This is a genomic window from Aquimarina algicola (assembly GCF_006443095.1).
GTDB classification, from domain to species: Bacteria; Bacteroidota; Bacteroidia; order Flavobacteriales; family Flavobacteriaceae; genus Aquimarina; species Aquimarina algicola.
The window spans coordinates 461,371-502,419 of record NZ_VFWZ01000009.1; the positions used below are offsets into that span (position 1 = coordinate 461,371).

28 protein-coding genes (1 of these 28 only partly in view) are annotated in these 41,049 nt (G+C 31.7%); 14 read left to right on the top strand and 14 right to left on the bottom strand.

Annotated features, from left to right (window positions below; genetic code table 11):
* A protein-coding gene (locus tag FHK87_RS23740; RefSeq protein ID WP_140597367.1) for a T9SS type A sorting domain-containing protein crosses the window boundary here: on the top strand, positions 1–1,164 show its 3' portion. It extends 465 nt beyond the left edge of the window; the window shows 1,164 of its 1,629 coding nt (coding positions 466–1,629); the start codon falls outside the window, past its left edge; the stop codon is at positions 1,162–1,164.
* A gap of 142 nt (positions 1,165–1,306) precedes the next feature.
* Here FHK87_RS23740 and ggt read toward each other — a convergent pair whose 3' ends face one another.
* The 3 genes from ggt to FHK87_RS23755 all read right to left on the bottom strand — a co-directional run bounded on the left by ggt (position 1,307) and on the right by FHK87_RS23755 (position 6,208).
* Complete coding sequence (ggt, locus tag FHK87_RS23745; protein WP_140597368.1) at positions 1,307–3,013, bottom strand: gamma-glutamyltransferase; 1,707 nt, start codon at positions 3,011–3,013, stop codon at positions 1,307–1,309.
* A gap of 9 nt (positions 3,014–3,022) precedes the next feature.
* Complete coding sequence (locus tag FHK87_RS23750) at positions 3,023–3,607, bottom strand: acyl carrier protein phosphodiesterase (protein WP_140597369.1); 585 nt, start codon at positions 3,605–3,607, stop codon at positions 3,023–3,025.
* A 195-nt stretch (positions 3,608–3,802) separates the two neighbouring features.
* Positions 3,803–6,208, bottom strand: coding sequence for a carbohydrate-binding protein (locus tag FHK87_RS23755; RefSeq protein WP_140597370.1), 2,406 nt, complete (start codon positions 6,206–6,208; stop codon positions 3,803–3,805).
* 286 nt (positions 6,209–6,494) lie between these two features.
* Between FHK87_RS23755 and glmM the strand changes: the two genes are divergently transcribed.
* Positions 6,495–7,883 (top strand): phosphoglucosamine mutase, encoded by a 1,389-nt coding sequence (gene glmM / locus FHK87_RS23760; RefSeq protein ID WP_140597371.1) that lies wholly within the window; start codon positions 6,495–6,497, stop codon positions 7,881–7,883.
* A gap of 81 nt (positions 7,884–7,964) precedes the next feature.
* Here glmM and FHK87_RS23765 read toward each other — a convergent pair whose 3' ends face one another.
* The 3 genes from FHK87_RS23765 to FHK87_RS23775 form a co-directional block, all read right to left on the bottom strand.
* Positions 7,965–11,579 (bottom strand): choice-of-anchor A family protein, encoded by a 3,615-nt coding sequence (locus tag FHK87_RS23765; protein WP_140597372.1) that lies wholly within the window; start codon positions 11,577–11,579, stop codon positions 7,965–7,967.
* Positions 11,580–11,919: 340 nt separating this feature from the next.
* A complete protein-coding gene (locus FHK87_RS23770; protein ID WP_140597373.1) occupies positions 11,920–12,819 on the bottom strand; it encodes a lysophospholipid acyltransferase family protein in 900 nt (299 codons plus the stop codon).
* A gap of 114 nt (positions 12,820–12,933) precedes the next feature.
* Positions 12,934–13,821, bottom strand: a complete 888-nt coding sequence (locus FHK87_RS23775; protein WP_140597374.1) for a lysophospholipid acyltransferase family protein — start codon at positions 13,819–13,821, stop codon at positions 12,934–12,936.
* Positions 13,822–13,961: 140 nt separating this feature from the next.
* Between FHK87_RS23775 and FHK87_RS23780 the strand changes: the two genes are divergently transcribed.
* On the top strand, positions 13,962–14,612 hold the full coding sequence (locus FHK87_RS23780) for a rhomboid family intramembrane serine protease (RefSeq protein ID WP_140597375.1): 651 nt from the start codon (positions 13,962–13,964) through the stop codon (positions 14,610–14,612).
* Between the two features lie 56 nt (positions 14,613–14,668).
* On the opposite strand, the gene FHK87_RS23785 is transcribed toward FHK87_RS23780, so the two are convergent.
* Positions 14,669–15,808: a TlpA disulfide reductase family protein gene (locus FHK87_RS23785; protein WP_140597376.1), complete on the bottom strand. Its 1,140-nt coding sequence runs from the start codon at positions 15,806–15,808 to the stop codon at positions 14,669–14,671.
* A gap of 370 nt (positions 15,809–16,178) precedes the next feature.
* On the opposite strand from FHK87_RS23785, the gene FHK87_RS23790 reads away from it, so the two are divergent.
* Complete coding sequence (locus FHK87_RS23790; RefSeq protein ID WP_140597377.1) at positions 16,179–18,548, top strand: GAF domain-containing protein; 2,370 nt, start codon at positions 16,179–16,181, stop codon at positions 18,546–18,548.
* A 74-nt stretch (positions 18,549–18,622) separates the two neighbouring features.
* On the opposite strand, the gene FHK87_RS23795 is transcribed toward FHK87_RS23790, so the two are convergent.
* Positions 18,623–19,804 (bottom strand): Pycsar system effector family protein, encoded by a 1,182-nt coding sequence (locus FHK87_RS23795; protein WP_140597378.1) that lies wholly within the window; start codon positions 19,802–19,804, stop codon positions 18,623–18,625.
* Positions 19,805–19,861: 57 nt separating this feature from the next.
* Between FHK87_RS23795 and FHK87_RS23800 the strand changes: the two genes are divergently transcribed.
* Both FHK87_RS23800 and FHK87_RS23805 read left to right on the top strand, forming a co-directional pair.
* Entirely contained in the window at positions 19,862–23,572 is a 3,711-nt protein-coding gene (locus FHK87_RS23800; protein ID WP_140597379.1) for a metallophosphoesterase, read from the top strand.
* 15 nt (positions 23,573–23,587) lie between these two features.
* Entirely contained in the window at positions 23,588–24,130 is a 543-nt protein-coding gene (locus FHK87_RS23805) for a GNAT family N-acetyltransferase (RefSeq protein ID WP_140597380.1), read from the top strand.
* On the opposite strand, the gene FHK87_RS23810 is transcribed toward FHK87_RS23805, so the two are convergent.
* The 3 genes from FHK87_RS23810 to FHK87_RS23820 form a co-directional block, all read right to left on the bottom strand.
* Complete coding sequence (locus FHK87_RS23810; protein ID WP_140597381.1) at positions 24,127–24,999, bottom strand: SdiA-regulated domain-containing protein; 873 nt, start codon at positions 24,997–24,999, stop codon at positions 24,127–24,129. The two genes, FHK87_RS23805 and FHK87_RS23810, sit on opposite strands and share 4 nt — an antisense overlap.
* Positions 24,977–25,429 carry a Dps family protein gene (locus FHK87_RS23815; protein ID WP_140597382.1) on the bottom strand — a complete coding sequence of 151 codons (453 nt, stop codon included), beginning with the start codon at positions 25,427–25,429 and terminating at the stop codon, positions 24,977–24,979. The genes FHK87_RS23810 and FHK87_RS23815 overlap by 23 nt, the downstream gene beginning before the upstream one ends.
* Positions 25,430–25,525: 96 nt before the next feature.
* Positions 25,526–26,080: an NUDIX hydrolase gene (locus FHK87_RS23820; RefSeq protein WP_140597383.1), complete on the bottom strand. Its 555-nt coding sequence runs from the start codon at positions 26,078–26,080 to the stop codon at positions 25,526–25,528.
* 152 nt (positions 26,081–26,232) lie between these two features.
* Here FHK87_RS23820 and FHK87_RS23825 point away from each other — a divergent pair, with 152 nt between their 5' ends.
* The 7 genes from FHK87_RS23825 to acs all read left to right on the top strand — a co-directional run bounded on the left by FHK87_RS23825 (position 26,233) and on the right by acs (position 35,495).
* Positions 26,233–26,652, top strand: coding sequence for an IS1/IS1595 family N-terminal zinc-binding domain-containing protein (locus FHK87_RS23825; RefSeq protein ID WP_140597384.1), 420 nt, complete (start codon positions 26,233–26,235; stop codon positions 26,650–26,652).
* 122 nt (positions 26,653–26,774) lie between these two features.
* Entirely contained in the window at positions 26,775–28,019 is a 1,245-nt protein-coding gene (locus FHK87_RS23830; protein ID WP_140597385.1) for a hypothetical protein, read from the top strand.
* A gap of 11 nt (positions 28,020–28,030) precedes the next feature.
* Positions 28,031–28,288: a DUF4212 domain-containing protein gene (locus FHK87_RS23835; RefSeq protein WP_140597386.1), complete on the top strand. Its 258-nt coding sequence runs from the start codon at positions 28,031–28,033 to the stop codon at positions 28,286–28,288.
* Between the two features lie 30 nt (positions 28,289–28,318).
* Complete coding sequence (locus FHK87_RS23840) at positions 28,319–30,094, top strand: sodium:solute symporter family protein (RefSeq protein ID WP_140597387.1); 1,776 nt, start codon at positions 28,319–28,321, stop codon at positions 30,092–30,094.
* Positions 30,095–30,398: 304 nt separating this feature from the next.
* Positions 30,399–33,083, top strand: coding sequence for a sensor histidine kinase (locus FHK87_RS23850; RefSeq protein WP_140597389.1), 2,685 nt, complete (start codon positions 30,399–30,401; stop codon positions 33,081–33,083).
* A gap of 36 nt (positions 33,084–33,119) precedes the next feature.
* Positions 33,120–33,485 (top strand): response regulator transcription factor, encoded by a 366-nt coding sequence (locus FHK87_RS23855; RefSeq protein ID WP_140597390.1) that lies wholly within the window; start codon positions 33,120–33,122, stop codon positions 33,483–33,485.
* Between the two features lie 102 nt (positions 33,486–33,587).
* Positions 33,588–35,495: an acetate--CoA ligase gene (gene acs / locus FHK87_RS23860; RefSeq protein WP_140597391.1), complete on the top strand. Its 1,908-nt coding sequence runs from the start codon at positions 33,588–33,590 to the stop codon at positions 35,493–35,495.
* Positions 35,496–35,587: 92 nt separating this feature from the next.
* On the opposite strand, the gene FHK87_RS23865 is transcribed toward acs, so the two are convergent.
* The 3 genes from FHK87_RS23865 to FHK87_RS23875 all read right to left on the bottom strand — a co-directional run bounded on the left by FHK87_RS23865 (position 35,588) and on the right by FHK87_RS23875 (position 39,471).
* Positions 35,588–36,256, bottom strand: a complete 669-nt coding sequence (locus FHK87_RS23865; protein WP_140597392.1) for a 3'-5' exonuclease — start codon at positions 36,254–36,256, stop codon at positions 35,588–35,590.
* 5 nt (positions 36,257–36,261) lie between these two features.
* Positions 36,262–38,166, bottom strand: a complete 1,905-nt coding sequence (locus tag FHK87_RS23870) for a DUF294 nucleotidyltransferase-like domain-containing protein (RefSeq protein WP_140597393.1) — start codon at positions 38,164–38,166, stop codon at positions 36,262–36,264.
* A gap of 213 nt (positions 38,167–38,379) precedes the next feature.
* Entirely contained in the window at positions 38,380–39,471 is a 1,092-nt protein-coding gene (locus tag FHK87_RS23875) for a M42 family metallopeptidase (RefSeq protein ID WP_140597394.1), read from the bottom strand.
* A gap of 107 nt (positions 39,472–39,578) precedes the next feature.
* On the opposite strand from FHK87_RS23875, the gene FHK87_RS23880 reads away from it, so the two are divergent.
* Positions 39,579–40,298, top strand: a complete 720-nt coding sequence (locus FHK87_RS23880; RefSeq protein ID WP_226294404.1) for a DUF4294 domain-containing protein — start codon at positions 39,579–39,581, stop codon at positions 40,296–40,298.
* Positions 40,299–41,049 lie beyond the last annotated feature (751 nt).

Here is a 41,049-nt window from a genome sequence, read left to right on the forward strand (position 1 = left end):
CTAGAAAATGTTACCAACTTTATGATTTCAAATATTAAAATCTTAGCCAAATTTCCTGTTTCGTCAGGAATTACCTTAAGTTCACCACCTACTAATTTAAAAATTGCAGATCGTTTTAGAGCGCCTATTTTTAATAAATTTCCTACAAAAGGTGTTTTACAAAACATAGAAATGCAAGGAGCCAATTCGGGATATGGGTTAATTCAAGTGCAAGGAGCAAAAAGCATCTTATTCAAAAATTTAACTTCAACAGGAGGTATCGCTTTACGATTAGAAAATGGAGGGTCAACACCAGCGGGGAGTAATTTTTCAACAATTTCTGAATTATACGCAGAAAATATAAACTGTATAAAAGGTAATTTCGCAGTTTTATTAGCTCCACACATAAAAAATAATGGACGTGTTCAATTAAGAAACATTAATGCAAATGATTGTTCTTTTGCCATAAGATCAGGACCTGGTTTTATAGATAAAAAAGTACCCAGTCAGATAAAAGAATTAATACAAGCAGGGACTTTTACACCAGCTCCTTTAATAGGTAATGTATCTGCTACTAAAACTGAAAAAGGCTTTGCGGCTTCGGCTCGACTTGCAAAAGTTGATAATAAAAATTATGCTTTCTATCCAAGAGCTGTAACCACCCAAACACCTTTTTCCAGTTTAGAAAAAGCAGACGATGCCTCCCCATCAAGATTTGCTGTTCCTGGGGGTGGAATTGTGGTTTCTTCTCAGTTATCTGAAAATGAAATAGGCCCTAAAAAAGAAGGCTTCTACAAAGTCAGCATCGTAGGAAATGTTAATTTAAAAGGCGAATTTCAAAATTCTGAAGAAAAAGAGATATACAAGAAAAGTGAAATTTTATATAGAAAAGACAATGGAAGAGTAAATATTCCAGAAAAAGATGAAAATTCATTAATTGCTGCAAAAGATTATGATTCTCCAAATACAGAAATATATTATGATATGAATAAAAAGATTTTAAATCTTTTTGTAAGCTCGATAGCGAACCTTTCAATCTATAACCTCTCAGGAATTTTGTTAAAGGAACAAACGTTGAGTAAGGGAAATCAAACCGTTAATTTATCAAATTTTGATAGCGGTGTTTATCTAGTTAACATAAATCATAATTATAATAGTCACTCTAAGAAAATTGTTATCAAATGATAATGATAGTATCGTCTTATTAAGATTGTAAATTTCATATAGACAAAAGCAAACAAAATCTATAAGCAAGAATTAAGAAAAACTTCCTGATTTCTTTTCTAAAAGCACAGCAGTTAATTGATTTTATAATAAGAAAAGAGAATTAAAACCCAACAGCAGTATCATCACCTCTTTTATCAGCTCCTCCTTCAAAAGTACCATCTTCTAGTTTTAAAATACCATCCACTTTACCAATAATTCTGGAGTTTTCTTGATTGATCTTATATCCTTTTTGCTTTAAACTGTCTAAAAGTCCAGTGTCAAAAGAATTAGGTTCAAAGACCACAACATCTGGTAACCATTGATGATGAAAACGAGGTGCATCTACAGCCTCTTGCATCGTCATTCCAAATTCTGTTACATTTAGAATTGTTTGTAATACAGAAGTGATAATTGTGGAACCGCCGGGAGTTCCAACCGACATCCATAATTTTCCATCTTTTTCTACTATTGTAGGTGTCATAGAGCTCAGCATTCTTTTTTCGGGAGCAATAGAATTTGCTTCGGCTCCGATTAATCCAAACATATTTGGAGTCCCCGGTTTAGCACTAAAATCATCCATTTCGTTATTAAGGAAAGTACCGATCTCCGGAACATATAATTTTGATCCGTAAGCACCATTGAGTGTAATCGTTACAGAAATTGCGTTCCCGAATTGATCTACAATAGAGTAGTGGGTAGTTTCATCGCTTTCATATCCAGAAATAAGACCACAATTTATATCAGAAGATTTTGTGGCTTTGTCAAAGCTAAAATCTGACATTCTGTTAGTTAAGTATGATTTATGGATCAATGTATCAAGAGGGATATCTACAAAATCAGGATCCCCCAAATAGAAGCTTCGATCTGCATATGCTCTTCGTTCTGCTTCTGTAAGTACTTGTATTGTTTTTAAGGAATTATGCCCAAAACTATTGAGATCATAGGGTTCAATCATTTTCATTATTTGGGCAAGACATACCCCTCCACTAGATGGCGGAGACATAGAAATAATGGATAAATCTCGATATTTAAATTGTATAGGGGCTCTCCATTTGGCTTCATATTTAGAGAGGTCTTCCATTGTGATAATACCTCCATTTGATTGTATATGGTCTACAATTTTTTTTCCTGTTTCTCCTTGATAAAATTCAGATCTTCCATTATCAATAATTCTTTGTATTGTACTTGCCAATTTAAGATTTTTGATGGTGTCACCAGTTTTATAGTTTTTAGCAAATACTATAGTATCTTTATTTACTTCAAAAAAGAGATCTTTATAGTTATCAAAACGTCTTTTTTGTTTTTTGGTAACAACAAAACCTTGTTGTGCAAGTTTTACGACAGGTTGTAAAATATCTTTGATTGGCAAAGAACCAAATTTTTCGTGTACAGCAAAAATACCGGCAACAGTACCGGGAACTCCAATTGCCATTGATCCTAGTTGGCTTTTTTGAGGAATGGGATTTTGATTCTCATCCAAATACATATTTTTTGTTGCTGCCAAAGGAGCTTTTTCTCTATAATCTAAAGCTCCTGTTTCTCCATTTGCTTTTCGATATACCATAAATCCACCACCACCAAGGCTACCAGCAAAAGGATATGATACTGCCAGAGCCATTTCTGTAGCAACCATAGCATCAAAGGCATTACCTCCTTTTTTCATAATCTCAACACCAATTTTAGAAGCTTCCTCTCTTGCAGAAACAACCATTGCCTTTTGGGCGATAACTCCTCTAATCGGTTGTACAGTAGGGGTAATTATTTCTTTTTTATCAGTTTTGCAGGAAATTAAAAGTAGTATAAAGATGCAGTGTGAGATGTATTTCATAGTATAGGATTAGAGTTTTTTCATTTCTTTTTCAGTGAAACCTTTCAAATCTTCAAAGAATAAAGTGAATTCTTTTTCAAAATCAGTATAAAATTGTTCTAATTCGATTACGGCAAGATTCATTTTTGATTTATTATTTGTACGCCTGTTCATTCCGGAAAGCACTTTACCTATTCCCTCTAAAGAAGCATAGCTTAATAACCAATTATCTTTGATCATATATGGTAAGAAATTTTGAATACGTTCTGGGAGCATATTATAATTACTTTCTAGAAGGGTATAAAAATCTAAAGAATAGGTTTGTAATGGTGTTTCTGAATAGGATACCCAATTTGAAGCAAGAAAATGATCATAAAAAATATCGATGATAACAGAGCTATAGTGCCCATATTTTGGAAATAATCGCGAAGTACTTTTTCTTACAATCTTATGTGTATCTGTAAAAGAGTCTATTTTGCGATGCAATACAATCCCTTGAGCAACTCGCTCCGGGTATTCCATAAATTTTTTACCTTTTACAGAATCTGCTATAAAATTTCCAATGGTAAGGTTTGGGTCTTCTCCTGATAAATAGATATGTGCTAAATAATTCATTGACCCGCTAAAACATTGATTTTTTAGATATATGCATATTAAAAGAATATCTTGTGTTAGATAATTTGAATTCTAAAGATAGATATTTTATTTAGAAGTCAAGAATGACTATTCCATAACGATGTTATTTTTTTAAAATCAACAAAAAAAGGGCAGAATATGCCCTTTTTTGTAGTATAAATAAAAAATGTATCTCTATTGTTTGATTATTCTAGAGATTTGTTGAGTTTCTTTTTGAGTAGTTTTATTTTTGAATGTATATTTTAAAATATACATCCCTTTTGATAAATTCGATATATCATACCCGTTAGAATTCACTTTGAGATTGTCTATTAAAATCCCATCAAGCGTATAAATATCAACATTTTGTATGCTAATATTTTGATCGCCTTGTATCTGAATAAATCCTTTGGTAGGATTTGGGTAAGCAGTTATTTGATTATTTTCAGATGTGTCTATTGACTGTTGTTTTGCATTGGCAACTTTTGTAAATACAATACGGTCAATGTTGTATAAAAATCCACTTGCTGTTCCTTTAAACAATAATTTTAAACGATGTTTACCAGCAGTAAAGGGTCTTGTTTTTGAGACTTTCTCATATTTGTGCCATGCATTATTTACAGGGGTTTCTAATACTCCCGCATTTTTATTATCAATTAGAAGCTGTAATTTACCAATTACACCATTACTTGAAACATAAGCATCTATTCTATAATCACCAGTAGACGCTATGTTTACTTCGTATTCTGTGAAATCTTTATCTTTAATATATCCTAAATTTTTATTAGAAGTTCCTGGAGTGTTTTCAATACGAACACTACCAGATTTGGTAATAAAGCTCTCTACTTGTATCGTTCCAGGAATTGTAAATGCAGGTGAAGAACCAGAGTTACCGCCAGAAGCACCGCAATCATCAAGCCCCCCAATATTTTTTGGCAAAGAATTTTGACCAAGACACATGTCAACAATGTTATTAGGGGTAATATTAGGGTCTGTTAGATTTACACTAGAAGTTGAAACACTACTAAATGTAGCCATGTCTACTGCCGGTATGAATTGATTATTACCACTACCTTTTATAGGTTGACTTACTTGTTTTATGGTAGTTTTTTTGTTTTTCCGGTAGAAAATAGAATTATTTAAGGTGAAATTATTTTCGGTACCTTTCCAAAAGAATAAATCACTAGCGATCGCAAAATCAGGATCATCAGGATGCGTTTCATTATTATAAAATGTACAATTTGTAATTAGGCCTTTATCTACTTCACCTCTTAGCATTAATGCTGCTTTTCCTGTATTTCTGTAGTTGTTATTATTATCTTTTAATCTTATAAAATTAGTATTCGCAAATATGCTATTGGATAATTCAAAATCCATGAGAGCTCTTATATTTGATTCTGCAACTTCATTTTCTATAAAGCTGGAATTGGTAATTTTCATTTTTGCCCCTTTGAAATTATTATCTTTTCTACCTCCATGAAATACCATACACCCTGCAAAAAAATCACCTCTCTCCGGATCATTAGCACCTTTAAAATTATAATATTTGTTTTTTTCGAAAGTACAACCGTCTATAATAAGAGCAAATTGAGATAAATTTGGGTATGGTCCGGTTTCATTTCCGTTTTTATCCCTGAGTGGACGTATAAAAACTTCCATCACTGATGCTTTTTTATTTGCAGCATTCTCACTAAATCGTGTTCGGTAAATTTCTAAAGGTTTAGCTGTTCTATCCACACGAAGTGCTCCCGCACCCTCTGCAATTCTTCTTTTTGTAGAGTTCTTGGTATTGTAAGCTGTAGATACATTTTTATCAAAAAAGCTATCCATTATCGTTAACTTATTGATAGATGTTGCACCAACAGCACCTCCGGTAACAGCTTTGTTGTTTTCAAAAGTAGATTTAAATATTTCTCCTGTAGTATGAAAATTAAGTCTGATCGCAGCACCATTTTGATTTTCACCAACACCGTCATAGCCTCCTCCGGGAGTATCATCCCATTCATCAACGTTGTTATTTATGAATGTACAACCATATACTCGTAAAGCTGCACCAAAAGTAGCTTCTATAGCACCACCACCCACTCTAAATTTACTGGGGTCTTGTATGATATTACGTTTTAATCGTCCTCTTTGGAACGTAGTATTCTGTATGATTACTTTAACGCTTTTTCTTAAAACAAACATGCTCGATTTGTTTCCTCCATCGAATGTAATTTGGTTATTTCCTTCAATTAAAATAGTGATACAAGGTTTTTGAAGATCATTTGTGATTTCAATAGCTTCGTCAAAGAAAATGGTTTTACCAGAGCCTACATTTTTGAATGAAATAACTCCTCCTTTGTTTGCTGCAAGATCCAGAACAGCATTTTTTAATTCATCGTAATTTGGGTTGATTTCTTTTTTTACTAAACCAGAATAATTAACGTCTATAGGTATGATATCTGGTAATTTTGAAGGATTGTTGATGTCTTGATTATAGTCTTCCCATAATTTATTAGAAGGGTTTACTGTACCTTTACATTGCGTTACGATTTGCCCAAAAGATAGAGTAGAATAGAATAGAACAATTACTGTGATTGTAAATAAATTTTTCTTCATTTTGCGTTTGTATTTATGTTGGTTTAATTCTTAGAGTGTGCTAAAAGTATATAAATTATTGCAGAAGAGTATAATAAAATTGGAAATGATAACAGATTAATAATTTAAAACATTTAAATCATTGGTAATCAGATATTTAATTGGTTTTAACAATGATTTTAGATTACTTTTAGAAAAGGTTGGAATAATGTTATAAAATCGTTAATCGATTAAAATTTTAAAGTTTTTTTAGGATTTTTCAAAAAGTTAAAACAATTTGCGTTTGAATTTAGAACACACAATTTTTATGACACTAATAAAATCAATTTCAGGAATAAGAGGTACAATTGGAGGGGTAGTAGGAGATAATCTAACACCTGTTGATGCTGTTAAATTTGCTTCAGCATACGGTACATGGCTCAAAAAAGATACAGATACGCCACATCCGGTTGTTGTCGTTGGAAGAGATGCACGTATTTCGGGAATGATGATACAACAATTGGTAATGAACAGTTTGGTTGGATTGGGAATTCATGTGATAGATTTAGGATTATCTACGACACCAACAGTAGAGATAGCTGTGCCGAAAGAAAATGCAGATGGAGGTATTATTTTGACTGCTAGTCATAATCCTAAACAATGGAATGCATTGAAATTACTAAATAATAAAGGAGAGTTTTTAAATGCTGAAAATGGAAAAAAGATATTAGAGATTGCAGAAAATGATGAATATATTTTTGCAGAAGTAGATGATTTAGGAAGTATAATACCAAAAGATGATTATATAGAACTTCATATTGATGAAGTACTTAATTTGCCACTGGTTAATAAAGAACTGGTTAAAAATGCAGGTTTTAAAGTTGTGGTAGATGCAGTAAATTCTACCGGCGGTATTGCAATTCCCGGATTACTTAAAAGATTAGGAGTAGAGACAGTAGAATTGTATTGTGAACCAAACGGTCATTTTCCGCATAATCCAGAACCGCTTAAAGAACATCTAACGGATCTTTCTGAACTTGTAGTAAAAGAAAAAGCTGATCTTGGTATTACTGTAGATCCAGATGTTGATCGCCTTGCTTTTATGAGTGAAAATGGGGAGATGTTTGGAGAAGAATATACGCTTGTAGCCTGCGCAGATTTTGTTTTGAGTAAGACTCCCGGAAATACAGTTTCTAATTTATCTTCTAGTAGAGCACTTAGAGATGTTACTCAAAAACATAATGGTAATTATGAAGCTAGTGCCGTTGGAGAAGTAAATGTAGTTGAAAAAATGAAAGCTAACAATGCTATTATCGGTGGAGAAGGAAATGGCGGTATTATATATCCTGCTTCTCATTATGGTAGAGATTCTCTAGTTGGTGTTGCTTTGTTTCTTACGCATTTAGCAGAAAAAAAATGTAGTGTAAGTGCATTAAAAGATAGTTACCCTTCTTATTTTATGAGTAAAAATAAAATTCAACTGACTCCGGATTTGAATGTAGATCTTATCTTGGATGGTTTTCATAAAAAACATGCTAATGAAGAAGTGTCTACAGTAGATGGGGTAAAGGTTGATTTTGAAAATAGTTGGGTGCACTTGCGCAAGAGTAATACAGAACCAATTATACGTATCTATACGGAAGCTTTGAGTCAAGAAGAAGCTGATCAGCTTGCTCAAGATACAATTCATACCTTAAAGGAAATAGCGGGGATTTAATTCTTTGCATATATCAATAAAAAAAGTCCTGCCATTATACTTTTGGCAGGACTTTTTTATATCGTTAAATTGTATATTCCTCTACGGTTTGGTTATAAATCTCACAGTGTCAGACCATCCTTCTCCCATGATATTAAGAATATAATAAGTACTAGGTTTTAGGTTACAATGTCTGTCTAAATCTATAGGAAATGAACTGCATCCTTTATTTAGATTTATATTTACTGTTGGACCAATTCTATTTCCATTCATTTGATAAATTTCATAGACAATGGTTTGATCTTTTATTACTGAAATATCTACAGTCAATATTCCTACATTTTCGACAGGGATTGGAGTAGCAGTTATTTGATATTCTTGACTTAAACAAGGGTCAATTTCAACATAAACGGTAACTGTATCTGTAGCAACGCATCCATATTTTGTTGATGTGATGGTATATGTTGTAGTCTCAGTAGGAGTTACTGTAATACTTTGCGTAGTTTCATCTGTAGACCATAAGAAATCTCCATTTCCTTCTGCAGTTAAAGTAGCAGATTCTCCCAAAGTTATCGTTTGATCATTTCCAGCATCAATATCAACAGAATTAGTAAATACATCTATCATGTCTTTGGCGATACATCCATCAATAGTTACTTCTATAGTGTACCAAGTTACAGGTTTTGTTGGCGTAACTGTAATGCTTTGTGTGGTTTCTCCTGTAGACCAAAGATAGGTATCTGCAGGAGTAGAGGTAAGCGTTACCGTTTCTCCCAGACATACTCTGATGTCTTCGCCCAAGCTTACTTTTGGATCTTTTACAGTTACAGTTACTTCTTTAGTTTCAATACAACCGAATCTTTCTGCAGTAACAGTATAGGTTGTTGTTTCTGTAGGAGTTACTTCTATACTTTGTGTCGTTTCTCCTGTAGACCATAAGAAGTTTCCTTTTCCTTCAGCGGTTAGCGTTACAGATTCACCTTTACATATCATTTGATCTTCTACCACTAAGTTAGGAGAATCGGTAAATACATCTATCATGTCTTTAGCGATACATCCATCAATAGTCACTTCTATGGTATACCAAGTTACAGGTTTTGTTGGCGTAACTGTTATGCTTTGCGTGGTTTCTCCTGTAGACCAAAGATAAGTATCTGCAGGAGTAGAGGTAAGCGTTACCGTTTCTCCCAGACATACTCTGATATCTTCACCCAAGCTTACTTTTGGGTCTTTTACAGTTACAATTACTTCTTTAGTTTCAGTACAACCGAATCTTTCTGCAGTAACGGTATAAGTTGTTGTTTCTTCTGGAGTTACTTCTATACTTTGTGTGGTTTCACCTGTAGACCATAAGAAGTTTCCTTTTCCTTCAGCAGTTAGCGTTACAGATTCACCTTTACATATCATTTGATCTTCTACCACTAATTTAGGAGAATCGGTAAATACATCTATCATATCTTTAGCGATGCATCCATCGATAGTCACTTCTATGGTATACCAAGTTACAGGTTTTGTTGGCGTAACTGTAATGCTTTGTGTGGTTTCTCCTGTAGACCAAAGATAGGTATCTGCAGGAGTAGAGGTAAGTGTTACTGTTTCTCCCAAACATACTCTGATATCTTCGCCCAAGCTTACTTTTGGTTCTTTTACGGTTACAGTTACTTCTTTAGTTTCAGTACAACCGAATCTTTCTGCAGTAACAGTATAGGTTGTTGTTTCTGTAGGAGTTACTTCTATACTTTGTGTCGTTTCTCCTGTAGACCATAAGAAGTTTCCTTTTCCTTCAGCGTTTATCGTTACAGATTCGCCTTTACAAATCATTTGATCTACTACTACTAGTTTAGGAGAATCGGTAAACACATCTATCATATCTTTAGCGATGCATCCATCAATAGTCACTTCTATGGTATACCAAGTTACAGGTTTTGTTGGCGTAACTGTTATACTTTGTGTTGTTTCTCCTGTAGACCAAAGATAGGTATCTGCAGGAGTAGAGGTAAGCGTTACTGTTTCTCCCAGACATACTCTGATATCTTCGCCCAAGCTTACTTTTGGGTCTTTTACAGTTACAGTTACTTCTTTAGTTTCTATACAACCGAATCTTTCTGCAGTAACGGTATAAGTTGTTGTTTCTTCTGGAGTTACTTCTATACTTTGTGTCGTTTCTCCTGTTGACCATAAAAAGTTTCCTTTTCCTTCAGCGGTTAGGGTTACAGATTCGCCTTTACAAATCATTTGATCTACTACTACTAGTTTAGGAGAATCGGTAAACACATCTATCATATCTTTAGCGATGCATCCATCAATAGTCACTTCTATGGTATACCAAGTTACAGGTTTTGTTGGCGTAACTGTTATGCTTTGTGTTGTTTCTCCTGTAGACCAAAGATAAGTATCTGCAGGAGTAGAGGTAAGCGTTACTGTTTCTCCTAAACATACTCTGATGTCTTCGCCCAAGCTTACTTTTGGGTCTTTTACGGTTACTGTAGCAGTATTGGTAGCAGTACATCCATCTTTAGTAATGGTTACAGAATAATTAGTTGTTTCTGTAGGAGTAACTGTTATACTTTGTGTAGTTTCTCCTGTAGACCAAAGAAAATCTCCTTCAGCATTTGCTGTAAGTGTTACACTGTCTCCTATACAGATTTCCTTATCTTCAACAGTTACGACTAGGTCACAAGGGGTATCTATACAAGGTTTAAAAATATAATGGTGCAATTCTCCACCATTATGATCATACTTTTTAGCAATTACCTGTCCATTGATATTTCCGGATGAATTTTTGATCACTGTTGATCCTGGGGCAAACAAAGTACCTATAATTGTACCTCCGCCATTAAGTGTAATAGAAGAACTATTATAAAAATTCCAAAGAATATAAGCCCCTTGTTGATCGCCGATACCACTAAGATTGAATATATTCCATTCGAAGTCTCCGGGAGCGTTTACATTAATAACCAAAGGAGTTTCAGTATTTGGAGTATTTTCAAAGGTGAGATATGGAAGTTTTTTTAGTTCCGAACCCGTTATGTTTAAAACATTCAGTTGATTATTGACTAAAGATATTTTGTTATCTCTACTGATGGATACATTTGCAGTAAGTCTACTATATTTTAGTGCTGTAGATTCAAACTCAGAAAATGCAGTTTCAAAATCAATGAGGTTTCCTTGTTTTACAGAAGAAACAGATTGTTTTCTTTGTACTTGTAATCGAGGTTTTTCAAAATAACCACCAGAAGTTATCCTGGTATTAGATGAAGCATTATTATTGTCTCGGTCATAAACAAAAGAACCGGTTGTGTTCCCTAGTTTTACATATCCATTGTTAAGGTGAATACCCTCACCGGAATTATAATTTATTTTACCATTGACAACTAAAGAGGATGCTTGATCGTCATTATTAAAAAAAATAGTACCTGCTGTGTGTGCTGCAATAGTAATGATTCCCTTCATTGTTAAATCACCCCCAATAGCAATTGGTCCTTCAGTATCACCCCCTTTTACTGAAGTTCCATAACGAACAAAAGCATTATAGCCCAATGCTTTTTGTAATGGGTTATCACAGTTCGAAGGTTGTATCTTGTTTTTAAGCACAATATCTTCATTGATATTGCTGATATCTTTTGTTATAAAAGATGAAAGTGAAATAAGAATAAGTGCAAGATTTAACCTTGTGTACCACTTAAACTTTAGATTTTTAAAAGTAGTTTTTTGCATAAAAAATGGTGTTTAGTTATAAAAAATGATTAAATAAAATGATGATTATTTACCTGTAAAAACCTTGAACAAAGGGGGTAAGATTCAAGTACTAAAAAAAGGTGTATTTATATTGTGATGACAAAATTCATAAACGACAAGCTAATTTAAAAGAGAAAGTTTGAAAAAACGTTAAAGGGACAGGATATTTCGATAAAAGATAGTTAGAAGAGAATACAATTATTAAACTCCTACAATTCTTACATTTTTAATGGGGAAATTTCCACTTTTTTCTGATTGTTATTATGTGAATCTATAGCATTTTTAACTAAAAAAATATTAAGAGATTACTATAGTTGATTTAATCTATAGTTGCTCCTTGTGGTATTGCTTTATTGCGGTGTTTCCATCTTTTATGTGACCATAAATAATATTCTGGTTTATTGATGATTTGATTTTCTAATAGTCTTAGATATTTTTTTACAATTGAATAGTCTTTACAACTTTGCGTATCGCTCTCAATAGGAACTAAAGTAGCTTCATAAAATCCTCTTTTTACTTTTTCTACTTGTAGATAAAATACTTTTAAATCTAATCGTTTGGCCAAAACCTCTGCACCAAGAAATGTGGGTACTTTTATACCTAAAAAATCGGTCCAATACATGGCATTGTGCATTTTAGGAGATTGGTCAGAAACTAATGCGTACATATATAATCCTTCCTTAGATTGATCATCTGTAATGATTTTCATAGCATCTCTACTCGAAATTACGCGAGAACCAAATCTGGCTCTTATTTTATGAATTAATCGATCAAAATACTTGTTATCTATTGGTTTATAGATACCAACTGCTTGAAATTTTGTTTGTAAATCAACAACGTTAGACCATTCGTAGCTGGCATAATGTGCCATAAAAACCATTATATTTTCTCCTTGAGCTTCAAGTTCAAGAAGATCGTCAAGGTTAGTAAGCTTAAATCGTTTTTTCATTTCATGATCAGAAATAGAAATACTTTTTATCATTTCCAAAAACATATCGCACATATGTTTATAAAATTCTTTTCTTATTTTTTTTATTTCTTTTTCTTTTTTTTCTGGAAAAACCAATTTCAAATTGTTGGTAACAGTTTTTTTTCTATAACCAGCTACGTAGTAGATGATTATAAAAATGAATGTAGAGAAAGCATAAAATAATTTCCATGGTAGTTTTGAAATTACCCATAGTAAAGGATAAACAAGAGCGTATGTTAATAATTGCATTAACCGAATGATTTAGTATGCAAAAATACTAATATTTTGTTAAAACAAAATTAATAACCATTAATTGACAGGAGTTTTACAAATAAAATAATAAAAACCCTTTGAGAATAAGGGTTAAGGATTTATATTTTCTTTATCACGATGTTTCCACCTTTTATGTGTCCAAAGATAATACTCTGGTTTATTTTTGATTTGTGTTTCTAATAATTTGAGATAAGTTTTTGTAATATAATGTTCTTCGCAGTCTTTTGGGGTATTAGTAATTGGTATAAATTTTGCATGATAGTGACCTCTTTTTACTTTTTCGACATTTAGATACATAACAGGTAAATCTAATCGTTTCGCTAAAATTTCTCCACCTGTAATAACAGGAACTCTAATATTCATAAAATCTGTCCAGTATAGATCATTTTTTAATTTTGGAGATTGATCAGATAATAAACCGTAGGCACACAATTTTCCATGAACTTTATCACGTGTTATTGTTTTGATTACGGTATGACTATTTACAAGTCGTGTGTCAAATTTACCTCGAATTCTATGCACTAATTGATCAAAATATTTGTTTTTTATTTTTTTATACACACCAACAATAGGAAAATCCATTACAAATTGAGCTGCAATAGCCCATTCATAACTAGCATAATGCCCCATCAAAACGATAATGCTTTTGCCTTGAGATTGTACTTCTTTGAAGGTATGAGTATCAATAACTTCAAATCGTTTGATCATATCTTCTTTTGAAATAGATAAACTTTTTATCATCTCGATAAACATATCGCACATATGCTTATAAAAATTCTTCTGTATTTTTTTTATTTCGGTTGTTGATTTTTCAGGAAAAACTAATCGCAAATTAGATGATACTGTCTTTTTTCTATATCCTACAATATGAAATATGAAGAAGAAAGAAAAGGTAGAAAATGCGTATAACAAACGCCAAGGTAATCTAGAAATTATCCATAAAATAGGATATACCAAACGATATATTAATAATTGCATTAAATAGTTAATTAAAGCCTACAAATATAAAAGTATAAAATGTTTTTTATCATAAACTTTTACTAATAAGATTTAGATAATTTGTTGAGATTTTTTGAGGTTAAAATATGTGGTATATTTGAATAAAAATTAGAGATTATATGGGAAACCTTAATGTTGTAATTATTTCAATTATTTTAATCAATGTACTTGTTTCGTTAAAAGGATTTAACGATTTTTCATTCTTCGAAAAATTTAAGTTTAATATAGGGGGGATACGAAGGGGAGAACAGATAAGGATGCTTACTTCTGCGTTTTTACATGTTGATATGATGCACCTTTTTTTCAATATGTTCACGCTATACTTTTTTGCTCCTGTAGTTACTAGTTATTTAGGTAATATTAAGTTTCTTGTCGTGTATATGGGGAGTCTTTTTGTTGGTAATCTTTTTTCTTTATTCTTTCATAAAGAAGAATATCATTATAGCGCTGTTGGAGCCAGTGGTGCAGTCTCAGGCATAATATATTCTGCTATTCTTTTTCAACCAGGAATGAGTTTGTACTTAATGTTTGTTCCAATCCCAATCCCTGCATATATATTTGGAATTGGATATTTATTGTATTCTATTTTTGGAATGAAAAATAGAGTAGGTAATATTGGTCATGATGCACACTTCGGAGGGGCTGCCGGAGGTTATATCATTACTTTGATATTGGCCCCATGGTTATTTCAAAAGAATTTACTTATGATTGGATTGTTGGCGATCCCAATTATCATTTTGTTTGTATTACAACGTTTAGGAAAATTATAGATTAAAAAAACGGCTCATATATAGAGCCGTTTTATAATATTTTTATGTTGTTTGTATTAAAGTGATTTTTGTTGGTCTAATAATTCAGCAATTTTTTGTTCAAGAGCAGGCCCTCTTAGGTTTTTTGCGATAACATTACCTTTTTCATCTAAAATAAATGTAGCAGGAATGGATCTTACACCATATGCTCTTGCAATTGGTTCTTGCCAGAACTGAAGATTCGATACGTGATTCCAACTTAAATGATCATCTTCAATAGCTTTTGTCCATGATTCTTGTTTTTTATCAAGAGAGACTCCTATTATATTAAGCCCTTTATCGTGGTATTTGTTATACACTTTTACGACATTAGGATTTTCAATTCTACAGGGTTTACACCATGAAGCCCAGAAGTCTACAATAGTAACTTTACCTAATGATTCTTTTAAAGTAAGCATTTTTCCATCTGGTGTAGGAGCAGAAAAATCTTCTGCTTCACTACCAATATCGATTCTTTTTTGAGATGCTACAGCAATAGCATTACTAATAATAGCTCCCAGGTTTTTTCCTAACCTACTAGTTTTTAAAGTATCATTAAGAGCTTCGAATTTATCTTTAGCTTCATTGGGAGATAAAACCTTCATATTCAAAAGATCTGTAATAGCCATGATAGATACCAGTGAAGAAGCGTTGTTTTCGATAAGGTCTTTTCTAAATTGTTTTTCTTTGTCTATGATTTCTTGCATTTCTGTAGCAATCTTAACAACTTTATCTGTTTCACCTAACTTTGATGCTACGTGACGTTGATTATTAAGGTCAATTTTTTTCTCGCTATACTTTTTCATTGTATTCATATAGCTAAAAAAGAGATTATTTTCAGTTCCTCCTTTTACAACAGGAAACCTTAAGCTATCTCTTTTTATAGTCATTTCAATACGATTATTCTCTGCAAGAAAAACTACATTCCCATTAATCTTTTCAAAAGTTAAATAATTGAAGTCATTATTTTCTGGAGGAGGTAATGCTATTTCGAATTTTCCTTGTTGAATAGTAGTAGAATCAATAATTATAGGTCTATTGGATTTACTCAATTCATTTACATATACTTTTATCCCATCTTCAAAACCCGAAGTGTTTCCTGTAATTACATACCCTTTTTGTTCTTTATTACATGATAACATGGTGATTATAATCGAGAATAGAACAATTTTTTTCATAGTATTTTTAATTTATGATGTAAAAATAAAGAATACATTATATATACTCCAAAAATTAACGTTGTCTAAAGAGAATCAATTAAAAAATAAGGTTTTGATATTTTATTAACATTAAAAAAGTTAACTTTAAGTGTAACAAAATGTAAGAACGATAGTCTAACAGATAAGAGCTTAATCGATTTATAATAAGATAACTAAGTAATGTTTTATGCTTTTTTAGCATGTATATGTCCTAATTTTGAATCGATATTCGTTCTTAATATAAAGATTAAATAGATACTTGATTTAAATTATGTTTTAATTAATAGTTAATATCTGTTAATCCTATTTTATTTATAGTAATTTTGTACCCTACAATTAAAGAGTAAGTATGAAGGTTCTGGAGGAAGATTTTCCGTTAGATATTTGGATAAGCTTTTCAAAGTTTTTTGAGCATTATAGAGATGCTTTAAAGAGTGATAATCCTCTTTTGAAAAGCAGGGCTGGCCAAATTCTAAAAATAGCTGAAGAATATCCGGATTTAGAAAAAGGAATAAAAGATTTAGAAAATGTAGAAAAATTGCAAACTCAGATCAATTTAGTTCTTGAGGATAGCTTTTCAGATGTTTTGCAACAGAATGAAATTAAAGTTGCAACTGTTCCCTTTCATAATATTGAATTAAAATCTACACAGAGATATAAAAATATTATTAAAGCTGCAGGTAAAGGATTTGAGCCAAAAATTAAAAACCTTGATGAGGACCATTATTATATCATGGGATGTAGTATCATTCTAGGGTTATACTATGGTTATAATATAGATTTTAAAAGACCATTTTTCTATGATATACCTGATAGTTTAGGAATGATTAGAAACTATCGTATTTTATATAATGCAGACTTTACAGATATTATAAAAACGGATAAGGCAGTTGATATTACAGATGAAGATGTTGCCGAGTTATTAGACAATTTTGATAACATAGAAATTTGGAAAGAAAAATTTCCTCCTCACAGTTGGATTTTTAAGGGAATAGTAATAGCCAACATGTTTGATGTAACTACAGATGTTTCATTATCCGATTTTAAAACAAGCTTAATTCGATACGAATCAAAAGAAGAAGAAGGAGGATTTGTAGATGATTTTCAAAAAATCTTTCGATCAATATTTAATATCCGTGATATTAAGGTTGGATTTTCTAATTATGATCCGGAAGAGAAAATGCTAGAAAGAATCCCTGTAAAAAATGTAGAGAGTTATTTGCTATATGGCAGATCAACTGATAACTGTGAGACTGCTTTATGTAAGGGGACTTTTCATAATCTTTTTAAAGAATCCACTTACTTTGCCATCTCAGATGTAAAGAAATTTCAAAAGTCTACTCCAAAAGAGATTATGTATAAAGGACTTATTGCACAAGGTATCAATAGTGCAATATTTGCTCCTCTTAAGAGTGATGATCAGTTATTGGGTATTTTAGAAATTGTTTCTCCTAATATTCATGAATTGAATAGTATAAATGCAAATAAGTTAAAAGATATAATGCCATATCTTGTTGATTCTGTGCTTCAATCAAAAATTCAAGCAGAAAATGAATTAGAACTTATTATTCAGCAGGAGTGTACTTCTATACATCCTAGTGTTCATTGGAAGTTTAAACAAGAAGCGAAACGATTTACTAGAGGTAAAGCGCATGATATACCGGTGTCGTTTAGAGAAGTAGTTTTTGAAAATGTATACCCTTTATATGGGCAAATCGATATAAAAGGATCTTCAGATGCTAGAAATAAAGCCGTTCAAAAAGATCTAGTTTTACAATTAAAAGCAATCAACAAAGTAATTAATAGAATATTAAAAGTAGAATCACTCCCCATATACGAACAACTTTACTTTAGAACAAATCAATATATTGAATCTATAACAGAGCAACTACAAGTTGATAGCGAACAAAAAATATTAAACTTCATTAAGAAAGAAATTACACCATTGTTTAAGCATCTTAAACAGAAGAATGAAGATCTTGAAGCTACAATTAGTGAGTATGATAGTATGCTTGATGGAGTATTAAAAAGTGTATACAGACATCGTAAAGATTATGATGAAGCTGTTATGCAGATTAATAAAAAAATGGCGACTCTATTAGATCAAAAGCAAGAAGAAGCTCAGTCAATGTATCCTCACTATTTTGAGAGATTTAAGTCTGATGGTGTTGAGCATAATATGTATATAGGAGAGTCAATTACAAAACAAGATTCTTTTAACAAGATTTATCTTTATAATCTTCGTTTGTGGCAATTACAAGTAATGTGCGAAATGGAGAATGCATATTATCAAATGAAAGGAGAATTGCCAATTGCACTAGATGTAGCTTCGATGGTTTTGGTATTTCATACATCTCTTTCTGTTAGATTTAGAATGGATGAAAAACGTTTTGACGTAGATGGTACATACAATGCCAGATATGAGGTTGTAAAAAAACGTGTTGATAAATCTAAGATCAAAGGAACAGATCAAAGAGTTACAGAAAAAGGTAAACTTGTTGTTGTATATTCTCAAAGTTCAGATGAGCGTGAGTATATCAAATACATGAACTTCTTACAATCCAAAAATTATCTTGAAGAGGAAATCGAAATTGTAGAATTAGAAGACTTACAAGGAGTAACAGGTCTTAAAGCGTTACGAGCAAATATTCTCTACAACAAAGATGAGAAAGATAAAGAATTCTATACTTACGAAGATTTAATGAAAGAGATAAACTAGAATTACATTACATCTTCTATTTTTTTTGAAAAAATATAAAATACTGTAAATATTTATTTGTTTACAGTATTTTTTTATTGGAGTGTATTAAAGGCTATAATAAAAGAAATGGCAGAAGAAATGATACCTACCATAAAAACCGTATACGTAATTCTTAGAATCTTATATTTTTTATGCAATACTCTACCTAGAAAATATAAATCCTTGACCATCGTGTCATAAATATATTCCTTATCTGTCATCAGCTCTGTCATTGCCCATTTATATTCTTCTAATGGCATTTTATGAAAATTACCAAAGAATAAAAGGTTAACTTTTTTTTCTTCAATCTCTTTTCTGGTAAATTCTCCGGTAGTTACATTTGGTCTTGTTGCAAGTACAGACAAAATAATAGAAGCAATACAAAATACAATAAATACCATTGTAGGAAAAATTAAATACTGATTAGAAGGGTTATCTAATTTTGGGATAAGATTAGATAGTGCCAACGAGATTATAATTGCATTTACTGATAGAAGAATATTGGCCTTTGTATCCGCAATATCACTTAGTTTTAAGTGATTTCGTAGAGTAACTCTAAAAAGTGTTTGTATTCCTTTTTCAGGGCTTTCTTCTTTTAATAATTTTTTAATTTTATCTTTTTCTTTCTTTTTTTCCTTTTTGAGTTTCTCTTGTTTTTCTAGCATCAGTAAAAGATTTTTTTCTTTCATAGATTGCCAGTTTTTGATAGCATATTCTGTGTAGTAGCGATGTTTATTTTTAAATAAATCTATATTCGCTTTTAACCATTCTAGCGTATTGAGATCTGTTATTTTGTTTTTTTTGAATTCTTGCCTCAATAATTCGCTGGTCTCATAAAAGTAGTCTTTTGCAAAATGCGAAGCATCGGCATCCCTTATAATTGCTTCTAATGAGTCTACGGGCTCATGTTCCATTTTGGTAGCCATGATTAATCGAGAAACTTTTTCTATTTTATCACCAGAAACATCATGTTTGCTTAAAAAATCTTTTGCAATTTCAACACCTTTTTCTTCGTGATTATCAGGGCTTTTAGAGTAACCAACATCATGTAATAACGCTGTCAATAATAAAACTTCATTATCTTCCTCAGATAAATTAGTATTGTCAATGATTTCTTTTGTACTTTTAAATACTCTTTTGGTATGATCGTAATTGTGGTATATGCATGAATGGGGAAATTCTTTTTCAAAAAGTTTTGAAACAAAAAGATCGGTTTTTTCTATTAAAGAAGACATATTTATAATTTTTCGACAACCAAAATAGCTAAAAAATAGAGATTGTATTTAAAAATAATGGATAAATATAATAAGATTCTAACGATTTGTGCTGCTATATTATTGATTAGTTCTTGCGCAACATTTTCTCCACAGTATAAAAATGAAAGTTTTTCAAAAGATATTCCTAATAAGGCAATAGATAAAACATTTTATCTAGTTGGTGATGCCGGCTATGCAAAAATGGGACATAGTACCGATGGACTAACGGCTTTACAAAAAATGTTAGATACAGCTTCTGTATCCAAAGAAGATTATTTGCTTTTTCTTGGGGATAATATCTATCCAAAAGGAATGCCAGGTAAAAGTGACCCTCAGAGAGCATTATCAGAACACCGACTGAATGTTCAAATCGATTTGGCAAAAAAGTTTAAAGGAAATAGCATTTTTATTCCTGGTAATCACGATTGGTATAACCAAGGACTTGAAGGAGTACATCGTCAAGAAAAGTATGTAGAAAAAAACATGAATGACAAAGATACTTTCTTACCGGCAAAAGGCTGTCCTATAGAAAGTATTGATGTTAACGAGAATATACATCTACTTCTACTTGATACACAATGGTATCTTGTAAATTGGGATAAACATCCAACAATTAATGATAACTGTGAGATTAAAACCAGAGAAAGCTTTTTTGTTGAGATAGCAAGCGAACTGAAAAAAAATAGCAACAAAACAGTTGTTATAGCATTACATCATCCAATGTTTACACATGGACCACATGGGGGTAAAAATGATATAAGTAAATATCTTTTTCCATCAAAAAAGAAAATACCATTACCCATTTTGGGGTCGCTGGCGACGCAAATTCGAGCTCAAGGTGGAGTTTCTAAACAGGATATATCAAATGTTCAATACAATAAGCTGATTAGAAGACTTACCACATTAGCGAGAGGTTTTGACAAAGTTGTATTTGTTTCTGGTCATGAGCATTCTTTACAATACATAGATGATAAAGGGCTCAAACAAATAATTTCTGGATCAGGATCAAAAGTCTCTGCTGCCTCTCTGGGACATAATGGTTTGTTTTCTTATCCGGGACAAGGATTTGCCAAACTAGATATTTATAAAGACGGTTCTTCTAATGTAAGTTTTTATGCAAATAAAGATGGTGAACCAGAATTAGTATATCAAAATTTGGTATATGATAAAGGAAAAGAATACGATTTTAGTAATCTTACAAATACTTTTGATAATGAAACTTCGGCAACTATATATAGTGATGAAGAAGTAAATAAGTCTAATTTTTATCAATGGGTATGGGGAGACCATTATAGATATGTATATGGAAAAGATATAAAAGTGCCTATAGCAACTTTGGATACCTTAATGGGTGGTTTTGAGATTGATAGACAAGGAGGAGGACAAGTTACCCGATCTTTACGCCTCATTGATAAAAACGGAAAACGATATAGCTTGAGAGCAATGCGCAAAAGTGCAACTCAATTTTTACAAAAAGGAGCTTTTAAATACACTTTTCTAGATAACGGTTTTGAGAATACGCTGGCAGAAGATATATTACTTGATTTTTATAGCTCTAGTTATCCATACGCATTCTTAGCACTGGGAGAAATGGCAGGAGCAATAGGAGTATATCATACTAATCCAAAGGTTTATTTTATTCCAAAACATCCTGCACTTGGTAAATACAACGAAAATTTTGGAGGTGAAATGTATTTTCTCGAAGAACGTCCTGGAAAAGAGTTTGGTGACGAACCATCTTTTGGAAAGCCTGATGACATCGAAAGTACACAAGACCTTCTTAACAAACTGAGAAAAGATGAAAAATATCAACTAGATGAAAAAAGCTATATCAAAACCAGACTTTTTGATATGCTTTTAGGAGATTGGGATCGTCATTCTGATCAATGGAGATGGGCAAGGTTTGATTCTGAGGAAGAAAAAATATATAGACCTATACCTAGAGATAGAGATCAAGTCTTTTCTAATTACGACGGGGCTATGCTTAATACATTAAGATTTCTCTCACCTTTGATGCGTAAATTTCAGGTTTATGATGGAGAGCTTAAAAAAGTAAAGTGGATAAATCTCTCGGGAGCTCCACTAGATAAAGCCTTAATTCAAAATTCTAAAGAAGATATTTGGATAGAACAGGCAAAACACATACAAAAATATCTTTCTGATGATATTATTGATAAAGCCTTCGAGAATTTTCCAGAAGAGCTCAAAGATGATACTGTTTTAGGTATAAAAGAAAACTTGAAGAAAAGAAGAGAACGATTAGAAGAAATAGCAAAAGAATACTATAAATATTTATCCAAGCATGTAATTATTAAAGGAACGGATAAAGATGATTTTTTTGAAATTATCAGAGAAAATAATAAGACCACTATAAAAGTTTCTAGAATAAAAAATGGAAAGTCTCAAGAACCCTTTATTGAACGTACTTTTGATTCAAAAGAAACCAAAGAAATATGGGTATATGGGCTAGATGATGATGATGAGTTTTTGGTCAGAGGAAAAGGTAAAAAGGCAATAAAAATAAGAATTATTGGTGGTCAAAATAATGATAAATATACAATAGAAAATGGAAAAAGAATAAAAGTATACGATCATAAATCAAAACCAAATACAATAGAAAAAAAGGGAGGAGCAAACTTTGTATTAAGTAATGTGTACGATTATAACATTTACGATCATAACAAATATATAGAGAAGACAAATGCAATTGCCCCTTTTATAGGTTTTAATCCTGATGATGGCGTAAATGTAAGTCTTACCAATATCTTTACAGCAAGAGGTTTCAAAAATGACCCTTTTCATAGCAGACATAGAGTAACAGCAGCGTATTATTTTCAAACGGAAGGTTACGATATCTCGTATGCAGGAGAATTTGTAAATGCAATAGGGAGATGGAATATATTGGTAAATGGGTTATATACAAGTGAAAATTTTGCACAAAATTTCTTCGGTTTCGGAAACCGTTCTATAAATCTTGATGATGATCTAACATTTAATTATAACCGTGTCAAAACATCTATGTGGGTATTTGGTGTAGGCTTACAAAGAAAAAGTCGTTACGGGAGCGAGTTTTCTATTAATGCTTCTTATGAAGGAATAGAAGTACAGGATACAGAAAATAGATTTATTACCTCTGGATTAGAAATTGCAGAAAATGATCCCAATTTTTTTGAAAGAAAGTTTTTTACACATTTAGGACTCAATTATAAGTTTGAGAGCTATGATAATCGTATTAACCCTACAAGAGGTATGATGTTGACATTGAATACAGGTGCAAGAATGAATATGGATGATACAGATAGAACATATGGATACCTAAACCCGAGACTAATTTTTTATAATGCAATTACTAGAAATAAAAAACTGGTTTTAAAAACAGATGTAATAGCAGAAATTAATATTGGTGACGATTTTGAATTCTATCAAGGAGCAAATTTAGGAGGAACTAAAGGATTACGTGGATATAGAGAAGAAAGATTTACAGGAGAAAGATCATTAGGGTTTAGTGGTGATTTACGATATAGTTTTAACAGATTCAAAACAGGTGTCACTCCTTTACAATTAGGAATGTTTGGGGGGTATGACCTAGGTAGAGTTTGGATTGATGGTGAAGACTCAGATAAATGGCATGACTCTGTTGGTGGCGGAATGTGGGTAAATATTGTAGATACCATAGGTGGAGAACTTGGACTATTCCATAGTGAAGATGGACTACGCTTTACTTTTGGCTTTGGATTAAATTTCTAAGTAGTTTTTTATGTTATGAAGTTAGAAACACGAAGACTTCGATTACGATTAGTACAATTGTCTGATCTTGGAGATGTCCATAGATTACATTCTATCAAAGAAGTTGATCAATATAATACTTTAGGCATCCCAACAAATCAACTTGTAACAGAAGTTATTTTAGAAGAATGGATAAGATCAATCCATTTGAGACAAGAATATATTTATGTAATAGAATTAAAAGAAGATTCTTCGTTTATTGGATTGATAGCTCTGTGTCTTGGTAATGCCAAATATAAAATTGCTACTGTTTGGTATAAACTTGATCCGACGTTTTGGGGTCAAGGATACGCGACAGAAGCATTAAAACTAGTGTTGTTTTTTGGTTTTGAGGATATTGACCTCCATAGAATTGAAGCCGGTTGCGCAGTCGATAATGTTGGTTCTATAAGAGTTTTAGAAAAAGTAGGTATGATCAAAGAAGGGCATAAACGAGAAGTACTGCCTCTTGCCACTGGATGGTCTGATAATTATGAATATGCAATGCTACAGAAAGATTGGGAGCAATTAAAAAACTAATCTAAAGTATATTCATATAAAGAAGCTTTTTTCTTTTTACCGCTTTCATCAGTAATAAATAATGTAGTATCATTTTTAAAGCAGATTCCTTCTTTTTGTGAATAGTGTTTCAATTTAATTTTTTGGATACCTCCTTTAAATAGATTGTTATTTTTGAAATCAGATAGAATAAATAACTTGTTATAAGTAAGGAGTACGATTTTATCCTTTTGTGTATTTATGGCAGCACCTGTTATAAAACAATCTGCCGGATCATTGCAAAAAGAATAGGTGTCAATAAGTTTTGCAACGTGCTTTCCTGGTTTGGTTGAAAGTTGATATAACTTTGTGGTTCCTTCAAATTTTGAACTTCTGTTTTTAGAAAATAAATAGAGATGATCATTTAAGTAAATAAATGCTTCAACATCAAAATTGAGATTTTTCTTTTTTGGAGGAAAGCTTTTCTGATCTCCCAAAGTAAATTTAATTTTTGAAACTGAAATATTTCTGGAAATAACACCTGATACCTTATATATAACTAAGTTTTTTCTATCATTTGTATTATTGCCAAAATCGCCTATGTATAATGTGTCATTTTCACCATAAGCCAAATCTTCCCAGTCAATATTTTTTGCCCCGGGTATTTTTATTTTTTCCAGAATATCACCTTTACTGTCTAAACAAAATAATGTATTATCATTACCAGAATCATTAATCGCGTAGAGATTACCATCAGATAATTGAGTGATACCGGAAACTTCTTTAAGAGATTTTTTAAGAGAGGTTATTTTTTTTAACGATGTATTATGTTTTTGGCAACTCATGGATAGTGTTACCAAAAACATAATAAATGATATTTTCTTGATATTAATTTCTTTGATTCCAGGCATCAAGCATCCAACTTGTTTTTTCTAACTCTGCAATATAAGTTCCGGTGAGGTCCAAAGTTCCATCATCTTTTGTTTCTTCTGCAGCTTCAGTCACTATTTTTAATTGTTTTAAGAGTGCATTATGATCTTTAAGAATCTCAGAAACCATATCTCTGTCTACTAATGTCGTTTCAGCTTCTTTAATGTTTGAAGTATTTAGGTAATCACTAAAATTACTAACAGGTTTTCCTCTTAGAGTTAAAATACGTTCTGCTATTTCATCTATTTTCAATTTTGCTTCTTCGTATAATTCCTCAAATTTTTCATGCAAATCAAAAAAATTAGCTCCTGTAACATTCCAATGAAAGTTTCTTAATTTTTGATAATGCATGTGATAATCAGCTAATAAAATATTGAGTGCTTCTATTGTTTTTGAATTTGAATCGTACATAATTTATTTATCTATTAATTTTTAAAATTTAAAATAAATGTAATCGATTATATAGGCTAAAGCAGAAAGTTACAATAGTTAGTTGTAATAAGTGTATTATTGCAATCGATTTATGATTTCATTAAGAATAAAAAGATAATATGAGTGATCATGAGGAACATATAGTTTTGACTTTTCGGTATCTGCGAGATGATTTTTTAGCATTGTAATAGGAAGTAAAGAGACTTCAGAAACCTCTTCTTGCTGGAGTTGTAATTTATCTATGTTTGAATTAAATTTAGTTAAGTAAATATAATGTAGTTCATGATCATAAAAATTGAGTTTTGGTTGCTTTTTTGATATACGAGTTCCTATTAACTCCAGATCATTGTTTGTTACATGAAGTCCAATCTCTTCCTGAATCTCTCTTATAGCTGCATTTTTAGGTTTTTCGCCAGATGCGATATGGCCAGCAACAGAAATATCCCATAAATCGGGAAATGTATCTTTTTGATGCGCCCTTTTTTGTAAAAGTATTTCTTTCTCTTTTGTATAAAACCAAATATGCACACTTGCATGAAATAAACCAAGACGATGCGCTTCAGATTTTAAAACCGTAGTATTTGTAGGCTCTCCTTTTTCGTCAAGGATATCAATATATTCATCTGCCATTATGATGATTTTCTTATTTGTAGATTAACTTATGTTTTTGAAAGGAATTTAATAAAGAATCTATGTTAAAATTTAAATATTTTTATAATTAATATTAAATAATTGATAAATATTTATTGCTAAAATAATATATTTATGCTAAAATACTATATATGCTAGTCAAAACTTGTCCAAACTGTGGTTCTTCAGAATATATTAAAAGCGGAATTATAAATAATAGACAGCGTTACAAGTGCAAAAGCTGTAATTATTATTTTACAGTAAACAAACTTGGTAAAAAAATAGATGACTATTACGTTAATAAAGCGTTACAGTTATATTTAGAAGGACTAACCTATAGAGAGATTGAGCGTATATTAGGGATTTCTCATGTAAGTGTAATGAATTGGGTAAAAAAGTATAATATCAAAAGACCATATAACTCTCAGTATCATCCTACTTACAAAATATTGAGCTCTTTTGAGTTAGCAAGTTATTTTCAATCTCCTGATAATATCCAAGGGGCAGGGGTTATTGTTACAGAGTTGGGAGATAAGTTTATGCTTATCAAATGGGAGCGTTTTAGAGAATAACTATATTAATTAGCAAAGAACTATACTCATTTTTATCGCTTAACATAATTTTTAGAATTTTAAAATGTGCACAACACTACGCAAGTAGTTCAAATCATTTCATAATCTAAATTCTAAACATCATGAAAAAGCTCATATTACTACTCTTTTTGAGTGGTTTTTTGCTCCCCGATCTCAGTTTTTCGCAAGGATCTCCCGATTATAACGGAGGAATAAAAATCAAATTAGACGAAGAAGGTTCAAAATATATCAGGGTTATTTCCTGGGGTCAGTTTTGGGCACAATACAGAGATGAAGTTCCCGATGATGTAAGCAAAACCAATTTTAGTATCAGAAGAGCACGTATGCTTACATATTCTCAGATCAATAAAGATTTTTTAATACTTACACATTTTGGATTAAATAGTTTAAATGGTGATAATCAAAGTCCAATAGGGACTGGTGATCGATCACAATTATTTTTCCATGATTTTTGGCTTCAGTATAGCTTAGGAAAAGATCATGCGGTAGGAGCAGGATTGCACTACTGGAATGGTATTTCAAGACTTAATAATCAAAGTACATTAAACATGATGACTCTAGATAATAATCGTCAATCATGGGCAACAATAGGATTATCAGATCAATTTGCAAGACATATAGGAGTATATCTCAAGGGTACTTTTGGTAAATTTCAATATCGTGTAGCGATAAATGAAACAGGGACCAATACACTAGACTCTGGGATAGATTTAGCTGACCCGGATTTGAATACCGGTGTTACTCGATATGCAGGTAGAGAATTGTTTGGGTCTAAAGATGCAGGTAAAAACTTTGCAGGGTATTTTGATTATCATTTTCTAGATCAAGAATCTAATTTCCTTCCTTATAAAGTAGGTTCCTATCTCGGCGGAAAGAAAGTTTTTAATGTAGGAGCAGGGTTCTTCTACCATCCAGATGGAAGTGTGATCATAAATGATGATTTAAGTCTTGATGGGCAGGATGTAGCAATATTTGCAGTAGATGCTTTTTATGATGCTCCTCTTGGTGAAAACGGATCAGCAATTACTGCCTATGCAACATATCAAAATAATGACTACGGTGATGATTTTACACTTGGTCAAACATATGAAACAGGTTCAATGCTTTATGGTCATGTTGGATATTTGATTCCTAATACCGATAAGAAAATAAAGTTTCAACCCTATACCTCTTTTAATTACAGGTCAATTGATGCCATCGACGATAATGCAACAACATTTGGTGTCGGGGCCAATGCATATTTTAGTGGACATCATTCTAAACTAACGTTAGAATATCAAAATATAAAGTACGGCGATAATGATGCACAAAGTGTAGTAACACTTCAGGCAATGATATACTTATAAAATTTACAATTATGACAGATAAGCAGAAATCAGTAGCATATTGGAAAGAAAATTTAAAATATCTGGTAATACTATTAACGATATGGTTTATAGTTTCTTATGGGGCAGGTATTATTTTCAAAGATGCACTAAACACGATAAGACTTGGTGGATTCAAACTTGGATTTTGGTTTGCACAACAAGGATCAATATATGTGTTTGTAATCCTCATATTCGTATATGTGCGATTAATGAATAAACTAGACAAAAAATATGGTTACGATGAGTAATCTTAATACAAATTCAAAAAAATAAAAATTATGGGCGTTCAAGTTTGGACATGGATTTTAGTAGGGATTACTTTTGTCATCTACTTTGGAATTGCAATTTGGGCAAGAGCAGGATCCACAAAAGAATTTTATGTTGCAGGAGGAGGGGTTTCTCCATTAGCAAATGGTATGGCTACAGCAGCCGACTGGATGAGTGCTGCTTCATTTATATCGATGGCAGGATTAATTTCCTTTATGGGATATGATGGCTCTGTATTTTTGATGGGATGGACCGGAGGATATGTATTATTAGCACTTCTCTTAGCACCATACCTTAGAAAATTCGGAAAATTTACAGTTCCTGATTTTATAGGAGATCGATATTATTCTAATACAGCAAGAACTGTAGCTGTAATTTGTGCATTAATTGTTTCATTTACCTATGTTGCTGGACAAATGCGAGGCGTAGGGATTGTATTCTCTCAGTTTTTACAAGTAGATATTAATCTTGGTGTAGTTATAGGGATGGCAGTAGTATTGGTGTTTGCTTTCTTAGGAGGAATGAAAGGAATTACCTATACGCAAGTGGCTCAGTATTGTGTATTGATTTTTGCGTTTATGGTTCCGGCATTCTTTATTTCTATGCAAATGACAGGAAATATTATCCCGCAAATAGGTATGGGAGGAACTGTAGAAGATGGTACTTATTTATTAGAAAAGCTAGATGCTTTGCATACACAGTTAGGGTTTAATGAATATACAGATGGGTCTAAAGGTACATGGGATGTTTTTGCTATAACATTGGCATTAATGGCAGGTACAGCAGGGTTGCCTCATGTAATTGTACGTTTCTTTACCGTATCAAAAGTAAAAGACGCTAGAAAATCTGCAGGATTAGCATTATTATTTATAGCTATCTTATATACAACAGCACCTGCAATTGCAGTATTTGCAAGAACTAATTTGATCGAAACTGTTAGTAATAATGAATACGAAAAACTTCCTGAATGGTTTAAAAATTGGGAAAATACAGGACTTATAGCATGGGCAGATAAAAATAATGATGGCAAAATTCAATATGTAGCAGGTAATGCATTAGACGGAAAACCTAAGTATAAAGGAAATGAAAGAGGTCAATATGGAGAACGTCTTGTATCTAATGCTAATGATGCAGAAAATGAATTATATGTAGACCGAGATATTATGGTATTGGCAAATCCTGAGATTGCTAATTTACCAGATTGGGTCGTAGCACTTGTTGCAGCAGGGGGTCTAGCTGCAGCTTTATCTACTGCCGCAGGATTATTGCTAGTGATCTCAACATCAATCTCTCATGATTTAATTAAAAAACAGATCAAACCAAATATTTCTGAAAAAGGAGAACTTCTGGCCGCACGAATCAGTATTGTATTTGCGATTATCGTTGCAGGTCTGTTCGGGATTTATCCGCCAGGATTTGTTGCCGCAGTTGTAGCACTTGCCTTTGGGCTTGCTGCAGCATCATTCTTCCCAGCGATTGTATTAGGGATTTTTGACAAGCGAATGAATCGACAAGGAGCAGTCGCCGGAATGATAGTAGGAATTACATTGATGCTCATTTATATGATTGTATATAAAACAGGATTAATAGGTATCATGGACCCAAGACCAAAATCAGAGTGGTGGTTTGGTACTTCTCCAGAAGGATTTGGTACAATTGCCATGATTGTAAATGTATTCGTATCAGTAATTGTATCACGAATGACTTCGGCTCCGCCAGAAGATGTACAAGAAATTGTAGAAAATATAAGAATTCCAAGTGGTGCAGGAGAAGCAACACATCATTAAAATATAGTAAGAGTTTACAGGTTTTGATATATTGATAAGCCTGTGAGCTTTTATAAAGAAAAATAAAGGTAAAATTGATTAAATTTAGAGAATGAATGTCAAAAATGACTTGATTTTATGAAGAAACGTCATCAACAAAAATTGGTAGTACTCTCAATAGCATTATTGTTTTTATTTAATATTCCTCTAATATTTATGTTTAATCACGTAGAAAGCTTTTTTGGCTTTCCTGTACTATACTTTTTTATATTCTTGATTTGGGCGATTTCGATTTTGATCTCTTATATTATTTTGAATCGATTCTATGAATAGTTATATTTTAATATTCATAATAATAGGATATCTGTTGCTTTTGTTTGGTATAGCCTTTTGGGCAGAAAAAAGAGCAAAAAAAGCATGGGTAAATAATCCATATATCTATGCGCTATCACTGGCAGTATATTGTTCTGCATGGACATATTATGGCAGTGTAGGTATTGCAGCCACTTCGGGAGTTAGTTTTTTGACTACTTATTTAGGACCTGTGATTGCTTTTCCTTTATGGATTATTGTTTTAAAAAAAATCATTAGAATTTCAAAACAACACAAAGTGTCTAGTATAGCAGATTTTATATCGTTACGATATGGTAATGATCGATTTTTGGGCGCATTAGTCACTCTTATCTGTGTATTAGGGATATTACCTTATATTTCATTACAACTTAAAGCAGTTTCAGAAACGTTTGGAATTATTTCTAATGATGTTGTAAACGCTTCAGAGAATATATTTCAAGATTCTACTTTTTATATAGCAGTGCTGTTAGCTGTATTTGCTGCTTTTTTTGGAACTAGGACTACTGATGCGACACAGAGTAAGCAAGGAATTGTTTTTTCGGTAGCAGTAGAATCTATAATAAAATTGGTTTTCTTTCTAGGAGTAGGGATTTATGTAACCTATATTTTGTTTGATGGAACAACCGATATTTATAATCAAATATCGATAGAAAATAATTTTGAATCCTTAACAACATTTAATAGCCTCGAATCAGGAATCAATTGGTATTTTATGATTGCTCTATCATTCTTAGCAATTTTTTTGTTACCGAGACAATTTCACGTTTCAGTTATAGAAAATACAAATCAAAAACACCTTAAAAATGCCATTTGGTTATTTCCGTTGTATCTTTTATTATTCAATGTTTTTGTAATTTTTATTGCCTGGGGAGGAAAACTACAGTTGGGAGATGCAGCCAACCCGGATTACTACTCTTTATTATTGCCATTACAAAATGGAGATATTCTATTGGCAACATTAGTATTTTTAGGAGGTTTTTCTGCTGTTATTTCTATGGTGGTTGTTTCTACACTGGCATTATCAACAATGTTGAGTAATAATTTGATTATTCCATATGGTTTTCTGGATAAATTTAGTAAGAGTCGTCCGGAGCGTAATGCCAATTATATTAAAAATATGCGTCGTATTGCAATCTTTTGTTTGATACTGGGAGCATATTTTTTCTATATTAATTTTAATATTCAATTGTCATTATTTTCGATAGGACAATTGTCTTTTGTAATTATTGCACAATTGGCCCCTTCTTTTTTTATAGGATTGTTTTGGAATAGAGGTTCTTCTATAGCAGCAAAAACCGGTATTCTCATAGGAACATTAATCACAACGTATACACTAGTATTGCCTTTTGTTCTTGATACTTTTTTTAATAATCATAGTTTTATAGAATTTGGTCCATGGGGAATAGAAATGTTAAAACCTTATGCCTTATTTGGAATAGATTTTTTATATCCGATAACACATGCATTTTTTTGGAGTATATTTTTTAATGTACTTACTTATTTGTCTGTTTCTCTTTCTTTTAAAGGAAACTATAGAGAGCGTAATTATGGAGAAATGTTTGTGAATAGTAAATATAATTCATTACAAGAAAATGCTTTTGTCTGGAAAGGAGAAGCCTATGTTTCTGATATTCGTAGAGTATTAAATCGATTTTTGGGCCAAGAGCGTACAGAACGGGCATTAAATTTATTTTATCTTAAATATAATTTACCTAAAAGTGCAGAAAAAGCAGATTCTAGGTTAATTAATTTTTCAGAAAAACTGCTTACTGGTAGCCTAGGTAGTGCTTCTTCTAGAATTTTAATTTCAAGTGTTGTGCAGGAACAACCGGTAACATTGATTGAAGTTTTAGAAATTTTGGAAGAAAATAAAAAGACAATTACAACAAATAAGTTTCTGAAGCAAAAATCTGATGAATTAACAAAACTTACGCAAGAACTCAAAGCTGCAAATGAAGAACTAAAATTACAAGATAAATTAAAGGATGAGTTTCTTGATACTGTAGCACATGAATTAAAGACTCCAATAACATCAATACGAGCAGCATCAGAGGTTTTAATTGATAGTGAAGAGATGCCGGATGAACTCAAGATGCAATTTTTGGATAATATTTTAAAAGATTCAGAACGTTTAGCAAAATTGATTCACAATATACTAGACTTAGAAAAACTAGCATCAGGAAGAGAAATACTAGATAAAAAACTTAATGATATTGGGATCACAATACAAAAAGCAATATCTGGTGTAAATACAATTGCAGAACAGAAAGAGATCAAAATCATTATTCAGAAAACTACTCATGAGTTGCCTGCTAGATATGATGAAGATAGGATTCTGCAAGTGTTAACTAATGTACTGGCAAATGCTATTAAGTTCGTAGAAGAAAAAAAGGGTAGAGTAGAAGTCTCTTTTGAGAAGATACAAGATTACATACGTATTAGTATAGAAGATAATGGAAAAGGTATTCCTGCAGAGGATATGAAATACATCTTTGATAAATTTTATCAGTCCAAAAACCAAAATGTAAAAAAACCTATTGGTAGTGGATTTGGTCTTGCAATAAGCAAACAAATAATAGAAGGCCATAATGGTAGAATCTGGGCTGATACCACTGTAAATCATGGAGCACGATTTGTTATTGAAATACCTGATTAAAGTTGAATAAAAGTCTAAAAATTTAAAAACAACATTTTGAAGAAGAAGATACTTATTGTAGATGATGAACCGAATATCGTAATGTCTTTAGAATATTCATTCAAAAAAAAGGATTTTGAAGTTTTTATAGCCAGAGATGGTAGTGAAGCGATAGAAATACTAAAATCCAAAACTCCCGACGTAGTATTGTTGGATATTATGATGCCGAATGTAGATGGATATCAAACCCTTGAGTATATTAAGTCTAATCAAGATACCAAGAATATAAAAGTGGTATTCCTAACAGCCAAAAATAAAGAAGCAGATATACAAAAAGGAATTCATATGGGAGTAGATAAATATTTAGTAAAACCGTTTTCAGTCAAAAAAGTAATTGCAGAAGTAAATGAATTGATTGTATAAAAGTATAGAGCTTTAATCCAAGATATAAAACATACTTTTTAATCATGCTTATTACAAAATAAAATATAAATAAACATACCGATAATATAAATTAAACTAAAAATGAGTAATTATCACATAAAACATCTAGAAGAATATTTTCAAGTTTATAGAAAATCAGTAAGAGATCCGGAGACGTTTTGGTCAGAAGTAGCAGAAGAACACTTTATATGGAGAAAAAAATGGGATAATGTTTTAAGTTGGGACTTTACAAAACCAGAAATTAAATGGTTTGAGGGAGCAAAACTCAATATTACCGAAAATTGTATAGATAGACATTTGCGCAATCGCGGTCATAAAACTGCAATCCTTTTTGAACCTAATGACCCAAATGAAGATGCGCAACATATCACGTACAAACAATTGCATGAGCGCGTATGTAAATTTGCAAATGTATTAAAAGAACAAGGGATCAAAAAAGGAGACAGAGTCTGTATTTATTTACCTATGATTCCTGAATTGGCAGTTTCATTATTAGCTTGTGCAAGAATAGGAGCTGTACATTCTGTTGTATTTGCTGGTTTTTCGGCCACAGCACTATCAACGAGAATTAATGATTGTGAAGCAAAAATGGTAATCACGTCAGATGGTTCGTATAGAGGATCAAAAACAATAGATTTAAAAGGTATTGTAGACGAAGCTTTAGAGGAGTGCTCTACTATAGAAAAAGTATTAGTTGTAAAGCGCATTAAATCAGAGATTAATATGAAAGAAGGTAGAGATCTTTGGTTACAACCATTATTAGATGAAGCATACAAAGATTGTGTACCAGAAATAATGGATGCAGAAGATCCTTTGTTCATATTGTACACATCAGGTTCTACAGGTATGCCCAAAGGAATGTTGCATACTACAGCAGGATATATGGTATACACAGCCTATACATTTAAAAATGTATTTCAATACAAAGAAAATGATGTATACTGGTGCTCTGCCGATATTGGGTGGATTACAGGGCATAGTTATATAGTATATGGCCCTCTTGCTAATGGGGCTACATCAGTAATGTTTGAAGGGGTACCAAGCTATCCTGATTATGGACGTTTTTGGGATGCAGTTCAAAAGCATAGAATTACACAGTTCTATACAGCACCAACTGCAATACGAGCATTAGCAAAAGAAAATTTGGATTTTGTAACCAAATATGATCTTTCAAGTTTACGAATACTAGGAACTGTAGGAGAACCAATAAACGAAGAAGCCTGGCACTGGTACAATGATCATGTTGGAGAGAAAAAGTGTCCAATTGTAGATACATGGTGGCAAACAGAAACAGGTGGTGTTATGATATCTCCAATACCATTTTCTACACCAACCAAACCTACATATGCAACCTTACCAATGCCTGGGATTCAACCTGCATTAATGGATGAAAATGGTTTGGAAATAAAAGGGAATCAGGTAGATGGTCGTTTATGTATCAAATTTCCATGGCCATCGATGGCAAGAACTATATATGGAAACCATCAGCGATATAAAGAAACATATTTTTCAGCCTTCGAAAATAAATATTTTACTGGTGATGGAGCTTTGAGAGACGAGGTTGGTTATTATAGAATTACTGGTAGAGTAGATGATGTAATTATCGTTTCTGGTCATAATCTTGGTACAGCACCAATAGAAGATGCTATTAATGAGCATCCTGCTGTAGCAGAATCCGCTATTGTAGGATTTCCGCACGATGTAAAAGGAAATGCACTATATGGATATGTTATATTAAAAGAAACAGGAGAATATAGAGATCGCAATAACCTGAGTAAAGAGGTAAATCAACAAATTACCGAAAGAATTGGACCTATTGCTAAACTTGACAAAATACAGTTTGTACCAGGGCTTCCTAAAACAAGAAGTGGTAAAATTATGAGAAGAATTTTACGTAAAATAGCTTCAAAAGAAACTAGTAATTTAGGAGATACAAGTACGTTATTAAACCCGGAAATTGTACAAGAAATTATGGACAACGCTTTGTAATATCAAAGTGTTTGGATGTTGTGACGAAAACCTCGTAAGTAAGTTCTTATGAGGTTTTTTACTTTTTAGATGTATGATCTAAAAAAATATTATTACAACAACCCTCTTCTATTTTGACCAAAAAATAAATCTTTTAGAGTGATCTTTCTTTCTTTTTTTAATAAGGCGATAATTTTTAAGAAAATCAGAGAGGTGATATATGCATCACCAGAGGCAGTATGTCTATCATGCATGGCAATATTAAAAATATTACATAATTTGTCTAAAGAGTACCTCTGATTATGTTGATTACAAAGTTTAGTTTTTTTGAATAATATCTCTGTGTCCAATGTTTTGTTCTTCAATTTTGGTAATTGAAGTCTTGCTAATGCATTATTAATCATTGTGAGATCGAATCTGGTATGATGCGCTACAAGAATTGAATCTTTGATATATTCTAGAAAGAGTTGTATAGCTTCCTTTTCAGAAACCTTGGTAATATGACCTTGTTTTAAGATACCATGAATTTTAACGGTTTCAGGATTAAAAGTATCTTGAGTAATATACATCTCAAAACTATCTGTAATATCTATAACATTACCTGTTAAACCAATAGCTCCGATGGATAGTATTCTATCTGTTTGAGTATTAAGACCTGTAGTTTCTGTATCGAAAATTACAAAACGAGTAGTAGTAAGAGTATGCGCTGTTTTTGAATTGAAGTTTTTATGATATTCATTCCAAAAATCAGGATAATCTTTATGTTTTAACCAATTTAGCATAGATTTTACAATATTTGAGAAAGCTTGAAACGTACCTGAATTAGTTCTTGGATATCTTTGATAGGTTTAAAACAGCCTTTTAATTTTAGCCGATCTAGTTTGCTAAGCGATTTTAAATCAATAAACCTCCCCGAATTACCATGTGATAACCCTTGTTGGGTTCTGAATCTTAATAATATTTTAAAAGCATTAGCACAAGATTCATACAAATCTTTGTTTTGTGGTTCTAATTCTGCCAGTTTTTGATAACGTAAAATAGTATTATTTTGATTTTTTATAGCGTGAGAAAGAATAAGTACTCTCGCGGCATCAACGATAGGCATAATAGCTCTGGCCTTTATATCAAATTGATTTTTATGAATACCGCTATGTTCTACTAAAAAGTGTTTGAAAAAACTAAGAGGGGGAGGGTTTTTGATCGCATTTAGACCTAAGAAATTTAAAAAAATCTCATATCTTTTGATAGATTCAAAAATACTATCAGAAAGAGTGTTTGTTAAACCTTGATGACCATAGATAATCTGATAATCAAAAAAGATTGTAGAAAGTAAAATCTTGTCTTCATTTGGTACAGTTATCCAATTATTAAATTGCTCCTTCCATTCTTTTAATGATAAACACCATTTGGAATTGTTAGCCATCATTTTAGCAGGGCAATATTCAAAACCAATTTGCTTAAGTTTAGTTGTGATTTTTTCTGATAATAAAAGAAAGTAATTTTTGGTTTCAGAATAGTTGTTGTCAGAAACATCATCAAATAATAAGGCATTGTCCTGATCTGTAAACAATAATTGTTCGCTTCTGCCTTGACTTCCTAATGTAAGCCAACTAAATGCTACTGGAGGCTTTTTGCTCATCTCTTCGATAGACAATTGTATAGCTCTTTGCATAACACTTCTGTTTATCGCAGAAATAACTTTAGTAATATGAAAAATAGGCATGTTTTGATTCAAATACCCTTCAAGATATCGATGGGCTTTGTGTCTAATATCCCTTAGTTTGTCTGTAGTAATGGCTCTTTTGGTTTCTTTGATTAATGCCGATGGATTATTTCCTTGTAGTACGACAAGGTCATGCTCAGATAAAATCCCAATAAGATTAGACTCGGTAGTACCATCTTCAGTAATACAAAGATGAGTGATTTTATGCTGCAACATGGCAATTTGGGCTTCTGATACAGAAATATTTTGAGGATAAGTAATTACAGGAGAAGACATGATATCTGCAACACAAGCTTCTATCAAAACTTTGCCGGTCGCAATTTTTGTACGTAAATCTTTATCTGTAATAATGCCAATAGGTTTATCATCGTTGGTCACTATAATAGAACCTACTCTTTGGTTAGTCATGATTATAGCAGCATCTTTTATACTTGTTTCGATAGAACATATAATAGGTTTTTTAGAAAAACTAGCAGATTGTACTTCATCAAAAGTGTTTCTGTGTAACGTATTTACATTAGCAAAGAGAGTTCCTTTCTCTTGATTAGAATAAGGATTTCTGGTATTTGTGGCAAAAGTTGCCAGTAAAAATTTATTGGCCTCTATATTGGTTTGGATTACTTCTTCTAATAATTTTGAAGAAATGCTGTATACAATACTTTCTTCTATAGCTTGCGCATCAAGAATATAATTGCCTTTTCGAATTAACGCTCTAAGTCCAAAAATATCACCTTCGTCACATTTGTCAACTAAGGTGTTGAGTGACCTGAAAAGACCAACAGCACCGTCTTTTACAATATAAAAATGATCGTGTATTCGTTCTTCCTGTTTAAAAAGATATGTGTGCTCTTCAAGATAAATGACCTTTACATTTTGCGAAATAGTATAAAGTTGTTCTTGAGTTAAAAAATGAAAAGGAGGATAATTTTTTAAAAAGTCAAAAACTCTTTCAGCTATTGTGTTTTTCATAATAAGCTCAATTAACGATGTTTGTACTTGAATCACCTATTATTAAAAATAGCTATTTTTTATGATTACAATACTTAGAGTTTCGATTATTTTTTAATCTAAAAAAAGCGAGATTACCAATGCTTAAATGATTTTGTAATCTCACTTTTTGAAAATAATTTATTTAAGTCACACACTGGTCTTTTTAAGAGTGTGCAAAAAATGAATTGAATATTATTTTTCGAAATAACTAAATGTATCTCCCGCCTTTATATTAAGCAAACTTTCATAAATCAGTTTGATAACATTTTCAACATCATTTTTGTGTACCATTTCTACAGTTGTATGCATATATCGTAGTGGCAAAGATATTAGTGCAGAAGCCACCCCTCCATTACTATAAGCAAAAGCATCTGTATCAGTTCCTGTCATTCTACTTGATGCCATACGCTGAAAAGGTATTTTTTTTGATTCTGCAGTATCAATCAAAAGTTCTCTTAATCTGTTTTGTACTGCTGGAGCGTAAGAAATTACAGGGCCATCACCAATTTTTGTTTCACCTTGTGTTTTCTTTTCGATCATAGGTGTTGTAGTATCATGGCAAACATCAGTCACGATAGCAACATCTGGTTTAATAGTCTGTGTTATCATTTCTGCGCCTCTTAATCCTATTTCTTCTTGAACAGAATTTGTTATATAAAGACCAAAAGGTAACTTCTTTTTATTCTCTTTAAGCAAGCGAGCTACTTCCGCAATCATAAAACCTCCCATTCGGTTATCAAGAGCTCTACACACAAATTTATCTTTGTTTAGAATAAAGAACTCGTCAGGATAGGTGATAACACATCCAACATGTACTCCTAGCTTAAGAACTTCTTCTTTTGTAGAGCATCCTACATCAATACAAATATTTTCAAGAGAGGGAGCTTGTTCTTTACCAGATTTTCTAGTGTGAATAGCAGGCCAACCAAAAACACCTTTTACAATACCCTTTTTGGTATGAATATTAACACGTTTAGACGTGGCAATTTGATGATCACTACCACCATTTCTTATTACATAAATCAAACCGTTGTCAGTAATATAATTTACATACCATGATATCTCATCAGCATGCCCTTCAATAACAACTTTATATTTTGCTTTTGGATTGATTACACCTACAGCAGTACCATATGTATCAGTAATAAAATCATCTACATAAGGTTTTAAATGATCCATCCATATTTTTTGGCCCTCCCATTCATATCCAGTAGGAGCAGGATTATTTAAATAGTTTTCAAGAAAAGTTAAAGATTTTTTATTAAGAATGCTTTTTTTTGCCATTGTATTTTAATTGTTTATTGCTAAAATAATAATATTCACATTCATTTTACAGTTTACAAAGTGTTAATTACTAATTTTGGAATAGTTTTGGTCATACTTTAAAACTTATGTTTAAATATATATTACATACTATATTATTTATGATGATTGCCCTCTGGCAGACAAAAGTAAGAGGACAAAATCCAAGAGATACGTCTAAAGTAGATACTTCGGGATATGTACAGTACTATATAGTAAAAGGAGACACTATTTTGCATGATGCTATTGATCTTGATGAAGTCATAATTCTAGGAAAACTAAATTTTAAAGATAAGCTAGCAAGACGTAGATACCTTATTTTAAGACGTAAAACTCGAAAAGTATATCCATATGCAAAACTAGCTTCAGAACGATTGACAACATTGAACGAACGATTAGAAAAAATAGATTCTAAAAGAGAAAAAAAGAAGTATATTAAAATGCTTCAAAAATACATGGAAGGCGAATTTACGGCTCAACTCAAAAAGCTCACCCGTACAGAAGGACAAATACTTGTAAAGTTAGTTCATCGTCAGACCGGAAAAACTATGTTTAAGTTAATTAAAGAATATAGAAGTGGTTGGAGAGCGTTTTGGTATAATAATACAGCACGATTATTTAAAATTTCATTAAAAGAAGAATATAACCCTATAGATGTAGAAGAAGATTATTGGATAGAAGATATTTTACAACGTAGTTTTCAGGCAAATATTCTAGAAGAACAAAAATCTGCATTGAATTTTAGTTTTTATGATCTCAGAAATAAGTGGACAGATTCTACAGAGGCAACCTCTTCAAGAAATAAATAGATATATTTTTATGGATGGGGCATTTTAATATTATATTATAGAAAAGTAAAGTCACAAGCAAGGAAAATATAGTATTCTATTTACTCATGAAAATATTTGATTACTTAAAAAAGAACTAAAAAGTATTTTTATGTCGATTAATTTTTTTAATTTAGTTTTCTATCTTTTTTAAAATCAGATATTTCAATTTTTTTTTCAAAAAAACACAATTTTTTTTGTTGTTGATTTAAAAAAGGGTTGTATGTTTGCACCCGCAAAACGGGATTTGGTTTTGCGTTGTTCATATAAGATTTGATAGGTTTGTTACCGGGTATTTTTAGGATTTGTTTTCGGAAATATTTTTTTTGAAAAAAAGTTCAAAAAAGTTTTGGTAGTAAAAAAAAGGGTTTTATATTTGCACCCGCTTTAAGGAACAAGCGTAGAGCTAAAGCGGAATAAGCGTTCATTTACAAGATAAAATAATATACAGGAGTAGGGGTTAATTTGTAGCTTCATTGGGTTCGATTCCCGGTTATTAACAAGAGTGATTACCTTCGATATTTATCGTTAGGGAGATTACTGAAAAAGTTCATAGACATATTGATTGACAGCGCGTATTTTAATTTAAGATGTTATTACATTTTAGATGAGATACAGAATTTAAGCAAAAGACTAATTTTCATTAGCAGTTATGATTATAATTCCTGTTGTTTAGTTGAATAATATTTTACGAAACAACGATGAAGAGTTTGATCCTGGCTCAGGATGAACG

Excerpts from the sequence above, each read along its gene's own strand:
- ggt (WP_140597368.1), bottom strand. The coding sequence starts at position 3,013 with ATGAAATACATCTCACACTGCATCTTTATACTACTTTTAATTTCCTGC.
- FHK87_RS23750 (WP_140597369.1), bottom strand. The coding sequence starts at position 3,607 with ATGAATTATTTAGCACATATCTATTTATCAGGAGAAGACCCAAACCTT.
- FHK87_RS23755 (WP_140597370.1), bottom strand. The coding sequence starts at position 6,208 with ATGAAGAAAAATTTATTTACAATCACAGTAATTGTTCTATTCTATTCT.
- glmM (WP_140597371.1), top strand. The coding sequence starts at position 6,495 with ATGACACTAATAAAATCAATTTCAGGAATAAGAGGTACAATTGGAGGG.
- FHK87_RS23765 (WP_140597372.1), bottom strand. The coding sequence starts at position 11,579 with ATGCAAAAAACTACTTTTAAAAATCTAAAGTTTAAGTGGTACACAAGG.
- FHK87_RS23770 (WP_140597373.1), bottom strand. The coding sequence starts at position 12,819 with ATGCAATTATTAACATACGCTCTTGTTTATCCTTTACTATGGGTAATT.
- FHK87_RS23775 (WP_140597374.1), bottom strand. The coding sequence starts at position 13,821 with ATGCAATTATTAATATATCGTTTGGTATATCCTATTTTATGGATAATT.
- FHK87_RS23780 (WP_140597375.1), top strand. The coding sequence starts at position 13,962 with ATGGGAAACCTTAATGTTGTAATTATTTCAATTATTTTAATCAATGTA.
- FHK87_RS23785 (WP_140597376.1), bottom strand. The coding sequence starts at position 15,808 with ATGAAAAAAATTGTTCTATTCTCGATTATAATCACCATGTTATCATGT.
- FHK87_RS23790 (WP_140597377.1), top strand. The coding sequence starts at position 16,179 with ATGAAGGTTCTGGAGGAAGATTTTCCGTTAGATATTTGGATAAGCTTT.
- FHK87_RS23795 (WP_140597378.1), bottom strand. The coding sequence starts at position 19,804 with ATGTCTTCTTTAATAGAAAAAACCGATCTTTTTGTTTCAAAACTTTTT.
- FHK87_RS23800 (WP_140597379.1), top strand. The coding sequence starts at position 19,862 with ATGGATAAATATAATAAGATTCTAACGATTTGTGCTGCTATATTATTG.
- FHK87_RS23805 (WP_140597380.1), top strand. The coding sequence starts at position 23,588 with ATGAAGTTAGAAACACGAAGACTTCGATTACGATTAGTACAATTGTCT.
- FHK87_RS23810 (WP_140597381.1), bottom strand. The coding sequence starts at position 24,999 with ATGCCTGGAATCAAAGAAATTAATATCAAGAAAATATCATTTATTATG.
- FHK87_RS23815 (WP_140597382.1), bottom strand. The coding sequence starts at position 25,429 with ATGTACGATTCAAATTCAAAAACAATAGAAGCACTCAATATTTTATTA.
- FHK87_RS23820 (WP_140597383.1), bottom strand. The coding sequence starts at position 26,080 with ATGGCAGATGAATATATTGATATCCTTGACGAAAAAGGAGAGCCTACA.
- FHK87_RS23825 (WP_140597384.1), top strand. The coding sequence starts at position 26,233 with ATGCTAGTCAAAACTTGTCCAAACTGTGGTTCTTCAGAATATATTAAA.
- FHK87_RS23830 (WP_140597385.1), top strand. The coding sequence starts at position 26,775 with ATGAAAAAGCTCATATTACTACTCTTTTTGAGTGGTTTTTTGCTCCCC.
- FHK87_RS23835 (WP_140597386.1), top strand. The coding sequence starts at position 28,031 with ATGACAGATAAGCAGAAATCAGTAGCATATTGGAAAGAAAATTTAAAA.
- FHK87_RS23840 (WP_140597387.1), top strand. The coding sequence starts at position 28,319 with ATGGGCGTTCAAGTTTGGACATGGATTTTAGTAGGGATTACTTTTGTC.
- FHK87_RS23850 (WP_140597389.1), top strand. The coding sequence starts at position 30,399 with ATGAATAGTTATATTTTAATATTCATAATAATAGGATATCTGTTGCTT.
- acs (WP_140597391.1), top strand. The coding sequence starts at position 33,588 with ATGAGTAATTATCACATAAAACATCTAGAAGAATATTTTCAAGTTTAT.
- FHK87_RS23865 (WP_140597392.1), bottom strand. The coding sequence starts at position 36,256 with ATGCTAAATTGGTTAAAACATAAAGATTATCCTGATTTTTGGAATGAA.
- FHK87_RS23870 (WP_140597393.1), bottom strand. The coding sequence starts at position 38,166 with ATGAAAAACACAATAGCTGAAAGAGTTTTTGACTTTTTAAAAAATTAT.
- FHK87_RS23875 (WP_140597394.1), bottom strand. The coding sequence starts at position 39,471 with ATGGCAAAAAAAAGCATTCTTAATAAAAAATCTTTAACTTTTCTTGAA.
- FHK87_RS23880 (WP_226294404.1), top strand. The coding sequence starts at position 39,579 with ATGTTTAAATATATATTACATACTATATTATTTATGATGATTGCCCTC.